The following is a 57,671-nucleotide window of genomic DNA, read 5'->3' as shown; positions in this document are numbered from 1 at the left end:
TCACCATCCGGGACGACCACCAGAGCGAGGGGTTCGGCAGGCTGCTCCTCGAACACATCGCCGCTGCCGCTCGCGCCCGGGGCATCCGGGTCCTCGAGGCCGACGTTCTCGCGGACAACACCCGCATGATCAATGTGTTCCTCGGCTCCGGCTACCAGGTCGAGACCGGGCCACCCGGCCAGATCATCCACTTCGAGATCGCCATCGACCCGCAGGCCCAGGCCGTCGCCCGGGCCGAGCGCCGCGAGCACACGGCCGTACGGCGCTCGCTGCGACCACTGCTCGAACCCCGGTCGGTCGCGGTGATCGGCGCCAACCGCAGCCCGCTGACGATCGGCAACGAGATCGTGGCGAACCTGCTGCGGGGTGGTTTCAGCGGCCGCGTCTTCCCGGTCAATCCGCAGGCCGAGCAGATCGCCGGAGTGCGGGCGTACCCGAGTGTCCGGGAGCTTCCCGAGCCGCCGGATCTGGCGCTGGTGGCCGTGCGGGCGGAGGCGGTGCCCGATGTCGTACGGGAGTGCGCGGAAGTCGGCGTCAAGGCGGTGGTCGTGGTCTCGACCGGTTTCGGGGAGACCGGCGCGGCCGGACGGGCCACCGAGCTGGAACTGGCCCGCTTCGCCCGCACCTCCGGCATGCGGCTGGTGGGGCCCAACTGCATGGGCGTGGTCAACACGACGCCCGCGGCACGGCTGGCCGCGACCTTCTCACCCGCCCTGCCGACTCCCGGCCGGGTGGCGATGTCCAGCCAGTCCGGGCCGCTGGGGCTCGCGGTGCTCGACTTCGCGCGGCGGCTGCGGCTCGGCTTCTCCGGCTTCGTGTCGGTGGGCCACGCGGTGGACGTGTCCACCAACGACCTGCTCCAGTGGTGGGAGGAGGACCCTGAGACCTCCGTGATCCTTTTGCACGTCGAACACTTCGGCAATCCGCGCCGGTTCGCCCGTATCGCCCGCCGGGTCGCGCCGCGCAAGCCGATCATCGCGGTGCACCCGGGGCACGCTGATTCGGCGGTGAGTTCGCTCTTCGCCCAGTCCGGGGTGATCCGTACCCGCAGCCTCCAGGAGCTGTTCGACGTCGCCCTGCTGCTCGCCCACCAGCCTCCCCCGCCCGGCAACCGGGTCGCCGTGATCACCAATGCGGGCGGGCCCGCGTCACTGACCGTCGGAGCCTGCGCGGCGAGCGGGCTGCGCGTGCCCGCCCTCGGGGAGCCCACCCAGCAAGCGCTGCGTACGGCCCTCTCGCCCAGCGCCGACATCGCGAACCCGATCGACCTCACCCCCACAGCGACCGCCGCGCACTACCGGCACGCGCTGGACACCGTCCTGGCCGACGACGACATCGACGCCGCCATCGTCCTGTTCATGCCGCCGCTGGCGGACAAGCCCGACGAGGTGGCGTCGGCGATCCTCGACGCGGCCGCGGCCGCGCCCGAAAAGCCGGTGGTGACCAGTTTCCTCGGCGGCGCGGGCGTCGCCGATCTGCTGCACCGGGGCGACCTGGTCGTACCCACGTACACGTTCCCCGAGGCGGCGGCGGCCTCACTCGGCCACGCGGCGGCCTACGAGGCGTGGCGCAGCACGCCCGCAGGCGTCGTACCGGATCTCGCGGGAGTCGACGTGGAGCGCGCCCGCTCGCTGGTCGCCGGATCGGCCCCCGGCCTGGTCCCTGCCTCCATCGCGGCCGAGCTTCTCGACTCCTACGGAATCGCCGTACAGGACACCGAACCGGGCTCCGGACCGGACCCCGGCCCTGACGCGTTCCTCTCCGTCAGCGCCGACCCGGTCTTCGGCCCGGTGGTCGCCTTCGGCCTCACCGGGGACTACGCCGATCTGATGGCGGACGTCGTCCACCGGGTCACTCCGCTCAGCGACCGCGACGCCCGGGAGATGGTCCGCTCGCTGCGGGCGGCTCCGCTGCTGGACGGCCGGGTGGGTGGCCGGGGGGTGGATCTGGCGGCGCTCGAGGAGACCGTCATGCGGATCTCGGCGATGGTCGAGGACCTGCCCGAGATAGAGGCGCTGGAGCTGCGTCCCGTACGGCTGCTGCCGCCCGGGGACGGGGTCGCCGTCGCCCAAGCGACGATCCGGCTGGCGGACAGCGCCACGGGAGACACGACGGGACACCCGATGAAAGGCGGCCCCTCATGAAGGTGGGCATCTACTTCGACCTGCGCAACCCGCCGCCATGGCAGCAGAGTTGGTCGCGGGTGTACGGCTTCGCCCTGGAGATGTGTGAGGAGGCGGACCGCCTGGGCCTCGACTCGGTCTGGTTCTCCGAGCACCACGGCTTCGAGGACGGCTACCTCCCGCAGCCGCTCACCATGGCGGCGGCGGCCGCCGCCCGCACCCGCCGCGTGCGCCTGGGGACCGCGGTCATCCCCGCCCCGCTGCACGCGGCACCCGAGATCGCGGAACAGGCGGCGATCGTGGACATCATCAGCGACGGCCGTCTGGACCTCGGGCTCGGCACCGGCTACCGCGTACCCGAGTACCGGCTGTACGGAGGCGACCTCGGCAAGCGCTATTCCACCACCGACCAGCGGGTCCGGGAGATCCGCGGCCTGTGGGCCGAGTCCCTGGTCACCCCCGGACCGGTCCAGGATCCGCTGCCGATCTGGCTCGGCTACCAGGGTCCGCAGGGCGCTCGCCGGGCCGGCCGCCTCGGCACCGGGCTGCTGTCGCTCAACCCGGCGCTGCTGACGCCGTACCGGGACGGGCTCGCCGAGAGCGGCTACGACGCGTCGACAGCCCGGATGCAGGGCTCCTTCACCACGTTCGTCACCGAGGACCCGGACGGCGACTGGCCGGTGGTGCGCACACACCTGGCGTACCAGTGGGACAGCTACCGCCGGTACATGGTGGAGGGGACGGACCAGCCCGTCCCCCGCCCCATCGACCCGGAGAAGTGGCGGGAGACGGGGCTGCGCGCGACCGGTGTCGGTCAGTTCCTCTACGGCACACCGCAGGACGTCGCCGATGCCGTCAAGGCGTACGTGGCAGGGTTGCCGGTCGAAGGGGTGTTTCTGTGGGCCTCCCTGGCCGGGATGCCCGAGGACATGGTCGCCCGCCAGGTCCAGCTGATCTCCGGGAAGCTGCGCCCGCTGCTTGCCGATGTCTGACGAGGAGTTGAGCATGACGACGGAAGCCGGCGAAACCGGGGCGACGACGCCGACCGGTCACTGGGCCGGGGCGGACTTCCAGGAGCCGCCCCGCACCCCGGGCGGGGTGGCACTGTGCGGTGCGTGCCGCGTCGCCGGTTCCTGCCGGCTGGGCGTGGAGCGGGAGAGGCTCGACGAGGACGGCGTGGCCTGGTTCGAGCTTGCCTGCCCTCGAGACCAGGAAGGCGGGCCCAATGTCGCGCACGGCGGCTGGACGGCGGCCGTGCTGGACGACTGCCTCGGTCATCTCCCGCTGCTGCACCGGGTGTTGAGTGTGACGGCCGACCTCACCGTGAGCTTCGTGAAGCCGGTGCCTGTTCAGCGGCCGCTGGAGGTCCGGGCCTGGGTCGAGCGGCGCGCGGGCTCACGCTGGTACATCGCGGGCGAGATGGTGCTGCTGCCGACCCGCGCCGTGCTGGCCCGGGCCTCGGGGATATGGGTCACCCGCGACCGGGGCCACTTCGCACGGCACGAGGAGTGGCTGGCTCGGCAGGAGACGGACCAGGACACGGACGGGGAAGGTCAGTAGCCGTCGGTCAGTACGACCGCAGCCCCATGCTGCGGGCGATGCCGTTGCGCTGGATCTGACTGGTCCCCCCGGAGATCGTGGCCACGATGGACTCCCGGTAGCGGAAGCTCATGACGCTCTCCGTCGAGAAGCCGTGCCCTGCGCAGACCTGCATGCCGAGACGGGCAGCCGCCACGTACGTCTCAGAGCCCTTGAGCTTCGCCATAGAGCCCTCCCGTGTGCACGGTTTGCCCTGGGCGAGCAGCCAGGCGGCGCGGTACGCGAGCAGCCGGGCAGAGTCGATCTCGGTCTGCAGGTCCGCCATGGCGTGGGCGAGCGCCTGGAAGTTGCCGATGGGACGGCCGAAGGCGTGCCGGGTGCGCGCGTACTCCAGCATCTCGTCCAGGGTGGCCTGGGCCGCGCCCAGATAACCGCCGGTGATGATCACCTTCTCCAGTTCGATGTTGGACAGCATCACCTTCCAGCCCTCGTCACGCGGGCCGACGAGGTTCTCCTTCGGCACCAGTGCGTCGTTGAAGAAGACCTCGTTGGTGCCCAGGATGTGTCGGGCCAATGTGGGTGTCCGGCGCACCTCGACCCCCTTGGTCGAGGGGTCGACGAGCAGCAGACTGATGCCACTGTGCTTGGGCTCGCGGGGTCCGGTGCGCACGTAGGTCGCGATGGTCGTGTCGGGCAGCCCACCGCCCGTGCACCACGCCTTCTGGCCGCGGACGAGGAAGTGGTCGCCGTGGTCCTCGGCGGTGGTGCGCAGTGCCGCGGCGTCGGACCCGCTGTCCGGCTCGCTGAGGCCGACGGCGAGCCGGTGTCGTCCGGTCATGACCTGCTCGCGGATGAAGTCACGTTGCGCCTCGTTGCCCCACCGGAAGACGGTTATCCCGGGTATGAGGACCCCGATGTAGCACATGGCGACGTCGAAGCTGGCCCTCCCGAGTTCCTCGGCGATCAGGATGAGCTCGAGCGGCCCGCCGCCGTCGCCGCCCTCGTCCTCACGGAACGGAAGCGAGAACCAGCCGAGATCGGCCATGCCGCGGAACAGCTCGGGCGGTACGACGCCCTCCTCGTCCCACTGCTTGGCCTTCTCGGCCGGGCACACGTCGGCGACGAACTGCCGTGCCGTCATGCGCAACAGGTCCTGCTCGTCGGTCAGCCCGAAGTCCACGGCCACTCCTCGCCACCACTCAGCCATTCATCTATCTAATTATTCTATGTTAGCGGATAGAGCGCCAGTGGACGTGGAGTCGCGCCCCCTTGGCCACTGCCGCAGCGTCCAGGCCGACCCGCGCACCCCGATCGCCCTCGACGACCAGGCCGGGCGACCGGTGGAGCCGGACGGACAGACCGGGCGCAGCCTGGAGACTCGGGGCCAGATCAGGTCGAGGACATGCCGCCGAGCACCGACACGACCGAGTCGTGCGCCTCATTGTCCGGGTCGATCGTCCCGCCACCTCGGGCACCCTCAGCGGCACCCCGTAGTACACAAACAGCGGGAAGTCTGCCGAACGGGGGGCCGCAGAAAGCCCACTGCAGCTCGCCGACCACTACCGCGTAGAAGCCGCGCCCGGGAGCCGGGCGAGCTGCTCGAGCGCACGGTGGCGTGAAGACACCCGTAGGCGGTCACCGATCGGTGGATCAAGTCCCAAAGCTTGAACACGAATTACACACATCCCCTCTCCAAAACCGGCACCGATGGTCTAGATTGACCGTGCTTCAGCTGATCGGACACGAGGCGATCAATAAGGATCTAAAGGATCTATAAGTCCGCCACTACGGAAAGCCAGCAGTCGCGTCCCCGGATCCAGACGTGGGGGTAAACCCGAGAGGGGGCTTTGGGTGCGGGGAGCACCCGAGGTTTCGACGGGTTCCCGCGCACCTCGAGACTCCGGCAGGACATGCGAGTCCACTGCCACCAGGGTGGGTTGTTCAAGTAGCGCTGACATGGCCGGGACGTCATGCGCGGGGGGTGGGGGCCTCCCGAGGGAGGAACAGCGCGGCGCGGGAGGCGGGGGCCTCCCGAAGGGAGGGACTGTGCGGGGGGGGGTGGGGGCCTCCCGGGGGGAGGAACCGTGTTGGGCGATCACGTCGTACCACTGGGGACCGGGGGGGTTCTGTGCGGCAGGGGGGAATAGTCGACCCTTTTTCGTCGGCGCGCGGGAGTCTGGCGAACGGGGCAATCAGCCGGCCCGCGATCGACTGGGAGCAGCGGTACCGCCGTACCGTGATCACCAGCGATACCGTGGCCACCGCCTTGGTGGTGGCGGCGATCGGCAACTTCTTCGGGGTCCGGGACGCGGCCAACTGGCACGAGAAGTGGGGAATTCTCGCATTCGGCACCGAGCTGCTGGTGCTCGGAGCGCTTGCGGTGAGCCGGTCGTGGTCTCCGGCCGTGCTCGGCCAGGGCGCCGAGGAATTCCGCCGGCTCGGACGCTCACTGTTCACGGCGACCGTCGTACTGGCGCTCGGCGGGATCGCCCTCACCTCGCGCAACATCAAGCTCTGGATCTTCGTCGCGATCCCCGCGATCGCGCTCGTCACCATGACCGCGCGGTATGTGCTCCGCCTCCGGCTGCACAAACAGCGGAAGGAAGGACGGTGCCTGAGACCGGTGCTCGCTGCCGGGAGCCCGGCCACCGTGCGCGACCTGATCAGCCGAACCCGAAAGTTCCCGCACCTCGGCTGGCGGGTGGACGGGGTGTGCACGACGGACGGTCTCGGGCTCGACGGTGACCACCTGGACGGAGTGCCGGTCGTCGGTCAACTGGCCGACGTCGCCAAGCACGTTCGCCACGACGGCTACCGTGTCGTCGCGGTCACACCGGACCCGCACTGGTCACCGGACCGACTGCAGCGGCTGGCCTGGAATCTCGAAGGCAGCGACGCCGAGATGGTCGTGGCCCCCGTGCTGATGGAGGTGGCCGGCCCGCGGCTGCACGTCGACGCGGTACTCGGGATCCCGCTGCTGCGGGTCAGCATGCCGACCTTCACCGGGGGCCGCCGGGCGATCAAAGGCGTCGTCGATCGGATGTGCGCAGCGATCCTGCTGATGCTGTTCGCGCCGCTGATGCTGTTCGTCGCGCTGCTCGTGATGGTGGACAGTCGTGGTGGGGCGTTCTACCGCCAGCGCAGGGTCGGCAAGGACGGCCGCGAGTTCACCATTCTCAAGTTCCGCACCATGGTCGCCGGGGCTCACGGGGTACGTGCCGACCTGGCCGACCTCAACGAGGGCGCAGGCCTGCTGTTCAAGCTCCGCCGGGATCCACGGGTGACCCGGGTGGGAGCGGTGCTGCGCCGGTACTCGATCGACGAGCTCCCGCAGCTTTTCAACGTGCTCACAGGATCGATGTCGCTCGTCGGTCCGCGGCCTCCGCTACCGGAGGAGACCGCTGCGTACGGCCCGGACATCCGGCGGCGGCTGCTGGTCAAGCCCGGGCTCACCGGCCTGTGGCAGATCAGCGGACGCAGCGACCTGCCGTGGGAGGAGGCGGTCCGCCTCGACCTGCGGTACGTGGAGGACTGGTCGCTCGCCCTGGACGCAGTGATCTTGTGGAAGACGCTGCGTGCGGTGCTCCATGGGCAGGGGGCCTATTGATGCGCGGGGGTCGTCGTCCGACCCGCGCGCGGACCGCAGGCCGCAAGGGCCTGCCTAGGGGGAGGGACGGGTCATGAAGGTCAGCGTTTTCGGGCTCGGCTACGTGGGCTGTGTGTCGGCCGCGTGCCTGGCCAGCATGGGTCACGAGGTCATCGGGGTGGACGTGAACCAGGTGAAGGTCGACCTGGTCAACGACGGCAAGGCCCCGGTGGTCGAGGAGCGGATCGGCGAGCTCATCGCCGAGGTCGTGCGGACCGGAGCGCTACGCGCTACCGACGACGTCCGCGAGGCGATCATGGACAGCGATGTGTCGCTGGTCTGCGTGGGCACGCCGTCGGAGCCCAACGGCAGCCTGTGCACCACGTACTTGGAGCGGGTCACCGAGCAGATCGGCGCCACCCTGGCCGAGGGGGCCAAGCAGGGGGGCCGGCACACCGTGGTGTTCCGCAGCACCATGCTCCCGGGCACCTGCCTGAACCTGCTGGTACCGATCCTGGAGAAATACGTCGGCGGCACGGCCGGGGTGGACATCGGGGTCGCGGTCAACCCGGAGTTCCTGCGCGAGGGCACGAGCGTGCGGGACTTCTTCGACCCGCCCAAGACCGTCGTCGGCGAACTCGACCCGGCAAGCGGCGAGGTGGTGGCGGCGCTGTACGACGGACTGCCCGGCGAGGTGTTCCGGGTTCCGGTCCCGACGGCCGAGGCGATCAAATACGCCGACAACGCGTTCCACGGCCTCAAGATCGGCTTCGCGAACGAGCTGGGCGCGGTGTGCCAGGCGCTCGGGGTGGACTCGCACCAGGTGATGGACGTGTTCCTGGCCGACCGCAAGCTGAACGTCAGCCCCGCCTACCTGCGGCCCGGCTTCGCCTTCGGCGGCTCCTGCCTGCCCAAGGATCTGCGCAGCCTGGTGTACGCGGCGCAGCGGGCCGACGTCTCGGTGCCCATCCTCGCCCACGTGCTGACCTCCAACTCCGACCATCTGCAGCGCGCGGTGGACCTGGTCGAGCGCACCGGCAAGCGCCGGGTGGGCCTGTTCGGGCTGTCCTTCAAACCCGGCACCGACGACCTCCGCGAGAGCCCGCTCGTCGAGCTGGCGGAGAGGCTGCACGGCAAGGGTTACGACCTGCGGATCCACGACGCCAACGTGAGCCTCTCCCGGCTGCTCGGCGCGAACCGCGAGTACATCGAGACCCGGCTGCCGCACCTCGCGCAGCTGCTCGCCGACTCCGTCGACGAGGTGCTCGAGCACTCCGAGGTGTGCCTGGTCGGAACCAGGGATCCGGCCGTGCTGTCGGCGTTGCCCCATGGCGACGCCCCGGTGATCGTCGACCTCATCCACCTTCCCGACGCCGAGGTGCGCCGGGCCGAACCAGGGTACGTGGGCCTTGCTTGGTGACACATCGTTTGATGAAACAGCCGGCGGCGACCGCCCGGACCGGCGCGCGCTGGTCCTGGTGGAGAACCTGTCGGTGCCGTTCGACCGGCGGGTGTGGCAGGAGTGCACGACGCTGCGCGACGCGGGCTGGAAGGTGCACGTCATCTGTCCCCGGGGGGAGAAGCGGGACACGGAGCCGGAGGCGGAGATCGACGGGGTGCGGATCCACCGCTACCCGTTGCGCGCGGCCACCGGAGGACCGGCCGGCTACCTGCGGGAGTACGGATCGGCGTTGTGGCACACGGTCCGGCTGGCCCGCAAGGTCGGCCCGGTCGACGTGGTCCACGCCTGCAACCCGCCCGACCTGCTGTTCCTGCCGGCGCTGTGGCTGAAGCGGCGCGGCGCGCGGTTCGTCTTCGACCAGCACGACCTGGTACCCGAGCTGTACCTCTCGCGGTTCGACCGCGGCAAGGATCTGCTCTACCGCGCCGTGTGCGCGCTGGAACGGCGGACCTACCGGGCCGCGGACGTCGTCCTCGCCACGAACGAGAGCTACCGGAACGTCGCGATGAGCCGTGGCGGTCGGCGGCCGGAGGACGTATTCGTGGTGCGCAGCGCGCCCCAGATCGACCGGTTCCAACCGGTGCCGCCCGAGCCGGAGTTGAAGCGCGGCAAGCCTCATCTGCTGTGCTACCTCGGCGTCATGGGCCCGCAGGACGGCGTCGACTACGCCTTGCGCGCCCTCGCGAAGCTGCGCGACGAGTTCGGGCGGACCGACTGGCACGCGGTGTTCGTCGGCTCCGGCGACGCCTTCGACGCGATGGTGGAGCTGTCCCGACGGCTCGGGCTCTCCGAGCAGGTGCAGTTCACCGGGCGCATACCGGACGCCGACCTGGTGCGCTACCTGTCCACCGCGGACGTGTGTCTTTCCCCCGACCCGCGCAATCCGCTCAACGACGTGTCGACCATGAACAAGGTCCTGGAATACATGGCCATGGGCCGACCGATCGTCTCGTTCGACCTCCGGGAGGCGCGAGTCTCCGCCGGTGACGCCGCTGTCTACGCGCCCGCCAACGACGAGGCCGAATTCGCCAAACTCATCGCGCTGCTTCTTGACGATCCGGAGAAGCGGGCCGGGATGGGCAAGATCGGCCAGGAGCGGATCAGCGGGCAGCTTTCCTGGCGAAACTCGCAGGCGTCGCTGCTCGCCGCGTACGCCGCTGCCTGCCGTGACCACACTCCGGTGTCGGCGAGCGACCAGGTCCGCACAGGGAAGAGGCAGCACCGTTGAGCGAAGACACGATCCGCCTGGCCACGATCGGGCGGATTCTCCGTCGACGGTGGCGGCTTCTCGCCACCGTCGCCGTCGTGGGCGCACTCGTCGGCTACGGCGCCTCGGTGGTTTTCCCGCCGCGGTACACGACGTCGGCATCGGTTCTGCTGCCGGGGCAGTGGGAAGAGCGCGCGCTGCTGACTCAGGTGGATATCGCGACCAGTTCGACGGTGGTCGACCGCGCGGCCGCCAAGCTGGGCTGGACGGGCGTCAGCGCCGCCGAACTGCGGGATCAAGTGAGCGCCAAGGCCGCCGACGGGAACATCGTCAAGATCTCGGGTACGGCCGACACCCCGGAGCGCGCGCAGCAGCTCTCCGACGAGGTGGCCCAGCAGTTCGTCAGATTCGCCGCGCGGATCGCAGGCGGCAGCACCGACTCCGAAGTGGTCACAGGGCCCGAGGCGCTGCGGCAGCAGGTGGAGGAGACCAACCGCCGCATCACCGACCTGGCCAAGGCGGCCGATCCGGGGCGGAGCGTGGAGAGCGTGCAGGCCCGCACCTCGCTCGAGAAGCTGCGCACCGCGCTGGAGGAGGCCATGGCAAAGCTGGACGAGGCCGACCCGACGACCAACATGGCCGGCATGGTCGTCATGGGTCCGGCGGCCCGGCCGACCGGCGAGGCGCCGCCGACGAGAATGCAGCTCATCGTCGCCGGGGCACTGCTGTTCTTCCTGCTCGCGGTCATCGGCCATCTCACGGCCGCACGGGTGAATCGCCGACTGCGCACCGAACCGGAGATCGCCGCGGCGCTGGGCTCGGCGCTCCTCGGCACCGTCGACGTGCCTGATGAACAGCGCGAGCACCGGCCAGAACACCGTGGCCCACGGGCCTCGATCCGCCGGCTCCTCGGCGTCGACACCCGGTGGGACACACCGACCCCGCAGAGGTCCGGCGACGAGGCCGGCAGGCGGATCCGCTACCGGCGGGTGTGCACTCGCCTACGGGACCAACTGCCGGCCCCCCGGCGGCTGCTGGCCGTCGTGCCGGACGGCGACGAGATCGCCCGCCTGGCCGCCCAGCAGCTCGTCGCCGAGGCCAAGGGCGATCCGCTGCTGCGGGTGGTGGAGGTTTCGGTGGACCGGCCGATGGTGCCGGACCGCGGCACCGAGTCCGGTGCCCTGGTCGTCCTCAGCGCGGGCAGCTGGACCACGGAGGAGCTCTCCGGCGTCGCCGAGGCGTGCACGGACGGTGGGCATGAGGTCGTCGGCATCGTCGTCGCCGGCCCGGTCCGGGCCCGTCCCACGCGGTCTGCCGATGATCCTTCGGACAACGCCACCCCGGCGCTCGCGGTTCGCGGCCACGCGACGGGAGGTTCAGAGTGACGACGAGCACGACTTCGGAGTCGTCGGCAGCCACTCCACTCTTCGACCTGCAGGCGCTGGTGGTGTCGGTGCGCAGGCGCCGCCGCCTCTGGAGCTCCATGGCGCTCCTGGGACTGCTGGTCGGCGTGGCTGCGGCGGTCCTGCTGCCGCCGCGGCCGACCGCGGTGACCAAAGTGCTGGTCGCGCACAAGGAGGACCAGCCGAACGACACCGGAACGCTGATCCGCACCGACGTCGCGCTGCTGGGGACCACGCGGATCGCCGGCAAGGCCCTGGAGTCCCTCAAGTCCCCGGAAAAGCCCGAGGACTTCATGGAGGACTACCGGGGTACCGGCCTGACCAACAATCTGCTGCAGATCGAAGTGACGGGTGACAGCGACGCGCAAGCGGTGGCCCGGGCCAAGGCACTGGCCGACGCGTTCGTAGCGGACCATGTGAAGCGGATGCGGGAAACCGCGAAGGCCGAGGCCAAGGCCCTGCTCGACCAGCGTGACCGCATGCGGGACGAACTCGCCCAGGTCAACAAGGAGATCGGAGACCGATCGCCGGAGAGCGACCCGAAAACGTCGGCGAGCATCGAGTCGCTCTTCGCCCGCCGGGCCGAACTCAACTCGCGAATCGCCGACTTCGACCAGCGCGCAGCGGAGGCGCGCACCGGCACACCCAAGATCATCACCGGCACGCAGATCGTGGACGCACCCCGCGCGGTGCGGCACTCCCTGCCCAAGGCCACTGTCACCAATGCCGCGATCGGACTCGTCCTCGGGCTCGTCCTCGGGCTCGCGCTGGCCGCGGTCGGCGCGGTGGTGGCGGACCGCCCCGTACTGCGCCGGGACATAGCGGCGAACCTGGGCGCCTCGGTCATCGCCGAGCTGCCCCGCCGGTCAGGCAAGCTGTGGCAGCGCCGACGGACCCGGGCGGCACGCGAACGGCTCACCGTGACCCTGGCCCGCACCGTGCGCGGCTCCGCGGAACCTGTGTCGCTGCTGGAACTGGGCTGTGCGCGCAGCACGAGCGTGATCGCCCTGAACCTCGCCGGGGCACTGGCGGCGGACGGGCCGGTGGTGATCATCGATGGTCTGCCCGGACCGCAGCTCGCGCGCCGCCGCCAGAAACCAGGAGGCCCGGCCGTGGTCAGCGGCGAACAAGCCGCGGCCGTGTCGCAACAGGAGCGCCGGATCGGTGTCGGCTCGGTCGCGCCCGGCACTGCGTGGACCGACCTGCAGTACCTCGGCACCCAGACCGTGCTCGTCGTGCGTGCCGGGCACGGCAGCGCCGCATGGCTGCACACCGTGGCGCGGCAGCTCGCGGACCAGCGCATTCCGGTGATCGGTGTGGTGCTGATCGACCCCGATCCGCGTGACCGGACCGACGGCACGCTGTGGGACGGGCTGCACACCGCGCTGCGCGGCCGGAACGAGATACCGGTCCGGCAGAACGGCACGGGCGGGCGGCGGACGGAGCGGCTGCCGGTGCGGGCCGCACGGGGCCCGGACAACGACCAGGAGACGCGGTAGGACATGTGTGGCATCGCAGGCACTTACCGATGGCCGGACGGGAAGGTCGTGACCGACCGGCTCACCGATACCCTCGCCCACCGCGGTCCGGACGGGGCGGGCCGGTACGGCCACCCCGTCGGTGACGGCGAAGTACAGCTCGGGCACCGTCGGCTGGCCATCATCGACCTGTCCGAGACCGGCGCCCAGCCGATGGTCTCGGGCGGCCTGGCGCTCACGTACAACGGCGAGCTGTACAACGCGCCCGAGCTGCGTGCCGAGCTGGCAGCCGCCGGGGTGCGCTTCCGCGGTACCTCCGACACCGAAGTGCTCCTTGAGGCCTGGCGGCGCTGGGGCACGGACTGCCTGCCCCGGCTGCGCGGCATGTTCGCGTTCGGGATCTTCGACGAGCGAACCGGTGACCTGGTGCTCGCCCGCGACCAGCTCGGCATCAAGCCACTGTTCCTGCTCCGGCGCGGTGCCGGCCTGGTCTTCGCCTCCGAGCTCAAGGCTCTCGCCGCCGCGACCGGCGGATCGCTGCAGGTGGACCATGCGGCGCTGGTGGCCTCGCTGCTGTACTACTGGGTGCCGGACTCACGCTGCGCGTTCCGCGAAGCGGAGAAGCTGCCGCCGGGGAGCTGGCTGCGGTGCCGGCCTGACGGCCGGGTGGAGCGCGGCCGGTTCTGGAACCTCCGGGACGTCGCCGCCGAGGGCCGGGACCGGGCCCGGGGCGGCGAGCAGCCGGATGTCGCTGCCATCGTCGAGGAGTCGACTCGGCGCCACCTGCTCTCCGACGTACCCGTGGCGACCTTCCTCTCCGGCGGTCTTGACTCCAGCTACCTGACCGCGCTGGCGGCCCGCGACCGACCCGGGATCTCCGCGTACACGATCGGGTTCCGCGCCGAGGACGCCAAGTTCGAGGCGATGCCGGACGATCTGCGCTATGCCCGGCAGGTGGCCGAGCGGTTCGGCGTCGACCTGCACGAGATCGAGATCGCTCCGAACGTGCTCGACCTGCTGCCGCAGATGACCTACCACCTGGACGAGCCGATCGGCGACCCCGCCGCGATCAACACATTCCTGATCTGCTCTGCCGCCCGGGAGGCCGGGGTCAAGGTGATGCTCTCGGGGATGGGCGCCGACGAACTGTTCGCCGGGTACCGCAAGCACCTGGCCAACCTGCTCGCGCTGCGCTACCAGCGCATCCCGCGGCCCCTGCGGCGCGGCCTGTCCAGGGCCGTGGACCGACTGCCGGTCGCAACGGCCAGCCGGGGGTACCGGTCGGTGCGCTTCGCGAAGCGGTTCCTCTCCTTCGCCGATCTGCCGGAGGAGACCGCGTTCCGGCGCAGCTACACCATGTACGACCAGGACGAGCTGCTCGCCCTGGTCGATCCGGACCTGGCCGGGACGGTCGAGGACGTGCTGACCGAGCATGCGGACATCTACCAGGACAACGACCTCGACGACTTCGTCAACCGCATGTGTCTGGGCGACGCCCGGATGTTCCTGCCGGGCCTGAACCTCGCCTACACGGACCGGTCGAGCATGGCCGCGTCGACCGAGGTGCGGGTGCCCTACGTGGACGTCGAGGTGGTCAAGGCGGCGTTCGCCGTGCCCGGCGATCGCAAGATCGTCGGACGACAGGGCAAGGCCGTCCTCAAGGAGGCGGCCACCTCGATCCTGCCCCGGGAGATCGTGTACCGGCCCAAGGGCCTGTTCAGTGCCCCGCTGCGCGCCTGGATGAGCCGGGATCTGGCACCGCTGGTGCGCGAGGTGGTGCACGACGGTGTGCTCGTCAATTCCGGGATCCTGCGCCGCGACGCGCTGGCGCGGATGGTCGCCGAGGACGCCGCCGGGCAGCGGGACTTCTCCAAGCATCTGTGGCATGTGCTGACGCTCGAGTACTGGTATCGCGGCGCGACCTCTGGCTCCGGCCAGAGCCAAGCGGCTTGACGGCGTGAAAACAAGAGGAGCCCGGGTGAAACAGGTTGTACAGAACTACAAGAGCGGCGAGCTGGCGGTGCTCGACGTTCCGGTGCCGGGGTGCAAGCCGGGCGGTGTGCTGGTCCGCAGCGCCTACTCGCTGATATCCACCGGGACCGAGCTCATGAAGGTGTCCGAGGCCGGCATGTCGATGCTGGGCAAGGCCCGCTCCCGTCCGGACCAGGTGGCCAAGGTCATGCAGAGCGTGGCCACCAACGGGGTGCCCGCCACCTACCGCAAGGTGATGGGCAAGCTGGACTCCTACACACCGCTGGGCTACTCGCTGTGCGGGGTGGTCGAGCAGGTCGGCGCCGGCATCGACGACGTGAAGGTCGGCGACCTCGTGGCCTGCGCCGGCAACGAGCACGCGCTGCATGCCGAGCTGAACTGGGTGCCGAAGAACCTCTACGCCCCGGTGCCGGACGGTCTCGCGCCGCGGCACGCGGCCTTCGGCACCGTCGGGTCGATCGCGATGCAGGGCGTCCGCCAGGGCGAGCCACAACTCGGCGAAGTGGCACTGGTCATCGGCCTCGGGCTGATCGGGCAGCTGGTGGTGCAGCTCCTCGCCGCCTCGGGAGTCCGCGTCGTCGGCGTCGACCCCGACCCGGTGCGCTGCGAGCTCGCCGAGCGCCTGGGCGCCGCGGCCTGCGGCGATCCGGCGTCCGCGGCCGTGGAAGCCGCCGTCGCCGAGCTCACCGACGGTCACGGCGTGGACCAGGTGTACCTGGCCGCCGGCGGCGGCAGCAACCAACCCGTCGAGTTGGCCGCCAAGTTGAGCCGGGACCGCGGCCGGGTCGTCGACATCGGCAAGTGCAGCCTGGACCTGCCGTGGAACGCGTACTACGAGAAGGAGCTCGACGTCCGGTTCTCCCGCAGTTACGGCCCCGGGCGCTACGACCCGGAGTACGAGCTCGAGGGGCGGGACTACCCGATCGGCTACGTGCGCTGGACCGAGCGCCGTAACCTGGCGTGCTTCCTCGATCTCCTCGCCCGCGGCAGCGTCGACGTGGAGCCCTTGGTCTCCCACATCGCCGACTTCGATGACGCCGTCGAGACGTACCAGAGCTTGAAGGACGGCGACCTGAAGGCCGTGGCTGTGCTGTTCCGGTACCCCGGCCCCGTTGAACACTCAGCGGAAGCGGGGGAAGCAGGAACCCCGGCGGTGGCCGTGCCCGCGGTGAAGCGACCCAGCGGCGGAGTGTCCACGCCGGCCCGCGCCGCCAAGGTCCCGGTGCGCCTTGCGTTCGTCGGCGCGGGAAACTACGCGACGTCGATGCTGCTGCCGCACCTGGCACAGCGCGACGGCGTCGAGTTGTCCACCGTCGTCACCACGACGGCGCTGTCCGCGGCCAACGCGCAGCGGAAGTTCGGCTTCGCCGAGGCGACCACCGATCTCGACGCCGTGCTCGGCGACAAGTCCATCGACGCGGTGTTCGTGGTCACCCGGCACAGCTCGCACGCCGAACTGACCCGGAGAGCGCTCCTTGCCGGCAAGACGGTGTTCGTGGAGAAGCCCCTGGCCCTCACCGAGGACGAGCTGGCCGGCGTGCTCGCGGCGGTGGAGGAGTCCGGCAACGACCGGCTCCAGGTGGGCTTCAACCGCCGGTTCGCGCCACTGCTGCAGGAGGCCAGTAAGCGGTTCGGCGCCCGGACGGGCCCGGCGAGCCTCCGCTACCTGGTCAACGCGGGCCGGCTGCAGCATGGCAGCTGGTACCTCCAACAGGGCACCGAGGGCTCGCGGTTCGCCGGCGAGGGCGGGCACTTCATCGACACGGCGAGCTGGCTGCTCGCGGCCGACCCGGAATCGGTGTACGCGGCCGCCACGTCCGGCAACGAGGACCTGCAGGTCGTGCTGCGCTACCCGGACGGGTCCACCGCCACCATCAGCTACGTCACCACCGGCGCGCCCAGCTTCCCCAAGGAGACGCTGGACCTTGTCGCGGACGGCAAGGTGCTGCGGCTCGACGACTTCGTCCGGGCCACTGTGTACGACGGCCGCCGCAGGCGGTGGGTCAGCTCGCGGCTGCCCAAGGCCCGGGACAAGGGCCAGAACGCCGAGCTCGCGGCGTTCATCAAGGCCGTGCGGACCGGCGGGCCGATGCCGGTGCCGCTGGAGTCGCTGGTCGCCACCACGGCGGCCACCCTCGCCGTACAGGCCGGCCTGGCCGGCGGCGCGCCGGTGACGTTGGCGAGGGCGCAATGACGATGAGCGCGGGCTGGTACCTGCGGCGGCTCTCCCGGATGGGACCGCGGGAGGTCGGCGGCCGGGTGGGCGACGCGGTGCGCAGGCGGCGGTGGCGGTCGGCGCGGCCGGACTGCCCGAGCGTGACCGACGCCCGGTTCACCGCGGTACTGCCCGCCGGGACGATCGCCGCAATACCTCCGGACGCCGCGAAACGTCTCGTCGCCGAGGCGGACCGGCTGATGTACGGGCACGCCGAGTACTTCGGGGTGGTCCGCGACGACCTGACCGACCCGGACTGGTGGTGCGACCCGAAGACCGGGCGCCGGGCTCCGTGGGGCTATGCCTTCGACGTGCCGTACCGGAACGAGGACGCGGTCGGGGACATCAAGCAGATCTGGGAGCTGTCCCGGCACCAGTACCTCACTCAGCTCGCCGCCGCCTACGCGATCACCGGGAACGACCGGTACGCCGAGCGAGTGGCCGAGCACCTGCGGTCGTGGTGGACGGCCAACCCACCGCTGCGCGGCGTGCACTGGATCAGCGGCATCGAGCTGGGCATCCGACTGCTGTCCTGGGTGTGGATCCGCCGACTGCTCGACGGCTGGCCGGGCGTGGCCGGTCTTTTCGAGGCAAACCCGGTGGCGGTGAACCAGATCTGGCACCACCAGCGCTGGCTGGCCGCCTTCCCCAGCCGGGGATCTTCGGCGAACAACCACGTCATCGCCGAGGCCGCCGGACAGTTCGCAGCGGCCTGCGCGTTCGGGTGGTTCCCCTCCTCGGCGCGCTGGCGGGCCGACGCGCTGCGGTCGCTGGAGCGGCACCTGCGAAGCAACACCTTCCCTTCCGGCCTCAACCGCGAGCTGGCCACCGAGTATCACGGACTTGTGCTGGAACTCGGCCTGGCCGCGGTGGCCGAGGCGGATGCCGCAGGCAGGCCGGTCCCCGCGTCCATCCGGCTGGTGCTGCTGCGGATGACCGACGCGCTCGCGGCAGTCGTGGACAGCTGGCTACGGCCGCCGCGCCAGGGGGACGCGGACGACGGGCACGGTCTGGTCCTGGACGGCGCGGGCACCGACCGCTGGGCCTCTCTGCTGGCCACAGGGGACGCCGTGTTCGGCCGACTCGCCTGGTGGCCGGCGGTGACCGGCACCGATGTGCGCACCCCGCTGCTGGCCGCGCTCATCCGGCCGTACGCGAAAAACGGAACCGCGCCGGCCGTGACCCGCCCGGCAAGCCGACCGGCCCACTTCGCCGACGCGGGCATGACCATCCTGCGCGGTCCGGAGGAGATCTGGTGCCGCTGCGACGGTGGTCCGCACGGCTTCCTGTCCATCGCCGCGCATGCCCACGCGGACGCGCTGTCCGTGGAGGTCCGGCACGACGGGGTCGACGTGCTCGCCGACCCGGGGACGTACTGCTACCACGGGCAGCCCGAGTGGCGGCAGTACTTCCGCTCGACCCTCGGCCACAACACCCTGCAGTTGGACGGCAGTGACCAGTCCGTCTCCGGCGGCCCGTTCCTGTGGACCCGGCATGCCCGCAGCCGCGTCCTGGCCGTGGACACATCCGGCACCTCCGACGGGGGGACGGCCCGTTGGTGCGCCGAGCACGACGGTTACCAGCCCTCCGTGCACCGCCGCCGGGTGGAACTGACCGCCGCGAGCCGGGAGCTGAGGGTCGTCGACGAGGTCCGCGGCCAACACAGCCCGCGCCGGGCCGCGCAGCTGGCGTTCCACCTCGGCCCCGCGATCGCCGCGGACCTGGTGGACAACCGGGCCGTGCTCACTTGGACCCGGGACGGCGAGGACCGCTCCGCGGTGCTCGACCTGCCCGGGCAGCTGAGCTGGCGGGCACATCGCGGCGAGAGTGACCCGCCGCTGGGCTGGTACTCCCCCGGCTTCGGGCGCAAGGAACCCGCCACGACGCTGGTCGGCACCGGCTTCGCCGACGGCGCGGAGGGGTTCGTCACCGTACTCAGGTTCCAGGGCTAGGGGGACATGTGGGGATCAAGTGGCGGCACTGGGCGTTGCCGGTGGTACCGCTGGCGATGGCCCTGCTGGCGGCGACCGGCTGTGAGAGCAAGCCGGACGCGCGGCCGAAGCCGACCGCTGCACCGTCCACGTCCGTGGCCCGGGTGTGCGCCAAGCCCGCGGCCGGGCCGGCGAAGGCGCCGGCGGGCGCGGTGACGGTGGACCCCGCGGTGGTCGGTGACCTGGCTGCGAAGACCAAGAGCAGCCCCCCGAAGACCACGTTCTGGCTTCGACCGGGCAAGCACAGGCTCGCCCCGGACCGCTATGCCCAGGTCATCCCCAAGGAGGGGAACCGCTACCTCGGCGCGCCAGGCGCGGTGCTCGACGGCCGGAAGAAGAACCAGTACGCGTTCGGCGGCAGTGCCGGCAACGTCACCATCCGCTACCTGACCGTGCAGCGTTTCGTCGCGCCGCACGACGAGGGCGTGGTCAACCACGACTCGGCGGACGGGTGGGTGATCGAGCACGCGACGATCCAGTACAACTCCGCCGCCGGGCTGATGGCCGGTGCCCGCCAGCGGGTCCGCGCCAGCTGCCTGCGCGGCAACGGACAGTACGGCATGAACGCGTACAAGGCCGGCGGCTCGCTCCGCGACCTGGTGGTCGAGGGCAACGAGATCGTGGGCAACAACACCGGCGACTGGGAACGGCGGCGGAAGGGCTGCGGCTGCACCGGAGGCATCAAGTTCTGGGCCGTCAACGGCGCCGACGTACGCGGCAACTGGGTGCACGACAACCGCGGAACAGGGTTGTGGGCGGACACCAACAACAACGACTTCCGCATCGAGAGCAATCTGCTCGAGGCCAACGACGGTGCCGCGCTGATCTACGAGACCAGCTACAACGCGGTCATCCGGAAGAACACGATCCGGCGGAACAACTGGGTCGAGGGCCGCAGGGAAGCCGCCCGCGGCGACGACTTCCCGTTCGCGACCCTCTACGTGTCGGAGTCCGGCGGCGAACCACGGATCCGAGCCCGCACGGACAAGATCGAGATCTACCAGAACGTGCTGGAGAACAACTGGTCGGGGATCACCCTGTGGGAAAACGCAGACCGGTTCTGCAACAGCCCGGCCAACACCTCGTCCGGTGACTGCACCTTGCTGGTGCGGGACACCGACCGCTGCGCGAAGCCGGCGATCGCCACCGCCCCGCTCTACGCCGACTGCCGGTGGAAGACCCAGCGGGTGGACATCCACGACAACCGCTTCGTGCTGGACAAGTCCGTCGTCAAGTGCACGGCGAAGTGCGACCGAATGGCGGTGCTGTCCAACTACGGCACCTATCCGGACTGGTCGCCGTACAAGGGCGAGCGGGTGGCTGACGCGATCACCCGCAAGCAGGACAACCGCTGGCACGACAACGTCTACCTCGGTTCATGGAAATTCGTCGCCCATGACCCGAGCCGGGTGCTCGGCTTCAGGCAGTGGCAGGGCAAGACGTACCAGCAGGACAAGGGCAGCACCCTCGGCCCACGGGCCGGTGGTTGAGATGGGCGCGGACCTGCGGCGCGGTGGGCTGCCGGGCGGACCGGACACGGTGGGCACGCGGCCCGGCGCCGAACCGCCTCCTGCCGGCACACCGAAGATCGTCGGGATCGTCTGGGGGTTGCTGATCCTCAACACGCTCGGCTCCACCGGGGCGAAGACCATCATCCCGCTGCCCCGCTCCCTCATCCAGATGGTCACCATGGGGGCGCTGGTCGCCGCGTTCGCGCTGGCGCTCGCAGTCAATCTCCGGCTACGCATCCGAGCGAGCGCCTACGTGTTCCTGCTCACCCTGCTGCTGGTACCGAGCGTGATCTCCAGCGCGAACCTGGAGTCCGGGTACGGCGCGCTGTTCCGCTGCGCCCGGCTGGCTCTGTTCGTCGGCACGCTGTGGCTGCTCAGCCGCTGGTGGGACGGCGGCCTGACGTTCGTCCGGCACCACATCCGGATGTACTTCGCGGTGCTCGGGTCGGTGGCCGCCGGCCTGGTCATCTCACCGGGCGCGGCCCTGCCCGAGATCTACGGCGGACGCCTTGTCGGCGCGTTGTGGCCCCTCACCCCGCCGCAGATCGGACAGTACGCCGCAGTGATCATCGGGCTCACCGTGCTGCTCGTACTGGGCCGCCGGACCGACAGGGCCAGCGCGGCGGTGGTCATCGTGCCGTCACTCGTCCTGCTCGCGTTGACCCATACCCGGACGGCCACGCTGGGCCTGCTCATCGGGCTTGCGCTGGCGATCGGCTCGCTCATCCTGACCAGCGCCGCAGCCCGCCGGTTCTTCACCTGGACGGTGCTGATCGCCACGGTGGCCGCGGTGGGGTTCAGCTCCGCGCTCCAGACGTGGTTCCTGCGCGGACAGAGCCAGGAGAACTTCTCCAACCTCACCGGTCGGGCCAAGGTCTGGGAGGCCCTGCTGGCAGCGCCCAGGACGACCGCTGACAAGTTGTTCGGCATGGGCCTGGGCGACAAGTCGTTCGGCGGGCTGCCGATCGACAACAGCTGGCTGGCCGTTTACCAGGAACAGGGTCTGATCGGCGTCGCCCTGGTGGCGACGATCATCATCGTCCTCGCCGGCGTCGCGCTGCTGCGGCCACCGTCGCTGTCGAGGGCCTGCGCGATCTTCCTGATCAGCTACTGCGCGATCGCGTCGTACACCGAGGCCGGGCTTGGCGACGCCTCGCCGTATCTGCTGCACCTGGCCCTGGCTGCCTCGCTTCTCGCGGCACCTGCCACGGCCACGCCCCTGTCGACGCCCGATGTCCCTCGACGACGCATCCCGCGCTGGGCCCTGAGATCGGAGGTGACCTGAGCATGCACGTCCTCGTGGTGCACAACCGCTACGCCTCGGCGCAGCCGAGCGGCGAGAACAAGGTCGTCGACCAGGAGGTCGCGCTGCTGCGCGCGGCCGGCCACCGGGTCGAGGTGTTCGAGCGGCGCAGTGACGACATCGCCACCCGGTCCCTCCTTGCCAAGGCCGCGGTGCCGCTCCTTGTGCCGTGGAACCCGGCGGTCCGCGCGGAGCTCACCGCCCGGCTTCGCGCCGAGCGACCGGACGTGGTGCACGTCCACAACGTCTTCCCGCTTCTGTCGCCCGCGGTGCTGGCCGCCTGCGCCGACGCCGACGTGCCCGCCGTCGCCACGCTGCACAACTACACCCAGGTCTGCCCACCTGGCACGCTGCAGCGGGACGGCCGGCCGTGCACCGAGTGCGTCGGGTCGGCGCCACTGCCCGCCGTCCGGCACGGCTGCTACCGGAGCTCCCGGCTGGCGACGGTGCCGCTCGCGGTCAGCCTGTCGGTCAACCGGCGGCGGTGGTGGTCCGGCGTGGAGCGGTTCTTCTGCCTCTCCGCGGCGCAGCGCGATGTCCTGGTGCGGGCCGGCATGCCGGCCGAGCGGCTGACGGTGAAGCACAACTTCGTGCCAGAGCCGGGCGCCCGCCGCGCGGGCGACGGCGAGCATCTGCTCTATCTCGGCCGGCTCGCGGAGGCCAAGGGCGTGCGGCTGCTCATGGCCGCGTGGGACGAGATCGCAGCGAGCGGCGGTGTGGGCGTGCCGCTCGCGATCGCCGGCTCGGGGCCACTGGCGCAAGAGGTGACCGCCTGGGCGGCGGGCCGGGACGACGTGCGCTACGTCGGCCTGTATGACGCGGCGGAGAGCCGGAAGGCCGTCGCGCGGTCGGTCGCCGTGGTGGCTCCCTCGACGTGGCTGGAGGCGTTCGGCCTGGTGGTCGTGGAGGCGATGGCGGCGGGGGTCCCGACCGTCGCCGCTGGTCACGGCGCCTTCGTCGAACTCATCGAGGACGGGGTGACGGGGCTGCTGCACCGGCCGGGCGAGCCCGCCTCGCTCGCCTCCCGCATACGCCGGATCGCGGCCGAGCCGGCCCGCAACCGGGAGATGGGCCAGGCGGCCCGGCGCCGTTACGAGCAGGCTTTCAGCCCGGCCGTCGGCCTTGATCGCCTGGTGGATGAGTACCGCACCGCGATCGCGGGTCGGTCCTGCGGCGGGGACAGCCCACCGCCGGTGGGGGACAAAAGCACTGGCTCGCGGCGGGGACACGCGCCCGAGCAGGGGGATGGGGACAGTAGATGACAAGATGCCGACTCTGCGGCTCGGAAGCGATGACGAGCGTCGTCGATCTCGGGGCGACGCCACCATGTGAGAGCTTTCTCGCCGCGGACCAACTGGACAAGGCGGAGCCCACGTACCCGCTGCACCTGCGGGTCTGCACCGACTGCTGGCTCGCGCAGATTCCTCCGCTGATCACGCCGGAGGAGACGTTCACGCAGTACGCGTACTTCTCCTCCTACTCGACCTCCTGGGTGGAGCACGCGCGCACGTACGTCGCCGACACCGTGCAGCGCCTTGCTCTCGGCTCCGACGCCTTCGTGGTCGAGGTCGCGAGCAACGACGGGTACCTGCTGAGGCACATGGTGGACCGCGGGATCCGCTGCCTCGGCATCGAGCCGTCGGTGAACGTCGGCGCCACAGCGCGGGACGCGGGTGTGCCCACACTCACGGAGTTCCTCGACCCGGCCACCGGCGCCGACGTCCGCGCCGAGCACGGCCCGGCGGACCTGGTCGTGGCCAACAACGTGTACGCGCACATCCCCGACGTCGTCGGATTCACCCAGGGGCTGCGCGCCCTGGTCACCGACGACGGCTGGGTCTCCATCGAGGTGCAGCACCTGCTGACCCTGATCGAGGAGAACCAGTACGACACGATCTACCACGAGCATTTCCAGTACTACACGGTCGCGTCCGCGACCCGGGCCCTTGCGAGTGGCGGGCTCGCGCTCGTGGACGTCGAGTTGCTGCCCACGCACGGCGGCTCCGTCCGGCTGTGGGCCCGGCCGACCGAGGTGGCCGGCGAGCCGACCCGGCGGGTGGCCGACGTGCTGGACCGGGAGAAGGCCGCCGGGCTGCAGGAGCTGTCCGGGTACACCGAGTTCTCCGCTCGGGTGGCCAAGGTGCGCCGGGACCTGCTGCGGTTCCTCATCGAGGCGGCCGAGCGCGGCGAGACGGTCGTCGGCTACGGCGCCCCGGGCAAGGGCAACACCCTGCTCAACCACTGCGGCATCCGGCCCGACCTGCTCCCGTACACGGTCGACCGCAACCCCTACAAGCACGGCAGGTTCACTCCGGGCACCCGCATCCCGATCCTGCCGCCCGACCGGATAGCCGCCGACAAACCGGACTACGTCCTCGTCCTCCCGTGGAACCTGCGGGCCGAGCTGGTCGAGCAGCTGTCCTTCGTGCACGACTGGGGCGGCCGGCTCGTCTTTCCCATCCCGGAACTGAGCATTGTCGAGGTCGCGTCTTGAAAGGGCACAGCATGAAGGTCGTTCTGTTCTGCGGCGGTTACGGGATGCGGATGCGCAGCGGAGCCGCCGACGACATGCCCAAGCCGATGGCGATGGTCGGCCCGCGACCGCTGATCTGGCACGTCATGCGCTACTACGCGCACTTCGGGCACACGGAGTTCATCCTGTGTCTCGGATACGGGGCCCACCACATCAAGGACTTCTTCCTCAACTACGAGGAGACGGTGTCCAACGACTTCGTGCTGCGAGGCGGGCGGACCGAGCTGCTGTCCACCGACATCGCGGACTGGACGATCACGTTCGCGCAGACCGGCATCGAGTCACCGATCGGCGAGCGGCTGCGCCGGGTGCGGCACCACCTGGACGGCGACGAGATGTTCCTCGCCAACTACGCCGACGTGCTCACCGACGCCCCGCTGCCGGAGATGGTCGACCGGTTCGCGCGGCGTGACGCCGGTGCGTCGATGATGGTGGTGCCGCCGCAGTCCTCGTTCCACTGCGTGGACCTGGGCGAGGACGGCCTGGTGGGGGGCATCACCGCGGTGAGCGACCTGCCGCTGTGGGAGAACGGGGGCTACTTCGTGCTCCGCCAGGAGATCTTCGACCACATACCGGAGAACGGGGACCTGGTCGCCGACGGATGCGCCCAACTCGCCAAGCGCGGCCGGTTGGTGGCGCACCAGCACCGCGGCTTCTGGAAGCCGACCGACACCGTGAAGGAGCGGGCCGCGCTCGACGACGCCTACGCCCGGGGCGACCGCCCGTGGGCCGTGTGGGAACGGGACGGCGCGGGAGCGAACCCCGGGGTGAGGACCGCGTGATCCAGCTCAGCGCCGGGCGTTTGGACCGGATCGTCGCGGTAGGCGCGCACTGCGACGACATCGCCATCGGAGCAGGCGGCACGCTGCTGACACTGTGCCTCGCGCGGCCGGGAATCCGTGTCGACGCGCTGGTGCTCTCCGGCGGCGGCAGCGAGCGGGAGCAAGAGGAGGAGGCCGCGCTCGCCGCCTTCTGCCCGGGCGCCGACCTGCGGCTGACCGTGCTCAAGCTGCCGGACGGCCGACTGCCGACGCGGTGGGAAGAGGCCAAGGCCGCAATCGAGGAACTGCGCGAGCGGACCGAGCCGGATCTCGTGCTGGCTCCGCGCACCGATGACGCGCACCAGGATCACCGCGGCTTGGCGAAGCTGGTACCCACCGCATTCCGCGACCACCTGGTCCTCGGCTACGAGATCGTCAAGTGGGACGGCGATCTCGGCCGTCCGGCGGCGTACCAGCCGCTGTCACCGGAGATCGCCGAACAGAAGGTGCGGCTGCTGCAGGAGCACTACCCCTCGCAGCGGCACCGGCCCTGGTACGACCGGGAGGCCTTCCTCGGCCTTGCACGAATCCGCGGCATCGAAAGCCACGCGCGCTACGCCGAGGCGTTCGCCGTCACCAAACTCACGCTCAATCTGGGGGGATGAACCTTGCGCGTACTGCTGACCGGACACCAGGGATACCTGGGCACCGTGATGGCCCCGGTCCTCGCGGCCGCCGGGCACGAGGTCGTCGGCCTTGACGCCGGCCTGTTCGCCGACTGCGTCCTTGGCCCGCCGCCCGCGGACCCGCCGGGGCAGCGGGTGGACCTGCGCGACGTCACGGCCGAACACGTGGCCGGGGTGGACGCCGTGATCCACCTGGCCGCGCTGTCCAACGACCCGCTGGGATCGCTGGCGCCGGACCTCACCTACGACATCAACCACCACGCGTCCGTGCGGCTGGCCCGGCTGGCCCGCGACGCCGGAGTGCGGCGCTTCCTGTACGCGTCGACCTGCTCGGTGTACGGCGCCGCAGGCGACCCCGACTTGTCGAACTTGGTGAGCGAGGAGGCCCCGCTGCGCCCGGTGACGCCGTACGCGGAGTCCAAGGTGCGGGTGGAGGACGACCTGCACGCCCTGGCCGACGGCGACTTCACCCCGGTGTTCATGCGCAACGCCACCGCCTTCGGCTACTCGCCCCGGCTGCGCGCCGACATCGTGCTGAACAACCTGGTGGGCCACGCGCTCCTGTCCGGCGAGGTGCGGGTCCTCTCCGACGGCACCCCCTGGCGCCCGCTGGTGCACGCCGCCGACATCGCACGGGCTTTCGCGGCCGCGCTGACCGCGCCGCGGGAGGCGGTGCACGACCGGGCGTTCAACATCGGCAGCGAGATCAACAACGTCACGGTCGCCGAGATCGCCGAGCAGGTCGCCGAGGCGGTGTCCGGATCGAAGGTGGTGATCACCGGGGAGAACGGTGCCGATCCGCGGTCGTACCGGGTGGACTTCTCCCGGTTCCGCGCCGCGGTTCCCGGCTTCGACTGCGAGTGGACGGTGAAGCAGGGCGCGCTCGAACTCGCCGACGCCTACCGGAAACACGGGCTGACGCTGGAGGACTTCGAGCGACGCTTCACCCGCCTTGCCGTGCTGCGCGCGGCGTCCGACTCCGGCACCGTCGACGACACCCTGCGGTGGCGCCGATGACAGCGGCCGGCGAGGAGATGTACGCGCTGGTGGAGCGGCTTTACCCGCTGTGCCGGAGCATCACCGGTGACGGTGTGCGCGCCACCCTGGACATCGTCGGCGAGTACATCCCGTTGCAGGTGCACGAGGTGCCGACCGGGACGCAGGTGCTCGACTGGACGGTGCCGCAGGAGTGGAACATCCGGGACGCGTACATCGCCGACACCACCGGCAACCGGGTCGTCGACTTCGCCGAGTCCAGCCTGCACGTGCTCGGCTACAGCGTGCCGGTGTCGGCGACCATGCCGCTGGCCGAGCTGCGTGAACACTTGCACACCCTTCCGGAGCACCCGAACTGGGTGCCGTACCGCACCAGTTACTACAAGCCGGAATGGGGGTTCTGCCTGGCCCAGGAGACGTTGGACGCGATGCCGGACGGCGAGTACGAGGTGCGCATCGACTCCACCCTCGCCGACGGGCACCTCACCTACGCCGAGCACGTGGTCCCCGGGCAGGTCCCCGACGAGGTGATCGTCTCCTGCCACGTCTGCCACCCGTCGCTGGCCAACGACAACGTGGCCGGCATCGCGGTGGCGACGTTCCTGGCCCGGGCGCTGGCGGAGCAGACGCCGTACTACACCTACCGGTTCCTGTTCGCGCCCGGCACCATCGGGGCGATCACCTGGCTGGCCCGCAACAAGGAGCGGGTGGAACGGGTCAAACACGGGCTGGTGCTGGCCTGCGCCGGCGACCCGGGCGGGCTGACGTACAAGCAGAGCAGGCGCGGCGACGCGGAGATCGACCGGGTGATGCGGCACGTGCTGGCCGCCTCCGAACGCCCGCACCACGTCACCGAGTTCACTCCGTACGGCTACGACGAGCGGCAGTTCTGCTCGCCCGGGTTCAATCTCGGCGTGGGCTCGCTCACCCGGACCCCGTACGCCGGCTACCCCGAGTACCACACCTCGGCGGACAACCTGGACTTCGTCTCCCCGGAGGCGATGGCGGACACCCTCTCCGTCTGCCGCGAGGCATTCGCCGTCCTTGACCGCAACCGGCGGTACCTCAACCTCAGCCCCTACGGGGAACCACAGCTGGGCCGGCGCGGGTTGTACGACGCGCTCGGCGGCCGCAGCGACACCAAGCAGGCCCAGATGGCCATGCTCTGGGTGCTCAATCTCTCCGACGGCGAGCACAGTCTGCTGGATGTCGCCGAGCGGTCCGGGCTGCCGTTCGACACTGTCGCCGCCGCGGCCGGAGCCCTGCACGGCGCCGGGCTGATCAAGGCATGACGCCGATGACCACCGAGGGGGAGAATCCGCCGACAACGGCGCCACCCGCCGGATCCGCCCGGCGGGCCCTCGTCGGCCGACTGTCCTGGGGGCTGGCCGACCAGGCGGCCTCCAGCATGACCAACTTCGCGGTGGGGATATACGTGGCACGCTCGCTCGGGCCGGCCGCGTTCGGCGTGTTCAGCCTGGCCTGGGTGACCTACGGCGTGGTGCTCAACGTCTCCCGCGGGCTGGCAACCGATCCGCTCGTGGTGCGATTCAGCGGTGTGTCGGACGCGTCCTGGCGCGGGGCCGTGGCCCGGTCGTCCGGTACCGCGCTCGGTGTCGGTGCCGCCCTCGGCGCGGCGTGTCTGGTGGTCGGGCTGGCCCTGGGTGGCCGTGTGGGGCTCGCATTCGCCGCCCTCGGCGTCATGCTGCCGGGGCTGCTGCTGCAGGACGCCTGGCGGTTCTCGTTCTTCGCCGCCGGCACCGGGCGGAACGCGTTCGTCAACGACCTCGTGTGGGGCGTCGCGCTCATCCCGGCCATGGTCGTGGCGGCCCGCGTGGGCAACGTGGCCGCTTTCGTACTCGCCTGGGGTGCGTCCGCCACGGTGGCGGCGGTGTACGGCTACATCCAGTCCGGCATCCGGCCCCGGGTGACCGGGGCGCGCGGGTGGCTTCGCGAGCAGCGCGATCTCGGCTACCGGTACCTGGTCGAGAACGTCAGCCTCAGCGGCGCGAGCCAGATGCGGGCGTACGGGCTCGGCGCGATCGTCGGGGTCGGCGCGGTGGGTGCGGTGCGGGGCGCCGAGCTCCTGCTCGGCCCGTTCCTCGCCGTGCTGATGGGTCTTTCGCTGGTCACCGTCGCGGAGGCGGCACGGGTGCTGCGGCAGGCCCCGCACCGGCTGGCCAAGTTCTGCCTCCTGCTCGGTGCCGGGCAGGCCGCCGCCGCGCTGCTCTGGGGCGCGGCGGTGCTGCTGATGCCGGACCGGCTCGGCGAGTTCGTTCTCGGCGACGTCTGGCACTCCGCCGCACAGCTCATCGTGCCGGTCACCCTCGGCGTCGCGGGCGCCGGCCTCGGCACCGGCGCGGCGGCCGGGCTGCGCGCGCTCGGCGCGGCCCGGCGCAGCCTGCGCAGCCAGTTGTTCGCCTCCACCTGCTATGTCGGCGGCGGGCTCGGCGGGGCGGCCGTGGCCGGCGCGGTCGGCTCGGCCTGGGGCGTGGCCGCCGCGACCGTCAGCGGCTCGGCCGTGTGGTGGCTGCACCTGCGGTCCGCCCTGCGCGAGCGCCACCAGAACCCCATCCGCGAAGTGAGGACCACATGACCGCCCTTCCCCGGCTGAGCGTCGGCCTGCCCGTGTACAACGGCGAGGAGTACCTTGCCGAGGCGCTCGACGCCCTGCTCGGCCAGACCTACGAGGACTTCGAGCTGGTCATCTCCGACAACGCCTCGACCGACGGAACGCAGGACATCTGCCGCCGGTACGCCGCGAAGGACTCACGCATCCGGTACCTCCGGCTGCCCCGGAACATCGGTGCCGCACCGAACCACAACCACGTGTTCACCGAGTGCCGGGGCGAGCTGTTCAAGTGGGCCTCGCACGACGACCTGTACGCCCGCGACCTGCTGCGGCGCTGCGTGGATGCGCTGGACGAGCGGCCGGAGGTGATCCTCGCGCACAGCGACCAGGCGGTCATCGACGGCGACGGCCAGGTGAAGGTCCCGTACGAGTACGGGCTCGCCACGGACTCGCCGCACGCGCCCGAGCGCTTCCGCAGTCTGCTGTTCGAGCCCGGTGGCGACGACTTCTACGGGGTGATGCGGGCCGACGTGCTGCGCCGGGTGAAGCCGCACGACAGCTACCACCACGCGGACCGTACGTTCGTCGCCGAGATCACCCTGCACGGGCCCTTCCACCAGGTTCCGGAGCTGCTGTACTTCCGCCGCGACCACCCCACCCGCGCCGAGCGGGCGAACCCTTCCAAGCGCTCCCGGTGCGTCAACCTGGACCCGCGCCGGGCGGGCCCACTGCATCCGACGCCCCGGCTGCTCGCCGAGTACGTCTGGGGCTTCGCCTCGGCGATCCGACGGGCGCCGTTGTCCACGGCCGACCGGCGCGCGTGCTACCGCCACCTGGCCGCGTGGATGACCAGCCGGGTCCGGCCGGGCGCCGGCGAGCGGGTCGAGGACCGCGCCCCGGTCGACCCGGGCGGGCTCACTGTCTCCGTCGACGCCCTCGTCGCCGGCCGTGAGGGGAGGCAGGCATGACGTCCGGACACGAAACTCCGGTGCGCGTCGGGGTGTTCGGTCTGCTCGGCTCCGGCAACCTCGGCAACGACGGGTCGCTCGAGACCGTGCTCGGGTATCTCCGCGCTGAACACCCGAATGCGGTCGTGGACGCGCTGTGCGGCGGACCCGAGGTCGTCGCGACCCGGTACCGGATCCCCGCGACGCGGCTGCACTGGTACCGCGGGGAGTACCGGACCGCGTCGCGCGCGGGCGCGATCGCGGCGAAGGGTCTGGGCAAACTCGTCGACGCCGTCCGCACCGCTGCCTGGGTGCGCCGGCACGACGTCGTGATCGTGCCGGGCATGGGCGTACTGGAGGCCACGCTGCCGCTGCGGCCATGGGGCTTCCCGTACTCGCTGTTCCTGCTCTGCGCGAGTGGCCGGCTGTTCGGCACCCGGATCGCGCTGGTCGGCGTCGGCGCCGCCGCGATCAGCGACCGGCCGACTCGGGCCCTGGTGCGCTGGTCGGCGCGGCTGGCCACGTACCGCTCGTACCGGGACTCCCTGTCCCGCGACGCGATCCGGGCGATGGGCGTGGACACCGCGCGCGACGAGGTGTACCCGGATCTCGCATTCGCCCTGCCGACGCCGTCGGCGAGCGCGCCCTCGGGTCCACCGGGCCCGGTCTGCGTCGGCGTCATGGACTTCCACGGCGGCAACGACGACCGCGCACGGGCCGAGGAGATCCACCGGCGCTACCTCGACGGGACGACCCGCTTCGTCCGTGCGCTGGTCGAGGACGGCAGGCCGGTCCGGCTGCTCACCGGCGACGCGTGCGATGCACCGGTGGTCGCCGCGATCCTCGACGCGGTGGACTCGCCGCTGGTCACCGCAGCCGAGGCGTCCTCGCTGGCCGACCTGATGAAGGAGACGGCGGCTGCCGACACCGTGGTGGCGACCCGGTACCACAACCTGGTCTGCGCGCTGAAGGTCGGCACGCCGACGCTCGCGCTCAGCTATGCGGCGAAGAGCGACGCGCTCATGGATCGGATGGGCCTTGCCGCGTACTGCCATCCGGCTCGCGAGATCGACGCCGACCGGCTGCTCGAGCAGTTCCGGGCCCTGGAGAAGCGATCGGCGGAGCTGCGGCGGACCCTGGCCGAGCGAAACCTGGTGGCCGCCCGGCAACTCGAGGACCAGTTCACCGAGTTGACCGCAGCCCTGTTCCCCGCGACCGACCATGCGCAAGCCCACGCCCGGCAGGAGGCTCCATGAAGGTGACCGAAGTCCCGGAGATCGCGGGAGCGTTCCTCTTCGAGCCGACACCGTACGCCGACGAGCGCGGCTTCTTCTGCCGCACCTTCGACGCCGACGTGGTCCGCTCGGTGGGCCTCGACCCGGACGCCTTCGTCCAGGACAGCCTGTCCCGCTCGGTTCGGGGCGTGCTGCGCGGCCTGCACCTGCGCTCCGGCGCCGGCGAGGCCAAGCTGGTGCGGTGCTCGTACGGGAGGATCTTCGACGCCGTCGTGGACCTGCGGACGGACTCACCGACCTACCTGGGCCGGGCCTTCTTCGAACTGTCCGACGAGACGCAGGTGACCCTGTACATCCCGGCGGGATGCGCGCACGGCTTCCAGGCGCTGACCGAGACCGCCGACACCTCGTACCGGATCGACCGCCCGCACGATCCCGCCGAGGACGTGACGATCGCCTTCGACGACCCGGAGCTCGCCATTCCCTGGCCGCTGCCGGTCACATCCATGTCCCAGCGGGACCGGGAGGCGCCGAGCCTCGCCGAGGTCCTGAAGCAAAGAGAGAAGTGAGGGTCGGCGTGGACACCGAACACACCGAACACGCCCAAGAGACCGAGGAGTTCCTCCTGCCCCGGTCGCGGCAGGCGAACGAGCGGCTGCACGCCATGATCCCCGGTGGTGCGCACACCTATGCCAAGGGCGACGACCAGTACCCCGAGAACCTGGCCCCGGTCATCAGCCACGGCCGCGGTGCCCACGTGTGGGACATCGACGGCAACCGCTACATCGAGTACGGCTCCGGCCTGCGGTCGGTCAGTCTCGGCCACGCCCACCCACGCGTGATCGAGGCGGTGCGGCGGGAACTCGACCGCGGCAGCAACTTCGTCCGGCCGTCCATCGTGGAGGTCGAGGCCGCGGAACGTTTCCTGGCCACGGTGCCGACCGCCGAGATGGTGAAGTTCGCGAAGAACGGCTCCGACGTCACCACCGCCGCGGTGCGCCTCGCCCGCGCCGTCACCGGGCGCCCGCGGGTGGCCATCTGCGGCGACCATCCGTTCTTCTCCGTCGACGACTGGTTCATCGGCACCACACCGATGTCCGCCGGCATTCCGGCGGCGACCACCGAACTCACCGTGGCGTTCCCTTACGGGGACCTGGCCGCCACGGAGGAACTGCTCACCCGGTACCAGGACGAGATCGCCTGCCTGATCCTCGAACCTGCCGCGCACGCCGAGCCGCCGCCCGGATACCTCGCCGGTCTGCGCGAGCTGGCCGACCGGCACGGCTGCGTACTGATCTTCGATGAGATGATCACCGGCTTCCGCTGGTCCGAGGCGGGCGCCCAGGGCCTGTACGGCGTCGTCCCCGACCTCTCCACGTTCGGCAAGGCGCTGGGCAACGGGTTCGCCGTCGCCGCGCTGGCCGGGCGCCGCGAGCTGATGGAGCGGGGCGGGCTGCGTCACTCCGGCGAGCGGGTGTTCCTGCTGTCCACCACGCACGGTGCGGAAACGCACTCGCTGGCCGCCGCGATGGCCGTGCAGACCACCTACGTCGAGGAGGGCGTCACCGCGCGGCTGCACGCCCTCGGCGAGCGGTTGGCCGCCGGTGTCCGCGACGTGGCGGACAGCATGGGCGTCGGCGACCACGTCGTCGTCCGGGGCCGGGCCAGCAACCTGGTCTTCGCCACTCTCGACGAGAACCGGCAGCCGTCGCAGGAGTACCGCACTCTGTTCCTGCGCCGGCTCCTCGCGGGCGGGGTGCTCGCCCCGTCGTTCGTGGTGAGCAGCGCGCTCGACGACGCCGACATCGACCGCACCATCGATGTGGTGGCCCAGGCATGTGCGGTGTACCGGAAGGCACTGGACGCCGCCGACCCCACCCCATGGCTGGCCGGGCGACCGGTGAAGCCCGTATTCCGCCGCTTGGCGTGACGTGACGTCAGCGGCGCTCCCGCCGACCGGCGTCGGCCATCCGATCGACCAGCTGGTCGGCCATCCGGTCGACCAGCCACGCGGTCGCCGGTACCACCGCCAGCGCGGTGCACCAGCCGCCGAGGACGTCGGTCGTGTAGTGCGCGCTCAGGGCGACCTGCGCCCAGCCCATGGCGGCGCCGGCAACCAGCGCCGAGGCGAGCACGAGTGACGTGCCGGCCGTCCTGCCGAGGCCGAGCCGGCCGGTCGCGAGCAGCGCCACCACGAGGGCGAACGCGGTGAGGAAGGCGGTGTGCCCGCTCGGATAGGACAGGTTGCCGTCGCCGTGGATGGTGCGTCCCACCAGGGACTTGAGCAGCGTCGTCGTTACCACGCTCATACCGACGCCGGCAACGACGAGCACCGCTGCGCGAGGACGCCGAAGCAGCAGGCAACCCGTCACGGCGGCCACGACCAGCGTCGCCGCTCCGGCGGGCTCCCCCAGGAAGTCCGTGGCCAGAGCGACGGACCGCCACGGCGGCCCCACACTGTCCGCCGTCGGCTCGACGATCCACCTGTCCACCCTGCCGGGCTCGCTGTGGCCGGCGTACAGGACCCCGAGCCCGGCGACCACCAGCGCGGCGAGGGCCGCGATCAGCCCGAGCCACGCGCGCAGCGACGGGGGCAGCACCGCGGGCGCCGGCCGGCCGGTCACACGCCCACCGCGTCCGGTCGACCTGCGGTGCTTTGCCGTGATCGGTAGACGGTGTTCCGGATCCTGACCTCTTGAGGCAGGGTGAGGGTGCGGCCCATGGTCGGCTGGCCGCCCACCTGGTGGTCCGGGCCCGCGCCGCGTGCATCGCGTTTCGGGCTCTGGTCGCCGACTGCCTCCACAACCGCAGCGGAAGCCCGCTCACCGTCGCAGACCATCCGACAGATGTGATGCACCTCCCCCTCCCGTCGGGGCCTACGCCATGTCACCCGCCGCTACCGCGATGGCACGCCCCGAGAACTGCCCGCTGCCGCCCGCCGACATGGCCGGAACCGTCAGATGTACGGGCTGTGCGCGGCTGGACCGAGCAGGATTGCAAACACGTCAAGCGCGAACTGGGCTGCGCCGACTTGCAGGCCCACTCCGGCCAAGCGATCCAACGCCACTGACGCTGGTCGACGTGGCCTCCGGCTTCTGCTGGCCCCAACTCCCCACCCACGAGCCCCCGTCGTGTCTGACTTTGTCACCCTAACCAACAATGCGGTCGCGGCACTGCGGTCGCGGCAAACCGCCGTCGGAAAGTCCGAGTGTCAACACTCCGCGAATTTCCGTTCTGGACCGCTGTTCCGAGTCGGAGCCACGGAGTGTCACCGAAAACGCGATCGTGATGCGTCGTGGACGACGCCCTCCTGGGGGCCTCGACTTGGGCCCGGGGCATCGAGAGCGGTGATGGGCAGTAACTGATCGCGTCTGCCGTGAGAAGGCTTCCGCTTTCCGAACGTGATCGTTTGAGGGTCTGGGTGGGCGTGAACTGCCGCTGGCTGCGGGAGGTATCAGATTGTTCGTCGGCTCGTGCTCCCTGGCGAAGGTGGCTGGTGCCGTCGGCGCTGCGACTGCTGGAGGCGCGGGAGAAGAAGGTCCGCGAGGAGGTCGCGCGGCTGCGCAAGGAGGCCGAGGTGCTGACCGAGACTCCCGTGTCGGCCACCAAGGACCGACAAGCAGCCTTACCGGGAAGGCGCATATGGGGCGTCAGACCCCGGCGCCGTGGACCGGCCCTCGACTGCCGCGTAGCGAAGTTCGCCGTCCCACTGCGCGTCCGCGTCCGCGGTCCTATGCTTCGGGTACCGAGGGTGGCGACAAGCGGGGGGGTCATGCCTGGTGAGCCCAGCATGGCGGGGAACGTCAGTATTGAAGTCAGGGGTCAAGCGGCTCTTGGGGCGTGCGGGATTCGACATCGTGCGCGCCGGCAACAACCGGGGTGGAGTGGACGACTTCATCCCGTTCGAGGCAACGGTGCGGGCTGCGCGGGCGGCCGGTCTGTCGGTCGGTGACTACATCGACGAGGTCATGAACGGGACGCCCGGGGCCACCCAGTTCACCATCGATGAACTAAGCGCTCTCGGCGTCTTCACTGCCAAGCCGGACACGGTGCTGGAGATCGGCCCCGGGTCCGGACGGTACCTGGAGAAGACGCTGAAGGAGTGTTCACCGGGCCGCTACGAGATCTACGAGACGGCAGCGCCCTGGTCCAACTACCTGGTGGACACATTCAGCGTGGTCGCCCAACCGACCGCAGGATGCAGTCTCGCCTCGACACCCGACGGCAGCATCGACCTCGTTCAGGCCCATAAGGTCTTCAACACCGTGACCTTCCTCTGTGCCTCCCGCTACTTCTTCGAGATGGCACGTGTGACGCGACCCGGTGGCCGGATCGTCTTCGACGTGATGACAGAGACCTGCCTGGACCCGGCCACGGTGCGTGCCTGGGCGACGCAGGGCGGCGCGGGGCACGGCTCCTATCCAGCCGCCATGCCTCGCCAGACATGCGTGGACCTCTTCGCGACCCTCGGCTGCAGCCTGGAGGCCAGCTTCCTGGCCCCCATGGGCGTTGCCTCCACTGAGGTGCTTGTCTTCGGAAAGAAGACTTGACCCTGAGGCACCATCCGCGTAGCGATCGCGGGACTGGTCAGGTCGAACAGGGTTCCTGATCGAGTGTTCGCGCGAGAGTCGGCGCATGACAGCAGGGTCTCCTGGTAGTTCGGGGGTGCGAACCAAACCGATCACCAGGAGCCCCTGTTGTCGCGGTCTTTCGCGCTCGCGTGCGTGGAGTCCAACTCGCCGTCCCTGTCGTGTGACTGCCTCGCCCACAGGTTCGGCAACGCGGCGGACGGGCCGGAGCACGTACGGTGTTCCGCCTCCGACATGACGGAGGCGGAATGGCAGGTCACCCGGCCGTTGCTGCCCATTCCGGCATGGTTGGCGGGACGGCGTACATCCGGGTGACCCCGTTGAGCAACCGACCGGACTGCCTCCCGCCGTTGGGGACACCGGCACCTGACACGGCGCCGACACGTACCAGTTCCGGCGCTGCACGCTGCGGCGATCAGCGCGAGCATGCTGGGAAGGCGCCAGCCTGCGAAGGCCCGGCCCGGACGATCCGTGGTGTCTCCCCACTCCTCCATGCGCTGCGTAGACACCCCAAAGGCCGAAGCCCGGAGCCATTTCCACCCTGCCCTCAAGGTGGATCGCTCCACAGAGCTCCCGCCGTCCGGCTCGCAGTGCGGGCCCAGCTCCGGCCCGGTCGCGATGCACACGGGCACACCAACGCGCGCGGGCACGGACGCGGCCACGGCCGTGGAAGCGCCATCGGCGCGAACACTCCGCGCCACGCTGCCCTATGGGCCACACACGGCCGGCCATCGCACGGCCTCGTGCTCTCTCCGGATTCGTGGCGCACAGGAGGCAGCGAGGTCGCCGCATTGCGACAGCGTCACCTAATTGTTATGGCTGATGACAAATAGCGCCTCCCGCACTCTGGCGCACGGGTTCCGGAGCGCCGTAAGTTCCCGCTCACAACATTCAGCCGGGCGGATCACCCGACACCCGGCAATTCCCCCGAGAGCGCGCGTCTCGCCTTCCTTCTCACCACCCTCGTACGTCCGGTCGTCCGGCCGTAACACCAGAAAGGACCCTGCCCATGCGCAAGGGACTCCTCCTCACCGCCGCCTCGGTGGCACTGGTCAGCTCGCTCACCGCCTGTGGCGACTCCTCGTCGGGCGACAGTGAATCCGGCTCCGACGCCAAGCCGAAGATCGGTGTGATCCTCCCGGACAGCAAGTCCTCGGCCCGCTGGGAGACCGCTGACCGCAAGTACCTCTCCGAGGCGTTCAAGGCGGCGGGCGTCGAGTACGACATCCAGAACGCCCAGGGCGACAAGCAGGAGTTCCAGACCATCGCGGACCAGATGATCACCAGCGGCGTGAACGTCCTGGTGATCGTGAACCTGGACAGCGGCACGGGTAAGGCGGTTCTGGACAAGGCCAAGGCGCAGGGCGTCGCCACGATCGACTACGACCGGCTCACCCTCGGCGGCTCCGCCCAGTACTACGTGAGCTTCGACAACACCGCGGTCGGCAAGCTGCAGGGCGAGGGCCTCAGCAAGTGCCTGAGCGACATGAAGGCCAAGAAGCCCATCGTCGCCACGCTCAACGGCTCCCCGACGGACAACAACGCCACTCTCTTCGCCGAGGGCTACAACGGCGTCCTCGACCCGAAGTACAAGTCGGGCGACTACGTGAAGGGCCCGGACCAGTCCGTCCCGGACTGGGACAACGCCCAGGCCGGCACCATCTTCGAGCAGATGCTCACCAGCGAGCCCAAGATCGGCGGCGTGCTCGCCGCCAACGACGGTCTCGGCAACGCGGCCATCGCCGTCCTGCGCAAACAGAATCGCAACGGCGAGGTCCCGGTCACCGGCCAGGACGCCACCGTGCAGGGCCTGCAGAACATCCTCGCGGGCGACCAGTGCATGACCGTCTACAAGGCGGTCAAGAAGGAGGCCGACGCCACGGCCAGGCTCGCCATCTCCCTCGCCAAGGGCGAGAAGGGCGAGACGAACGCGACCGTCGAGGACCCCGAGGGCAAGCGCAAGGTCCCGTCCGTGCTGGAGACGCCGGTGGCCATCTACAAGGACAACGTCAAGGACGTCGTGGACGACGGCTTCGTCACCAAGGAAGAGCTGTGCACGGGCAAGTACGCCGCCCTGTGCACCAAGGCCGGCATCCAGTAGCCCTGACCGGCCGGCCGGACCATTACCCCTGGTCCGGCCGGCCCGACCGCGGGCCCCGGGCTCCCACCTCCCCGGGGCCCGCGACCTCACGACCGTAAGGAGCCGTCTTCCATGACAGCGACCCCGATCCTTCGACTGCGCGGGATCGACAAGAGCTTCGGCGCCGTGCAGGTACTGCACGACGTGTCCTTCGACGTCCACCCGGGGGAGGTGACCGCCCTCGTCGGAGACAACGGCGCAGGCAAGTCCACCCTGGTCAAGTGCATCGGCGGGATCCACCCGATCGACGACGGCGAGTACTGGTTCGAAGGTGAGCAGGTCCAGGTGCACAGCCCGCGTGAGGCGGCGGCCATGGGCGTCGAGATCGTGTACCAGGACCTGGCGCTCTGCGACAACCTCGACATCGTGCAGAACATGTTCCTCGGCCGCGAGAAGCGCCGGGGACTCGTCCTGGACGACGCGACGATGGAGGAGATGGCCGCCCAGACACTCGAAGGGCTGTCGGTCCGTACCGTCAAGTCCATCCGCCAGCAGGTCTCCAGTCTCTCCGGCGGCCAGCGGCAGACCGTGGCCATCGCCAAGGCCGTGCTGTGGAACAGCAAGGTCGTCGTCCTGGACGAGCCGACCGCCGCGCTGGGTGTCGCCCAGACGGCACAGGTCCTCGAACTGGTCCGGCGGCTGGCCGACAACGGTCTCGCCGTGGTCCTGATCTCGCACAACATGAACGACGTCTTCGCGGTGTCCGACCGGATCGCCGCCCTCTATCTGGGCCGGATGGCCGCCCAGGTCAGCACGTCGGACGTAACGCACTCCCAGGTCGTCGAACTCATCACCTCAGGCCGCAGCGGGGACCTCGGCCTCGCTCACACCAACGGAGCCACAGCATGACCGCCGCAGTCGCCCCCGAGAAGCCGGAGTTGCCACGCACTCCCGGTACGTCGAAGAAGAACGGAGCGGCCGGGGCCACGAGTCTGCGCTCGGTCGCCCGGAACTACGTCGAGCGGGTACGGGGCGGCGAGTTGGGCGCCCTCCCCGCCATACTCGGCCTGATCGTCCTGTGCGTGTTCTTCGCCGCCCTGCGCCCGGTCTTCCTGTCCGAGCTGAACTTCGCCAACCTGCTGACCCAGGGCGCGGGCAGCATCGCCATCGCCATGGGCCTGGTCTTCGTCCTCCTCCTCGGCGAGATCGACCTGTCCGCGGGGTACGCCAGCGGTGTCTGCGCCGCCGTCCTGGCCATCCTGCTCACCGACCACGGATGGCCCTGGTACGGCGCGGCGGGCGCGGCGATCCTCACCGGCACGTTCATCGGCCTGCTGCTCGGCCTGCTGGTGGCGAAGGTCGGCATCCCCTCCTTCGTGGTCACCCTGGCCGCCTTCCTGGGATTCCAGGGCATCGTGCTGATGCTGCTGAAGGAAGGCACCAACATCTCCATCCGGGACCAGACGATCCTGGCCGTCGCCAACAACAACCTCTCCCCCGCGCTGGGTTGGGTACTGCTCGCCGTCAGTGTCGGGGCGTACGCGGCGATCCAGCTCCGGCAGAACCGCAACCGCCGGCGGCGCGGGCTCGCCACCGCTCCGCTCACCCTGCTCGCGGTCAGGATCGGCGGCCTGGCGGTGCTCGGTGCGATCGCCGTCCACCTGCTCAACCAGGAGCGCAGCCGCAACGTCATCGTCGACTCGCTCAAGGGCGTGCCGATCGTGGTGCCGGTCATCGCCATCCTGCTCGTCGCCGGTACGTTCCTGCTCCAGCGCACCTCGTTCGGCCTGCACATCTACGCGGTGGGCGGTAACGCCGAGGCGGCCCGCCGGGCGGGCATCAACGTGGCAGCCATCCGGATCTCCGCGTTCGTCATCTGCTCGTCCCTGGCCGCGGTCGGCGGCATCATCGCCGCGTCCCGGGGCAACTCGGTCGACCCCAACACCGGTGGCAGCAACGTGCTGCTGCTGGCAGTCGGCGCCGCCGTCATCGGCGGGACGAGCCTGTTCGGCGGGCGGGGCAGGGTCGTTGACGCCGTGCTCGGCGGCATGGTGGTCGCGGTCATCCAGAACGGCATGGGCCTGATGGGGTACAGCTCAGGGGTCAAGTACGCTGTCACGGGTTCGGTTCTGCTGGTGGCCGCAGGCGTGGATGCGCTGTCCCGTCGCCGGGCCGTACAACGATGAGGTCTGCGACTCCATGAAAGCCGGTCCCTCGCAGGAGGAGATTCGCCGGCACAACCTCGGCACCCTGCTCCGTCATGTGCACATCGGCGGATCCATGTCGCGGGCCGTCCTGGCCGAGCGCATGGGACTCAACCGCAGCACCATCCTGGGTCTGGTGAGCGAGCTGGGCTCGGCCGGCCTGGTCCGTGAGGAACTGCCCCGTGAGACCGGCAGGGCCGGCCGGCCGTCCCTGGTCGTACGGCCCGAGTCCGACCGCGTGTACGTCCTCGCCTTCGACGTGGGCGTGGACCGGCTGGCCGCCGCGCGCATCGGCCTGGGCGGGGTCTTCCTCGACCACAGGGAGATCCCCGTGCTTCCCGGCCGTGGCAACGCCGGCAAGGTGGCCGAGGTCCTCGCCGGCTCCGCGCTGGAGATGGTGGGCACGGCGCCGCACGGAACCTACTGCGTCGGCGTGGCCGCCGCCGTCCGCGGGATGGTGCGCCGACCCGACGGCCTTGTCCGCGCCGCCCCCTATCTAGGCTGGGAGGACGAGGAGTTCGGCGAGGACCTCATGCGCCGACTGGGCCTCGGCCTTCCCGTCTCGGTGGGTAACGAGGCCAGTCTCGGTGCGCTCGCGGAGCACCTGCGCGGTGCCGGGACCGGCTGCCAGGACCTCGTGTACCTGCATGGCGACATCGGCATCGGCGGCGGTGTCATCACCGGTGGCCAACTGCTGGGCGGCGACTGCGGATACGGCGGCGAGATCGGGCACATGGTCGTCAACCCGCGGGATGGCAGGCCCTGTGGCTGCGGGGCGCGCGGCTGCCTCGAAGCCGAGGCGGGGGAGCGCGCTCTGCTGGAGACCGCGCGGCGCGACCCGTCGGCCACCGGCCGGGAAGCCGTACGCGCCGTCGTCGAAGCGGCCGACCGGGGCGACATCACCGCACGCGCCGCCCTGCACGACGTCGGCGACTGGCTCGGCATCGGCGTCGCCAACCTGGTCAATGTGCTCAACCCGCGCACGGTCATCTTCGGCGGGACGCTCCGCGAGGTGTTCCTCGGCTCGGCCGCCCAGATCCGCAGCCGTATCAACCGCCTTGCCCTCAAGGCCTCCCGCGAGAACCTGCGGCTGCGAGTAGGGGAACTCGGCGACGACGCGGTGCTCATCGGAGCCGCCGAACTCGCCTTCTCCGAGATCCTGGTCGGCCCTCTGGAGACGCTGGCCCGCGCCGGTGCATAGCCAGTACGGCGACGCGACGATACGACCATCAGGTGGGCAGCGGGCAATGTTACGGAGTCGCCGCCCTACTCGGCTGCCGCCACATCGGCGCTGGCGGGATACGTGGCGGCGGCTGGCACAACCGCCGCCACGGCCGTCTCCACACCGGGAGGCCGGCCGTCATGGTGAGGGGCAACCGGGGCAGGCCAGGAACGGCCCGTCGACGGTCCGTGGACAGCCGCGCTGCTCCATGCCGTGATCAGGGGTGAGCTTCGGGTGGTCCGCGTCGACCCGGGGGATGGGCTGTCCGGCAGTTCCGGCCAACCCCAGGCCAGTGCGAGGAGGGCCATGGGGCTGGCGTACTCATGACGCCGCGTGGCCGCCATGCTGGGCCGGTTTTCGGTCGGGCAACGGAGCATTCATTGGCCGTGCCGGATCGAGGCTGGGTCGAGCGGGCCGAGCCGCCGGGGTGGGCCGAGGCTAGATCGAGGCGTGGATGCGGCGCGGGGCGTCGAGGATGCGGCTGATCGCTTCGACCAAGGCGGGCGGCTGCTCGGTCTCCTCGTCGCGGTCGGTGGAGAGCGCGTACCAGACCTGCTCGATCGAGGGCGGACCCACCGCGAGGTTCCGCACTGCGGCCTGGGCCGAGGTCGCTTCGCCGAGGCGGACTTCATACGCCGCGACCATGGCTCCGGTCCGCCCGACCCCGGCTCCGCAGTGCACGAACACCGGACCGGGCGACGCCTTCATGGCCTTCAGGAAATGGTCGACCTGCTGTGTCGTGGGAGTCTGCCCGTCCCTGATCGGCATCCGAACGGCCTTCATGCCGGCCTCCTCGGGCCCCGCCAGAGCCTTGGCGGAGAGCTTCTCGGCGCGCAGGTCGACGACGGTGTGCACGCCTCGCGCCGCGAGCTCGCGGTATCCGGCCTCCTGGGGCGCGGATCCCCTCCACAGACGGTCGTCGACGGCCTTGAAGTGGTTGATCCCGGCCAGGCGTACGCCGGAGGAACCCTGCTGGGCGGCCAGGGCGTGGATGCCGAGCATGCCGAGCGTGGCGACGAGCCATACGGCGACATAACCGAGAACGCCAAGGACCGCGATCTTCGCGGTCCTGCGGAGGAGCGGGTATAGGCGAGCGATCGAGGACGTGGGGTCCATCAACACGAAGCGGAACCTTGGGTGGGGAACATTGATCTCACAGTAGCCCGTATCACATAAGACGGGGGTCAATATGTGATTAAGGAAACAAAAGGCGCAAAAGCTACGTCAGGGGCACGCTCAGGGGGCAGGAGGTATCTGCCCGTCACCAAGGACGACGGCCGTGGTCCGATTCGCGGTGATGTCCGTGAGGCAGCCGCGCAGTCGAAACATGTCGTGGCCGGGCAGCGGGGGCCGGACTACGCCCGCGTACACCCCATCGCCCAGGCTGGACAGCGGCGCGTGCTCGCGTGAGCCGGCGGTGGACCGGCGACAGGTCTCCCAGAGGTCGCGCGCGGCCCCGTCCCGCACCGGACCGGTGTCGGCGTTGCGCACCGTGACACGGAAGACGACGGTGCTGGCCGCGGTGTCAGGAGACGACGCGGGGTGCGTCTGGATCGTGTCGGCGAGGAAGAACGTGAGGGAGGCGAGCAGTGCGGTGACCACGGCGCCCGCGGTGGCTTTGAAGAAGGTGCGTCCCGGTCGGCTGGGGGGAACGGCGGGGCGTTCCGCGATGTCGGCGGCGTCTCCGCGTACGCCGCCGGGCGGGGCGGCGAGACTCGCCAGGCGGCCCGCCAGCACCCGCTCCGCCTTCGCCCGGCCCGTGGCGCCGGCGATCTTCTGGATGATGAAGGCGACGACGGAGAGCACCGCACCCGCGGCCATCAGTACGGGCACGAACACGAACGTGTCGTTCCTGTCCTCCCTGCCCTCGAAGGGGCGTGTGTCCAGCCAGCGGAAGCGCTCGGGCGCGGCTTCACGGCTCTGCTGCAGTCGCCGCTGTATCTCCTCGGCGCGCGTCTCGGACTCGCCGAGTCGCCGCTCCAGGCGGCCGAGCCGGGAGAGCAGGATCGCCGCCACGAGGAAGACTTCGATGATGAGCAGCAGCACTCCGCTGGTCAGCGCGCGTTGCCACTCCCACCGGTAGAGATACACGAAGAGATAGGCCCCGGTCGCTGCCGCGGCCACGCCCGCCACCACGTAGCTGACGTACTTCATGGGAGGTCCGCTTCCGCTCTCGCTTCGGCGCGCTCTTCCTCTTCCTCTCCTTCTTCCGCCTCCTTACTCAGGGCTTCGACGGTGCCGCTCGTGCCGTCCACGACCAGTTCGATGCCCTGCGGAAAGCGCTCGACGGCGTCCGGCAAACCGACGACCGTGGGCACCTTGTACTCACGGGCGAGTACAGCGAGGTGGGACAGGACGCTCCCGGTCTCGGCAACGAGTCCGCCGAGGTCGGGAAGCTCCGCGGCCAAGGCGGGGTCCAGCGTCCGTACCACCAGAACCGCGTGTCCGGGTCGTGAGCCGTGGCCGTGCCAGGCGGTGCCGGTGCCGTGGCCGCCGCCCGCGCCTTGGCCGGTGTCGTGGCCGCGGTCCCGGCTCCCGGCACGCCCACGGCCACGCCCGCCGGTGTGTTCGGCGACGGGGCGGCCCTCCTGGGAGAGCCGGAAAGCGGCGGGCAGCGGGGGCGCGTCCGGCCGGGGCTCGCGTTCGTCGAACTCGGCCGTCCACGGTGCCCCGCCCATGAGTCCGGCCAGCTCCGGCCAGCGCAGCATGGACAGCCGCCGCAGCACATCGGGCCGGTCGGCGGTCTGCAGACGGGCCGCGTACTCACGGACCAGACTCACCTGCATCTCCTGCACCCAGCGGATGCGGAGCCGCAGCCCCTCACGGACGGGCAGCGCCTCGACGCCGCGCGGCGCCCCGGTCCAGCCGGTACGTCGCGGAAGCCGCGCGGGCCGGTTGAGGGAGGGCGGCAGCAGGCACAGCAGCACCGGGTGCCGGGCCAGCAGAGTGGCGTCGGGGATGCCGCGGGCGCGACCCTCGGCGAGGACGGCCAGTGCCTCGCCGACAGCCGTGGCTTCATTGCCGTGGCCGACCAGAGAGCCGGCGAGGGACTCCTGCGCGTGCAGCGACGACAGGACGTTACGGCCCCAGGTCAGAGCTTTCAGTATCAGCCCGGACAGCATCTCCTGCGGGGGCGGGATCTCGGTCAGCTCGCGGTCGACCTCGGCCATCAGGTCCACCGCCAGCAACGGCAGCGCGCTCCTCAGCCGTCCCACCCGCCAGGCCGCGGAGGCTCGCCGGGCCCCGGGGAGGGGGTTGATGAAGTCGAGGACCGGGTGCGCGGAGGGCACGGCGCCCAGCAGTCTCAGGTCGGCCGCCACGCGCCCGTCGACGGTGGTGACCGGCGGCACCGTGCGCAGGATCCTCCGCGGGGCGGTGCCGGTGTTGTCCAGGGCCAGGGTCAGCCCGTGGGACATCGGGGCCACCCACAGGTCCTCCTCCAGCGGCTGCAGCACCCCGGGGAAGGTCTCCGCGACCGGTCCAGGGCCCAGCAGCCTGGCACCGCGTGAGGCCCGCAGGGCCATGGCCGTGATGGGACGCGCCTGGAAGAGCCACAGAGCGTCGTCGGTGTCGAAACCGAACTCCATGTCCTGGGGCTCGCCGAACACCCGTTCCACATTCCGGGCCAGCCGCACCAGGCGCGATATCCGGCCGTGCCCCAGCAGCCGGTCGCGGCGGGGTTCGCGCGGTTCGGTGGCGACGAGCCTGCCGTGGCGGGTCACCTGGTAGCGGACTCCCTGGACGGTTCCCGCCAGCAGCTGTTCCGGCCCGCCCCGCACCGCGCTGACCAGGATGCGGTCCTCGCGGCCCGCCAAGGGATCCGCGCCGAACATGACTCCTCCCACGGTCGCCCGCAGCATGGGCTGGACCAGCACCGCCATGCCGCCCGACGGGTCGCCTCCGCCGACCGGCTGGTCATCTCGTCCAGGCGCGGGCGCGGGCGCGCGGCTCCGACGGGACGAATCGAGGACCTTCCCCACCGCGGACATGAAGTCGTCCCAGCCGCGCACGTCGAGTTCGGACGCGAAAAGGCCGGCCATCGAGGAATCGGCGGTGTCCTCGTACGCGGAGGAGGATCGTACGACAAGGGAGTGACCCTCCGTGCCGCTCAGCCCACGCCAGGCTTCGCGCACCGCGGACGGCCCGTGGGGCAGTTCGGCCGCCGGCTCCTCCGGAACGAGGGCGAACCCCGGCAGAACGGGCAGCCCGGCAGCGGCGGCACGGGCGAGGCAGGCCGCCTTCGCCCCGGCCAGCGCCGGGTCCCGGGCCTCTTCGGTGTCCAACGGAATCACCGCCAGCCGCTCCAGGCAGATGCCCACAGCCGACTCCTTCGGTCAGTCCGGAAAACACCCCCGTGTACCACTCTGAACGCCTCGCCGCATCCGCGCTATGCGGGGTCGTGCCGGGGCCCCGGTGGCGCCTCAGGTCTCCACGAAGGGAGCCGTGTCCCGGGTGGGATACGGCTCGAGGAGGGGGAGAGGCTCGCCTGAATCGACCTTGGATTCGCTGTCGTAGCACGCCTTGGTGGAGTCGTCGCCGGGGAGGGGTCGGACCGGTGTAGCAGTGGGCCGTCTTCGTGTCGCGGTTGCTCAGGACGTAGGCGGGAATACCGACGGCGGCGTACGTGACGCGCATCCCGGTCACGGCCACCCCACCGAACTACCCGCGTCACGAGGAAGTCCCCGCGTCCTCCAGCTCGATGCCGTCGGGGCAGTTGTTGTGGCCGGTCGACCCGCGCTCGGCGGACACCGATCCGATGGCGCTGTGCTCCTGGAGTGGAAGGATCGGCGCCATGGGCACCGAGAAGGGCTGGGTGTACCGGGTCGACGAGCCGCACGGCTCGCGGGGCTGGCGCCCCTACGGCGGCCGTCCCGAGCGGTGGCGGGGAACCATCATCACCGACGATCCCGGAGAGACCGCCGAGTACGTCGCCGCCCTCGTCGTCACCGACCTGGTGACCGAGTGGGAGGTGTACGGCACCGGGCAGAGGCACGTGCGCGTGATCGTCTGGAAGGACGAGGAAGGCGGCGGCCCCGAGGACGCAGCCCTCACCGTGGAGATCCAGCCCGACATCGATGCAGAGTGACCGATCCGGCCGCGGAGGACAGGCTTGATGCTCAGGCCTTCGCTCTGCGGTCAGGCCCTCGCGGAGGCTCCGAGGGCAGCTTCAGTCGTCACTGTTGCCTCGCTGCGGTGCCGCGGGCCTGGCGCATCAGCTCCCCTGCCGCTGCCGGCGCGTCTTCCTCCAGACGTGCACCAGGACGCAGCACGAAGGCGTCCGTGACCTCAGAACACGCGATCCCGGTCGCAGCGCGGAACACACATGAAGCTGATCTCCGCGTCCCGGCCGACCAGGGCGCAGCCGCGGCCGTCATCGATCAGACCATGATCCTCGATCGGCAGGTACCCCGCTCGGCGTGTCAGTGGCTGCCAGAGCCGCATGAGCAAGCAGGTACCCACAACCGGCCCGGTTGATCAGTCCCTGCCCGGCTTGCGGGACTCCCACTCCCGAGAAGCGGATTCCGGCGATTCGGGGCGCATGGCGGTCGAAGGGGCGCCACGCGTCAGCGGTAGCGGAGCAACAACATGGCGGCGTCGTCGTGGCAGCGGCCCCACAGCCGGGCCGCCGGGCGTTTGAATCTCCGGTCCGGGGCCAACCCGGTGGAACAGGCAAGAGTCTGCGAGGCGTAGCCGACCAGGCCCACCGCCTTCGGCAGCGACCAAAGGAGACAACCATGACGACCACGGTCAAGGACATGCTCGCCACCTACCCGGCCGACCTCGGGCAGGTCGACCGCGACAAGCTCACCCGCTGCATAGAGGAATGCATCACCTGCGCCCAGGCGTGCACGGCATGCGCGGATGCCTGCCTGTCCGAAGGCATGGTCGGCGACCTCACCAAGTGCATCCGCACCGACATGGACTGCGCCGACATCTGCAACACCACGGCGTCCGTCCTGTCCCGCCACACCGGCTACGACGCCAACATCACCCGCGCGATCCTCCAGGCATGCGCGACCGCCTGCAAAGCCTGTGCCGACGAATGTTCCGCCCACGCCGACCAACACGAACACTGCCGCCTGTGCGCCGAAGCCTGCCGCTCCTGCGAGCAGGCGTGCAACGACCTCGTCCAGGCCCTCGGCTGACCAACCGATCGACTACAGGGGCCGTTGGCCGGCGATCTGGCGGCCCCCGTACACGACGAGAACACTGAGGCGGACGCCGCATGTGGAACCGACCCCGCAGCGGGCCGCCTGCCTACCTGTACTGACCGCCACGCCTCGTAGCCGGACTGCACCACCATCCCACTCACTCCATTTAGCCCCATATATCATGGAGAGATACTTTTGTTGGGTAATGCCACCCTCGGATCAATGATCGCGAGATGACCGTCATGACGGAGACCACAGAGCGCACCGACACCATCGCAAAGGCGACGTCCCGGGATGAGAAGGGGACGACTCTGCAGGGCCGCAGAGGCACCGACGTCCCTGCAGCGACACGCGGAAACACCACTGTCGCGGACGGTGTCGTAGCAAAGATCGCAGGCATGGCCGCCCGCGAGATTCCCGAGATCCACAACCTCGGAGGCGGGATCGCCAGGGCGTTCGGGGCAGTACGCGAGCGCGTACCCGGCCGGGGAAGCGACATCACCCGCGGGGTGAGCGTGGAGGTCGGAGAGCGGCAGGCAGCTGTGGACCTGAACGTCGTCGTCGAGTACGGCGCTTCCATCACGGACACCGCCGGGGACGTGCGGGCCAATGTCATTGACGCAGTAGAGAGGATGACCGGACTGGAAGTCGTGGAGGTCAACATCACTGTGGACGATGTCCACCTGCCGGACGAGGAGGAAGAATCCGAGCAGGGCGGGAGGCGCGTAGCCTGATCGGATGGACCGCGCCCTGGCGCGGCCACCAGCCCGGCGCGCACAGGCATGTTGCCTCGGGGCCAACAGCACACCTTACGGCTCCTCGGGACGCCCCCGCGGCCAGACGAGACGTTCAGGTCGACCGGACCTGGCGGCAGGCCGTCCAAGGCAGGTCCTGCACGTGCGAGGTCGGCTCTTCAGTCGACGGTGAAATCTCCCGCAGACCTGAGCACCCCGTGCTGGTTCAGCGTGATCGCGATGACCTCGGCAGCTGCCTGACCGTTACCGGAGTACCGTTACCGGAGTTCGGATTGTGGCACCACGAAGGCGTCTCTCACGCTCGCGAAAGAACGCACCCTCAGAAGCTTGACCACCCCCACCGCCCCTATACGGCCTCTTCGGCCTCTCGGCACGTCGGGCAGGTCAACTGGCGGGCGGGCCGTTCGTGGATCACCTTGCCCGGGTTCGCGGGCTCGCGAAGCTGCTTGTTCTCCGTGCGCACGTGGGCGGCGCAGAGGCCCGCTCCGCACACGCGGCACACAGCTACCGCAACGACCGTGTTTCCCTGCTGGACGCATTCGAAGCAGTTCATCTGACCAGCCCCTTCAGTCAGCGACCGTGAGCGGGTTGGCATCGCGCTCACTCCTCCCCCGCACTCCGCGCGTCCCCCCACAGAGGCAGCCGAAACAGAGCGGAAACCGGTCTACGGCACACCGCCGCACGAACGCCCGAGGACGGCGGCCAGCCGCCCAGTAGCACGGGCCGCGAACACGCGCCCTGGAAACGGCCAGCGGTGCCTGCGCATGGCCCCGGCACCATGTCAGGCCATTCAGTACCTGGTCCAGGAGTGCTGAGCCGTCGTAGGGATCGGCCGGCGGCCCGGAAAACCGGTACCTCGTGGGCAGCGGGATGGCTACGATCCCGGCCAAAGGCTGGCGGCACAAGTGCACCTCAGTGTCTCCCGGACATGGAATGTGAGGGACTGGACGATGCCGAGCGCCGTACTGCGGGGAGTGACCCTGGATTGCGCCGACCCAAAGGCGTTGTCCCGCTTCTACGCAGAGTTGACGGGCATGCAGGTGTCCTTCAGCGTGGACGAGTTCGTCGCGCTGACCGGCGGCCCCGGCTGGGATCTGGGCTTCCAACGGGTCGACGGGTACCGGGCCCCGCAGTGGCCGGGGCAGGACGTACCCCAGCAGTTCCATCTGGATTTTCGTGTCGAGGACGTCGACGAGGCGGAGGTGCTGGCGCTGGGACTCGGTGCGGTGCGGCCGGACCATCAGCCCGGCGGCGACAGGTGGCGGGTGCTACTGGATCCGGCGGGACATCCTTTCTGCCTCTCTGCGTGATCTCCGGCTCGTGGCCCTCTCCTGACTGTTCTCGGGTGCTGGTCCTGGTCCGAAGGCGATGCCCTCCGGATCGGGCGTCATGCACGAGGGCCGGCCAGTTCGACGTGGCGTCGGCGCAGCAGTACGGCTGCCGAGGCCAGGACAGCCGAAAAGACGGTGACCAGGCAGGGGGGCGATCGTGCCGAGCGTCCGATACGGCACGACGACGGGCGCGGAGGGCGCCCGGTCGCCGATTCCGCCCAGGTCAGGGCCACGGTTGCTGCGGTGACACCGACGGTCGGAACCACACCCGCACAGGTCACCACGGCGGCCTCCTCTCCGACGCCCAGCAGCATCTGAGGTGGGGTGGCGCCGGTGAGCCGCAGCGTCGCGCACTCGCCGAATCGGTCGCCGACTGCCATGACGGGAGTGTTGGCGATCGAGCGGTGTGGAGGAGCTCGAGGCCGAGCACGGTGATGACGGCGAGCCGGTCGGTGAGGTCCTGCTCAGTGTTGGCGACGGAGAGGTCAAGACTCCGGGCGTAACAGCCGGAGCGGCCAAGGTGGGTCACTGTTGCGAGAGACGCAGGCGGCTGTTCCCGGAGCGCGGCTACGCTGCGGTGAGGCTAGCCACGGTTCGAGTCATAGCCCCACCGAGCCCGGCCGTCCTTGCCCATGAAGCACTTGGCGGGCCGCCCGTCCTCGGCGATGCCGAGAGCGCCGACGGGGGAACAGGCGTATCCGAACTGGATGCCCGTCTGGCCGCCAGAGCCGCTCCCGCCGCTGGTCCCGCTGCCGGAGCCGGAGCCGTCGCCGCCGCCTTCGGCGGGCTGGGCCGTGACGGTCACCTTGACCCTGACCGTCTTCGTCGCGGTGACCGTGGGTGCGGGCTTCGCTTTCGCCTTGGCCGTCACTGTTGCCGTCACGGTGACGGTCGGGCCGGGGCTGGCCGCCGTGGCTTTCGCGTCCTCGGTCGTTGTGCCGTTGCCGTTGCCGCTGGCTCCGGCGCCGATGCCGAGGAAGAACGCGAAGCCGAGCGCGGGCAGGACGTATCTCTTGCGCGCCCACGTCCGAGTCGGGCGCGGCAGCTGCGGTCTGGGCGGCCACATGTGCGGGTTGCTCATCTCGTCCCCCTACGGGCGATTCCGGGGGATGACGGTACTGCCGGACTGGAAATGTGTCTGCTGCCTGAGGGAGCGGTGACCTTTCCGTGACGGCGTGGTGGGCTCGGACCTGCCACTCGGCGGACTCAGGCTCGGAATGCCGTACGGCCCTCTCCGCGGTCTGCTCGACGTGTGCCGCCACATAATCCTCCTCGCGCAGGCCATGGGGGGTGACGTCTCTCCGGCGGACCGCAGGCTTCGCAGGCGTGTGCCGTGGTTCGATCCCGCTTCCGGCGAGTCGCTACCCGCAGCGTGTTCCTCCTGGATGCGCCGGGCGGGAAATCCATGGGGCGGAGGCCGGGTTGCGGCGCAGCGGCAGCGGCATCATCTCCATCGACAACGACGACCCCACGGCGCAGAACTGCTGGACGCTGCCCGCCGAGGCCGTTCTGCCGTACCGGGAGTCCGTCCACTGGAATGTGGTGCCGTGGTATCCAGGCACGGCGGACCGCATCGCCGCACCCCGGCAAAGCGAAGATCCAGCGTGCGACACCGTTCCTCCATGAAGTGATCACCATGCTGCCGGCGCTGGAGGTGGTCGTCCTTATGGGGCGCAAGGCCAGGGCCGACTGGGCGGCCTACCAGGAACGGTACGCACCGAAAGTGGACACACTGCCCACCTGGCACCCCGGTCCCCGAGTATTCGCCTCCCGCCCCGCCGCCCGCCAGGAGACCCTGGAAGTTCTCCGGCAGACCGCGAGCGGCCCGGTCGTGGCGGTCGTGACGTTCGACGACGCTGGAGGCAAGAACAATCACTGGCTGGATGCACGTGTCCGCCCGAGACGGCGTGCTGACGTCGTCCGCAAGGAGTCCCCAGCATGGGTATGTGACACACGTCACGCTGCAGAGTGCAAAATTTACCTAGTGCAATGATTGCTGGTGCCAGCGCGTCCGTACCTCCTGGCGTACGCGTCCGCTCACGCCAGGAGCCCCCATGCCCGTCTCACGCAGCAAGGCCGGAACCGTCTTCGTGAGCGGTGGGCTGGTGCTCACCCTCACCGCCCTCGCATACCCCGCCATGCTCGGCGTGCAGAACACGGCGACGGACTCGTCCCGCATCGTCGCCAACACGCCCTACGGGCCGCTGACCGAGGCGGACCGGGACTTCGTGGTCAAGGTGCGCTCGGCGGGGCTGTGGGAGTACCCCCTCGGCGAGATGGCCATGGAGCGGGGCACGACCAAGGAGATGAGGGAGGCCGGCGAGCACCTGGTCGTAGGCCACGCCCAGCTCGACGCCAGCTGCCGCAAGATCGCCATCGAACTGGGCATCACCCTGCCCAACCGGGCCACGCCGCAGCAGCAGCAGTTCGTGGCGGCCGTGGACTCCAAGAGCGGCAACGAGTTCGACAACAACGCGGTCGGCATCATGCGTGTGACCCACGGCCAGATCTTCCCGACCATCGGCAAGATCCGGGCCGCCACCGAAAACACCCTCGTGCGCCAGTTGGCCGACCAGGCCAACACCATCGTCCTGGACCACATAACCGTTCTGGAGAAGACCGGTCTGGTGAATTTCGAGCAAGTCAGCGCCCAGCAGACCGCCCCGCCGAAACTCCCCAAGGAACAGCTCACCCCGCCCGCGCGCCCACGCGGCGCGCCGATCGTCACCCTCAGCCCGCGACCCGACCTGCCGGACTTCTACAACACGACCTCCCCGACCCCCACCCCGTCAGCCGGATGATCAGCGGGAGACGGCGCTCTCCCTCTCGGGTGGCGGCACGGACAGCCGGTAAGACCGGACCACGGCGACCACACTCCCGGTGACGAGCGCGGCAACCCAGCCGGACAGACCGCGCAGCGCCCGCAACGCGCCGGTGCCCTTTTCCACGCCGCGCGGAGGAACCTGACCGCCTGGGTCGTACACGACGGCGAGCGCGTCGCCGGGCCGGGTGGTCTGCTCACAGCCGCGCCAGATGCGCACCCGCAGCGGCACACCGCCACGATCGGCCACCGAGCACAGGTAACGGCCGTCCCAGCCGTTACCTGCCCCGCCACCGTGGACGGACGTCACGACCATGGACTCGACGCGCCCCCGCTCCGCCAGCACCACGCCCGCCGCGGCCTGCGGCGCCTGCAGCGCGAGGCAGAAGCCGAGCACGGTGACGATGCCCACCATCGCGCGCCCGGCCCGCACCAGCACCAGGTACAGGGCAAGGGCGAGGGCGCACACCAGACCGGCCTCGCCGTCCGCCAGAGCAGGCCGACCGGTCCAGGCGCCGAACACGGCCGTTCCGACGATCGCGGCGGCACCCAGGACCCCGGCGAGGAACCCCTCGCCGACCAGCCACCACGGCGGCGGTCCCACGAATTCGGCCGGCCCCCAAACGGTGCTCCGTAGATGCCCCATCAGGTGCGGCTCCGGCGCCGACAGGGGCCGCAATCGTCGGCGCATACGCGTCTCCCTCCCAGCATCCGTCCGCGTCCGTTCACAGCCTGCATCCTGGTCCGGCAGGCGGACGGTCCGCACTGCTCTCCGCCGGACCGGCAGGCGTGAATGGCGTTGCCAGGTTCTCAGGCAACGAGGGCGGGACGCCACAGCTCCCTTGCATTATGCAAAACGAGGCAGAGGCAGAGAAACAGCGGTCCGAATCCGTCGGTTGCCCCGACGGTCAGGCGTCGCGGGCCAGCGGGAGGTCCACCGCCCAGCCGAGAGGGTGCGGCTCCGCGTCGTCCAGGGCCCGCGCCAGGGGCTCTCCCCCGGCCTCGTTGAAGGCGGCCAGGGCCTCGATGAGGGCCAGCCGCTGGGTCGGGGTGAGCCGTGCGACGATCGAGGCGATCTCGGCGCGGCGCCGGGCGGTGACGTCCTCGACGGTGCGCCGGCCCTCCTCGGTGAGCCGAAGCAGGGTCTCACGCCGGTTGGCGGGGTTGGCCTGCCGGTCGGCGAGCCCGGTCGCGATCAGCCGGTCGACCATTCGCATCGCGGTAGACGGCGCCACCTGCAGCAGGTCCGCGAGCATGACCAGCTTGGTGGCGCCGCGGGTTGACAGCACCACCAGCATCCGGAACTGCGGCAGCGTCACCCGTTCCTCCACCTCGGCGAGGGAGCGGGCGGAGACCGCCACCAGCAGCCGGGACGCGGTCAGCACCGCACGGGTCACCGCATCAACGTCATCCATGGCCCCCGCGGGGTAATCGCGCTCCGGCATGTGTCCTTTCTACCGTGCTGAAGTGGCTGCTCCCTTACGCGATGGGAACAGATTTTCCTTCCCCATGACCGTGGTAGCGCAGCAGGAGCATCGCGGCGTCGTCATGGGGCGGCCCGTCGGCATACTGGGCGAGGTCCGCACGCAGGGCCTCCAGGGCGCGGTGCGCGTCCGGATCCTTCAGCAGGTGCGCCCGTTCGCCGAGCGGATAGAAGCGGCCGTCTTCGTCGCGGGCCTCGGTGACGCCGTCGGTGTACAGCAGGAGCTGCCCGCCCGGTGCGAAGTCCACCCGGAAAGGCTTCGGGCCCTCACCCCCGTGCGCACCCAGGCCCAGCGGAAGGGCGCAGGCAGGCGGTTGCAGGAAGGCGACGGTGCCGTCGCAGCCTACGAGCATCGGGGCCGGATGGCCGTAGTTGAGGAAGACGACCTCACGGTCCGGGTTGAACTCCGCGAGGATCGCGGTGACGAACTTCTCGCCCTCCAGCTCCCTGGCGACGCTGCGCTCCAGGCGCTCGCCCAGCCCGACCAGATCCGGCTCGTCGTGCGCCGCCTCCCGAAACGCGCCCAGCACCACGGCGGCCGTCTCCACCGCTGCCAGGCCCTTGCCCTGCACATCGCCCACGATCACCCGGATGCCGTGCGGCGAGGCCACCACCTCGTACAGATCCCCGCCGATCCTCGCCTCCGCGACCGCCGACGTGTACGACACCGCCGCCTGCAACGGCCCCGCGGTCAGCGGCACCGGCCGCAGCAGCACCCGCTGGGCGACCTCCGCGATCGACCGCACGCTGGCCAGCTCCGCCTCCCGGCGCGAGCGCATCACCGCGGCCGCGATGCCGATGCCGGTCACGCCCGCGACCGCCGCCATCGAGGCGAAGCCCCGGCTCTCCTCGAACAGTCCGTTGTAGAGGCCGAGCGCCATGGACAGCAGGAGGGCCACCGCACCGATCACGGCGGTACGGCGCCATCCTCCGACCAGACCGGCGAAGGCGGGCCCGATCGACACAAGGGGCAAGAGGCCGACCCCCGGCCCGGCGACGACGTCCACGCCCGCGACCACCGCCATCGCCACGATCGGCATACCGGACAACACCGTCGAACTTGATGGCGGCTTCTTGTCGGTCATCACGCACTCCAGCGGTGTCGCAGCACTGGAGAGCCGCCGCAGGCGCCCCTCCCCCACCTTTAGACTATGCAAAGGTTGTTCCCTCGACGCGGTACTTGCCCCGGCCTTTTACCCAATCGAGTCCGAGAGCCGACATGTCCCGACCTACAGAAGGCGACAATGGCACACAGAGACAACACCACCCGCCACCCCCAGCCGCCCACCGGGTGGTGGCGCCTGGCCCTCCGACTGCCGATCCTCTTCTTCCGCGCGGGACTGGGGCCGCTCTTCGGCAAACGGCTTCTCCTGCTGCACCACGCTGGGCGCCTCACCGGACTCGACCGCCAGGTGGCCCTGGAAGTGGTGGCGTACGAGCCACCCCACGAGAGCTGGACCGTCGCCTCCGGCTTCGGCCCGAAGGCGGACTGGTACCAGAACCTACGCGAACAGCCGAAGACCCTCATCCGGTTCGGCAACCGCCCTTACGCCGTCACCGCCCACTTCCTCCCGCCCGGCGAGGGTGCCGAGATCATGGCCCGCTACGCGCGCCGGCACCCGCGAACGGCCCGCCGCCTGTGCGCGTTCATGGGCCTTGCCACGGACAGCAGCGAAGCGTCGTTCCATGAGGCGGGGCGGTCCATCCCCTTCGTGCGACTCGACGCCGCCGGACACGGGCACTGACCGGGGCACGGCCTTCGGGGACCTCGCCCGGGAGCGAGCCGGGCCGCGACGACCCCGGCTCCGGCAGACGACGGCCGAAGCCGTAGCGGCGAGTTGCGCCTGTGCGCCCGGCGAGGGAGAACGCCGAACGTCCGGCCTTCTGCCTCTGGGCCGCGTACGTGCCCGAGCACACGGAGCAGCGCTGCGACGGGGCGGGGCCCCGAACCGCGGATGCTGCACGGCACTGGATTGCCGTACTCGAGTGCCCTGTTCCTGGTGAGTCCCCGGATCCTCGGTCCTCACTGGGAACGCGGTACCGCCTGCGACCGGAGGAACGGCCGGGGGGCAGCAGTCGGATGCGGGTGATGTGGTTCAGGTCGACGGAGTGCACATCGGTCAGGGTCCGAGCGGTCATCCTGGGCGCTCTGTGGCGCGCCGGAGGGCGTTCCTCGCACAGCTCGCCGAACAGGAGAAAGGCGAGAGGCGAGAGGCCAGGTCAGCGGGCCGGCGCCGTGGCCGCCTCGGCCAAGCGTCCAGCGGAGAAGGGCAGCGCGAGCAGCCCCACTGCCAAGCCCGCACCAGCACGTGCCCGACGGCGGACCGTGCCGACGTCGGGAACTCCCGGGGCAGCGGTGCCGGACGGGTGCGCGGCATCTCAGTGCTCCCCGTGCCCCGGGGCGGGGCGGGCCGCGTGTCGGGCGGTGGGGTTGGCGACCAGATGGCGTGGGTCGGCGGCACGGTTGATCGCTGACTCGACGGCCGCGATCCGGTCGGCGAGCAGCCCGAGGGTGGCCACCGCGCGGGTGAGAGGGTCGTTGTCCGGCCCGCCCAGGGCCTGGGTGCGGACGTACGCTGCCTTCAACTCGGTCCAGCGCAGCGCCTGTTCGTCCGTGAGTGTGCCGCGCAGCTCGGCCAGTTTCAGCAGGTTGGCCTCAGCGCCGGTGGTGAGGGTCTGGGCCTCGGCGGTGTAGTGGTCGTCGATCAGCGCGGCGAGCTCGGTGTCGTTCATGACGGGCTGGATGCGCTGGGCGATCTTGTTCATGTTGCGGTAGGAGCCCTGGAGCTGGAAGGGCGGCTCGGTGCGGGTGGCATCGGTCTGGGCGGCGGAGGCGATGTAGGTGGCGTTGACCGCGAGGACCGTTTCGCGAGCGGTCAGCAGGTGACGCAGCACCGCCAGGATCCGATCCAGCTCGGCGGGCGCGTACGGGTGGGTCAGCTGGTCGGCGCGGGCCGTCGTGTCGCCGTCGGCGAGGCGGATCAGCAGTTCCAGGTCGGTGCGGTCGCGGCCGGCGAGCGGGGCGAGGACCGGATTCGCGGTCAGCGCGTTCTCGATGAAGCTGAGCGCGAAGGCGTGCTCCTTGCCGGTCAGGACGTCTCCGAGGTTCCAGACGTCTGCGCGGTTGGCCAGCATGTCGGGCACGCGGAAACGGCTGCCGGACTCGGTGTAGGGGTTGCCCGCCATGCAGACCGCGAACCGCTTGCCCCGCAGGTCGTAGGCCCGCGGCTGCCCGTCCTGGACGCCCTCCATGCGGCGGGTCGCGTCGCACAGCGGAATGAACTTCTGCAGCAGCTCGGGCGAGGTGTGCTGGATGTCGTCCAGGTAGAGGAGCGTGTTGTTGCCTGCCTCCAGTGCGAAGTTGATCTTCTCGATTTCCTGGCGGGCCGTGGCGTTCGGGGCCTCGGCCGGGTCGAGGGAGGTGACGGCGTGCCCCAGCGCCGGGCCGTTGACCTTCACCAGGAGCAGGCCGAGGCGGTCGGCGACGTACTCCA

At 70.5% G+C, this 57,671-nt stretch carries 50 protein-coding genes (2 of these 50 only partly in view); 36 read left to right on the top strand and 14 right to left on the bottom strand.

The genetic code is table 11. The features are described 5' to 3' along the window. The 3 genes in view from ACFYO0_RS34815 to ACFYO0_RS34805 are tightly spaced (at most 13 nt apart) and all read left to right on the top strand, a layout consistent with a single transcriptional unit that may run on beyond the window. Positions 1-2,144, top strand: the 3' portion of a protein-coding gene (locus ACFYO0_RS34815) for a GNAT family N-acetyltransferase (RefSeq protein WP_388684228.1). 385 nt of this gene lie to the left of the window's left edge; only the last 2,144 of its 2,529 coding nucleotides appear in the window; its start codon lies off the left edge, out of view; it ends in the stop codon at positions 2,142-2,144. Next, a complete protein-coding gene (locus ACFYO0_RS34810; protein WP_386338130.1) occupies positions 2,141-3,115 on the top strand; it encodes an LLM class flavin-dependent oxidoreductase in 975 nt (324 codons plus the stop codon). The genes ACFYO0_RS34815 and ACFYO0_RS34810 overlap by 4 nt, the downstream gene beginning before the upstream one ends. Positions 3,116-3,128: 13 nt before the next feature. Beyond that, on the top strand, positions 3,129-3,683 hold the full coding sequence (locus tag ACFYO0_RS34805) for a PaaI family thioesterase (protein WP_388684226.1): 555 nt from the start codon (positions 3,129-3,131) through the stop codon (positions 3,681-3,683). 7 nt (positions 3,684-3,690) lie between these two features. On the opposite strand, the gene ACFYO0_RS34800 is transcribed toward ACFYO0_RS34805, so the two are convergent. Continuing rightward, positions 3,691-4,842 carry an acyl-CoA dehydrogenase family protein gene (locus ACFYO0_RS34800; RefSeq protein ID WP_388684223.1) on the bottom strand — a complete coding sequence of 384 codons (1,152 nt, stop codon included), beginning with the start codon at positions 4,840-4,842 and terminating at the stop codon, positions 3,691-3,693. Between the two features lie 948 nt (positions 4,843-5,790). Between ACFYO0_RS34800 and ACFYO0_RS34795 the strand changes: the two genes are divergently transcribed. The 21 genes from ACFYO0_RS34795 to ACFYO0_RS34695 all read left to right on the top strand — a co-directional run bounded on the left by ACFYO0_RS34795 (position 5,791) and on the right by ACFYO0_RS34695 (position 33,470). Then, complete coding sequence (locus tag ACFYO0_RS34795) at positions 5,791-7,269, top strand: sugar transferase (protein ID WP_388684221.1); 1,479 nt, start codon at positions 5,791-5,793, stop codon at positions 7,267-7,269. Between the two features lie 73 nt (positions 7,270-7,342). Further along, complete coding sequence (locus tag ACFYO0_RS34790) at positions 7,343-8,668, top strand: nucleotide sugar dehydrogenase (RefSeq protein ID WP_388684218.1); 1,326 nt, start codon at positions 7,343-7,345, stop codon at positions 8,666-8,668. Further along, positions 8,658-9,938 (top strand): glycosyltransferase family 4 protein, encoded by a 1,281-nt coding sequence (locus ACFYO0_RS34785; protein WP_388684214.1) that lies wholly within the window; start codon positions 8,658-8,660, stop codon positions 9,936-9,938. The genes ACFYO0_RS34790 and ACFYO0_RS34785 overlap by 11 nt, the downstream gene beginning before the upstream one ends. Further along, the gene (locus tag ACFYO0_RS34780; RefSeq protein WP_388684212.1) at positions 9,935-11,302 is read left to right on the top strand and encodes a Wzz/FepE/Etk N-terminal domain-containing protein; all 1,368 of its coding nucleotides are present in this window, start codon (positions 9,935-9,937) and stop codon (positions 11,300-11,302) included. The genes ACFYO0_RS34785 and ACFYO0_RS34780 overlap by 4 nt, the downstream gene beginning before the upstream one ends. After that, entirely contained in the window at positions 11,299-12,819 is a 1,521-nt protein-coding gene (locus ACFYO0_RS34775; protein WP_388684209.1) for a Wzz/FepE/Etk N-terminal domain-containing protein, read from the top strand. The genes ACFYO0_RS34780 and ACFYO0_RS34775 overlap by 4 nt, the downstream gene beginning before the upstream one ends. 3 nt (positions 12,820-12,822) lie before the next feature. After that, positions 12,823-14,751, top strand: a complete 1,929-nt coding sequence (asnB, locus tag ACFYO0_RS34770) for an asparagine synthase (glutamine-hydrolyzing) (protein WP_388684206.1) — start codon at positions 12,823-12,825, stop codon at positions 14,749-14,751. Positions 14,752-14,776: 25 nt separating this feature from the next. Continuing rightward, positions 14,777-16,984 carry a bi-domain-containing oxidoreductase gene (locus ACFYO0_RS34765; RefSeq protein WP_388684203.1) on the top strand — a complete coding sequence of 736 codons (2,208 nt, stop codon included), beginning with the start codon at positions 14,777-14,779 and terminating at the stop codon, positions 16,982-16,984. Then, on the top strand, positions 16,981-18,957 hold the full coding sequence (locus tag ACFYO0_RS34760) for an alginate lyase family protein (RefSeq protein ID WP_388684201.1): 1,977 nt from the start codon (positions 16,981-16,983) through the stop codon (positions 18,955-18,957). Before ACFYO0_RS34765 ends, ACFYO0_RS34760 begins: the two co-directional genes overlap by 4 nt. Positions 18,958-18,965: 8 nt before the next feature. Next, entirely contained in the window at positions 18,966-20,486 is a 1,521-nt protein-coding gene (locus ACFYO0_RS34755; RefSeq protein ID WP_388684198.1) for a right-handed parallel beta-helix repeat-containing protein, read from the top strand. Position 20,487: 1 nt separating this feature from the next. Then, positions 20,488-21,792, top strand: coding sequence for an O-antigen ligase domain-containing protein (locus ACFYO0_RS34750; protein WP_388684195.1), 1,305 nt, complete (start codon positions 20,488-20,490; stop codon positions 21,790-21,792). A 2-nt stretch (positions 21,793-21,794) separates the two neighbouring features. After that, positions 21,795-23,072: a glycosyltransferase gene (locus ACFYO0_RS34745; protein ID WP_388684192.1), complete on the top strand. Its 1,278-nt coding sequence runs from the start codon at positions 21,795-21,797 to the stop codon at positions 23,070-23,072. Next, positions 23,069-24,304: a class I SAM-dependent methyltransferase gene (locus tag ACFYO0_RS34740; RefSeq protein WP_388684191.1), complete on the top strand. Its 1,236-nt coding sequence runs from the start codon at positions 23,069-23,071 to the stop codon at positions 24,302-24,304. The genes ACFYO0_RS34745 and ACFYO0_RS34740 overlap by 4 nt, the downstream gene beginning before the upstream one ends. An 11-nt stretch (positions 24,305-24,315) precedes the next feature. Beyond that, entirely contained in the window at positions 24,316-25,125 is an 810-nt protein-coding gene (locus ACFYO0_RS34735; RefSeq protein ID WP_388684188.1) for a glucose-1-phosphate cytidylyltransferase, read from the top strand. Then, the gene (locus ACFYO0_RS34730) at positions 25,122-25,769 is read left to right on the top strand and encodes a PIG-L deacetylase family protein (RefSeq protein ID WP_388684186.1); all 648 of its coding nucleotides are present in this window, start codon (positions 25,122-25,124) and stop codon (positions 25,767-25,769) included. Before ACFYO0_RS34735 ends, ACFYO0_RS34730 begins: the two co-directional genes overlap by 4 nt. Before the next feature lie 3 nt (positions 25,770-25,772). Continuing rightward, positions 25,773-26,807: an NAD-dependent epimerase/dehydratase family protein gene (locus ACFYO0_RS34725; protein ID WP_388684184.1), complete on the top strand. Its 1,035-nt coding sequence runs from the start codon at positions 25,773-25,775 to the stop codon at positions 26,805-26,807. Then, positions 26,795-28,078, top strand: a complete 1,284-nt coding sequence (locus tag ACFYO0_RS34720; RefSeq protein ID WP_388684182.1) for a DUF4910 domain-containing protein — start codon at positions 26,795-26,797, stop codon at positions 28,076-28,078. The genes ACFYO0_RS34725 and ACFYO0_RS34720 overlap by 13 nt, the downstream gene beginning before the upstream one ends. Next, positions 28,075-29,382 (top strand): hypothetical protein, encoded by a 1,308-nt coding sequence (locus tag ACFYO0_RS34715; protein ID WP_388684180.1) that lies wholly within the window; start codon positions 28,075-28,077, stop codon positions 29,380-29,382. The genes ACFYO0_RS34720 and ACFYO0_RS34715 overlap by 4 nt, the downstream gene beginning before the upstream one ends. After that, positions 29,379-30,326, top strand: a complete 948-nt coding sequence (locus ACFYO0_RS34710) for a glycosyltransferase family 2 protein (protein WP_388684178.1) — start codon at positions 29,379-29,381, stop codon at positions 30,324-30,326. Before ACFYO0_RS34715 ends, ACFYO0_RS34710 begins: the two co-directional genes overlap by 4 nt. Further along, on the top strand, positions 30,323-31,561 hold the full coding sequence (locus tag ACFYO0_RS34705) for a polysaccharide pyruvyl transferase family protein (RefSeq protein ID WP_388684177.1): 1,239 nt from the start codon (positions 30,323-30,325) through the stop codon (positions 31,559-31,561). Before ACFYO0_RS34710 ends, ACFYO0_RS34705 begins: the two co-directional genes overlap by 4 nt. After that, the gene (locus tag ACFYO0_RS34700) at positions 31,558-32,109 is read left to right on the top strand and encodes a dTDP-4-dehydrorhamnose 3,5-epimerase family protein (protein ID WP_388684175.1); all 552 of its coding nucleotides are present in this window, start codon (positions 31,558-31,560) and stop codon (positions 32,107-32,109) included. The genes ACFYO0_RS34705 and ACFYO0_RS34700 overlap by 4 nt, the downstream gene beginning before the upstream one ends. 8 nt (positions 32,110-32,117) lie before the next feature. Continuing rightward, positions 32,118-33,470, top strand: coding sequence for a glutamate-1-semialdehyde 2,1-aminomutase (locus tag ACFYO0_RS34695; protein WP_388684172.1), 1,353 nt, complete (start codon positions 32,118-32,120; stop codon positions 33,468-33,470). Between the two features lie 7 nt (positions 33,471-33,477). On the opposite strand, the gene ACFYO0_RS34690 is transcribed toward ACFYO0_RS34695, so the two are convergent. Then, positions 33,478-34,164 carry a phosphatase PAP2 family protein gene (locus tag ACFYO0_RS34690; RefSeq protein ID WP_388684170.1) on the bottom strand — a complete coding sequence of 229 codons (687 nt, stop codon included), beginning with the start codon at positions 34,162-34,164 and terminating at the stop codon, positions 33,478-33,480. Positions 34,165-35,373: 1,209 nt separating this feature from the next. On the opposite strand from ACFYO0_RS34690, the gene ACFYO0_RS34685 reads away from it, so the two are divergent. The 5 genes from ACFYO0_RS34685 to ACFYO0_RS34665 all read left to right on the top strand — a co-directional run bounded on the left by ACFYO0_RS34685 (position 35,374) and on the right by ACFYO0_RS34665 (position 41,614). Then, entirely contained in the window at positions 35,374-36,090 is a 717-nt protein-coding gene (locus tag ACFYO0_RS34685) for a methyltransferase domain-containing protein (protein ID WP_388684167.1), read from the top strand. Between the two features lie 1,048 nt (positions 36,091-37,138). Continuing rightward, positions 37,139-38,230, top strand: coding sequence for a sugar ABC transporter substrate-binding protein (locus ACFYO0_RS34680; protein ID WP_388684164.1), 1,092 nt, complete (start codon positions 37,139-37,141; stop codon positions 38,228-38,230). A 111-nt stretch (positions 38,231-38,341) separates the two neighbouring features. Beyond that, positions 38,342-39,118: an ATP-binding cassette domain-containing protein gene (locus ACFYO0_RS34675; RefSeq protein WP_388684162.1), complete on the top strand. Its 777-nt coding sequence runs from the start codon at positions 38,342-38,344 to the stop codon at positions 39,116-39,118. Continuing rightward, positions 39,115-40,395 (top strand): sugar ABC transporter permease, encoded by a 1,281-nt coding sequence (locus tag ACFYO0_RS34670; RefSeq protein WP_388684160.1) that lies wholly within the window; start codon positions 39,115-39,117, stop codon positions 40,393-40,395. Before ACFYO0_RS34675 ends, ACFYO0_RS34670 begins: the two co-directional genes overlap by 4 nt. 13 nt (positions 40,396-40,408) lie before the next feature. Further along, on the top strand, positions 40,409-41,614 hold the full coding sequence (locus ACFYO0_RS34665) for an ROK family protein (RefSeq protein ID WP_388684157.1): 1,206 nt from the start codon (positions 40,409-40,411) through the stop codon (positions 41,612-41,614). 459 nt (positions 41,615-42,073) lie between these two features. On the opposite strand, the gene ACFYO0_RS34660 is transcribed toward ACFYO0_RS34665, so the two are convergent. From ACFYO0_RS34660 to ACFYO0_RS34645, 4 genes are all read right to left on the bottom strand, one after another. Beyond that, positions 42,074-42,751 (bottom strand): tyrosine-protein phosphatase, encoded by a 678-nt coding sequence (locus ACFYO0_RS34660; protein WP_388684155.1) that lies wholly within the window; start codon positions 42,749-42,751, stop codon positions 42,074-42,076. Between the two features lie 120 nt (positions 42,752-42,871). Beyond that, positions 42,872-43,789 (bottom strand): hypothetical protein, encoded by a 918-nt coding sequence (locus ACFYO0_RS34655; RefSeq protein ID WP_388684152.1) that lies wholly within the window; start codon positions 43,787-43,789, stop codon positions 42,872-42,874. Continuing rightward, the gene (locus ACFYO0_RS34650; RefSeq protein ID WP_388684149.1) at positions 43,786-45,954 is read right to left on the bottom strand and encodes a PEP/pyruvate-binding domain-containing protein; all 2,169 of its coding nucleotides are present in this window, start codon (positions 45,952-45,954) and stop codon (positions 43,786-43,788) included. Before ACFYO0_RS34650 ends, ACFYO0_RS34655 begins: the two co-directional genes overlap by 4 nt. Positions 45,955-46,303: 349 nt before the next feature. Continuing rightward, on the bottom strand, positions 46,304-46,429 hold the full coding sequence (locus tag ACFYO0_RS34645; protein ID WP_388684146.1) for a hypothetical protein: 126 nt from the start codon (positions 46,427-46,429) through the stop codon (positions 46,304-46,306). On the opposite strand from ACFYO0_RS34645, the gene ACFYO0_RS34640 reads away from it, so the two are divergent. Beyond that, on the top strand, positions 46,428-46,721 hold the full coding sequence (locus ACFYO0_RS34640; protein WP_388684143.1) for a hypothetical protein: 294 nt from the start codon (positions 46,428-46,430) through the stop codon (positions 46,719-46,721). The two genes, ACFYO0_RS34645 and ACFYO0_RS34640, sit on opposite strands and share 2 nt — an antisense overlap. 200 nt (positions 46,722-46,921) lie before the next feature. On the opposite strand, the gene ACFYO0_RS34635 is transcribed toward ACFYO0_RS34640, so the two are convergent. Beyond that, complete coding sequence (locus ACFYO0_RS34635) at positions 46,922-47,077, bottom strand: hypothetical protein (RefSeq protein WP_388684141.1); 156 nt, start codon at positions 47,075-47,077, stop codon at positions 46,922-46,924. Positions 47,078-47,370: 293 nt separating this feature from the next. Here ACFYO0_RS34635 and ACFYO0_RS34630 point away from each other — a divergent pair, with 293 nt between their 5' ends. Both ACFYO0_RS34630 and ACFYO0_RS34625 read left to right on the top strand, forming a co-directional pair. Further along, entirely contained in the window at positions 47,371-47,781 is a 411-nt protein-coding gene (locus tag ACFYO0_RS34630; RefSeq protein WP_388684138.1) for a four-helix bundle copper-binding protein, read from the top strand. A 239-nt stretch (positions 47,782-48,020) separates the two neighbouring features. After that, positions 48,021-48,521 carry an Asp23/Gls24 family envelope stress response protein gene (locus ACFYO0_RS34625; RefSeq protein WP_388684135.1) on the top strand — a complete coding sequence of 167 codons (501 nt, stop codon included), beginning with the start codon at positions 48,021-48,023 and terminating at the stop codon, positions 48,519-48,521. Positions 48,522-48,888: 367 nt separating this feature from the next. Here the strand turns inward: ACFYO0_RS34625 and ACFYO0_RS34620 are convergent, their stop codons facing one another. Next, a complete protein-coding gene (locus tag ACFYO0_RS34620; RefSeq protein ID WP_388684132.1) occupies positions 48,889-49,095 on the bottom strand; it encodes a DUF2180 family protein in 207 nt (68 codons plus the stop codon). A 397-nt stretch (positions 49,096-49,492) separates the two neighbouring features. Here ACFYO0_RS34620 and ACFYO0_RS34615 point away from each other — a divergent pair, with 397 nt between their 5' ends. Beyond that, positions 49,493-49,852: a VOC family protein gene (locus tag ACFYO0_RS34615; RefSeq protein ID WP_388684130.1), complete on the top strand. Its 360-nt coding sequence runs from the start codon at positions 49,493-49,495 to the stop codon at positions 49,850-49,852. 77 nt (positions 49,853-49,929) lie between these two features. Here ACFYO0_RS34615 and ACFYO0_RS34610 read toward each other — a convergent pair whose 3' ends face one another. Both ACFYO0_RS34610 and ACFYO0_RS34605 read right to left on the bottom strand, forming a co-directional pair. After that, a complete protein-coding gene (locus ACFYO0_RS34610) occupies positions 49,930-50,253 on the bottom strand; it encodes a hypothetical protein (RefSeq protein WP_388684127.1) in 324 nt (107 codons plus the stop codon). Positions 50,254-50,456: 203 nt separating this feature from the next. Beyond that, positions 50,457-50,954: a hypothetical protein gene (locus ACFYO0_RS34605; protein WP_388684124.1), complete on the bottom strand. Its 498-nt coding sequence runs from the start codon at positions 50,952-50,954 to the stop codon at positions 50,457-50,459. A 341-nt stretch (positions 50,955-51,295) separates the two neighbouring features. Between ACFYO0_RS34605 and ACFYO0_RS34600 the strand changes: the two genes are divergently transcribed. After that, positions 51,296-51,499, top strand: a complete 204-nt coding sequence (locus tag ACFYO0_RS34600; protein ID WP_388684122.1) for a hypothetical protein — start codon at positions 51,296-51,298, stop codon at positions 51,497-51,499. A gap of 428 nt (positions 51,500-51,927) precedes the next feature. Further along, a complete protein-coding gene (locus tag ACFYO0_RS34595; protein ID WP_388684120.1) occupies positions 51,928-52,674 on the top strand; it encodes a DUF4142 domain-containing protein in 747 nt (248 codons plus the stop codon). On the opposite strand, the gene ACFYO0_RS34590 is transcribed toward ACFYO0_RS34595, so the two are convergent. The 3 genes from ACFYO0_RS34590 to ACFYO0_RS34580 form a co-directional block, all read right to left on the bottom strand. Further along, positions 52,675-53,385 carry a hypothetical protein gene (locus ACFYO0_RS34590; RefSeq protein ID WP_388684118.1) on the bottom strand — a complete coding sequence of 237 codons (711 nt, stop codon included), beginning with the start codon at positions 53,383-53,385 and terminating at the stop codon, positions 52,675-52,677. Between the two features lie 217 nt (positions 53,386-53,602). Further along, positions 53,603-54,139, bottom strand: a complete 537-nt coding sequence (locus tag ACFYO0_RS34585) for a MarR family winged helix-turn-helix transcriptional regulator (protein WP_388684115.1) — start codon at positions 54,137-54,139, stop codon at positions 53,603-53,605. 34 nt (positions 54,140-54,173) lie between these two features. Continuing rightward, a complete protein-coding gene (locus ACFYO0_RS34580) occupies positions 54,174-55,262 on the bottom strand; it encodes a PP2C family protein-serine/threonine phosphatase (protein WP_388684112.1) in 1,089 nt (362 codons plus the stop codon). A 159-nt stretch (positions 55,263-55,421) separates the two neighbouring features. On the opposite strand from ACFYO0_RS34580, the gene ACFYO0_RS34575 reads away from it, so the two are divergent. Then, positions 55,422-55,922: a nitroreductase family deazaflavin-dependent oxidoreductase gene (locus ACFYO0_RS34575; RefSeq protein WP_388684109.1), complete on the top strand. Its 501-nt coding sequence runs from the start codon at positions 55,422-55,424 to the stop codon at positions 55,920-55,922. 634 nt (positions 55,923-56,556) lie between these two features. On the opposite strand, the gene ACFYO0_RS34570 is transcribed toward ACFYO0_RS34575, so the two are convergent. Next, positions 56,557-57,671, bottom strand: the 3' portion of a protein-coding gene (locus ACFYO0_RS34570) for a DNA repair ATPase (RefSeq protein ID WP_388684106.1). The gene runs 3,769 nt beyond the window's last position; 1,115 of the gene's 4,884 nt are visible here — the last part of the coding sequence; its start codon lies off the right edge, out of view — the gene reads right to left on this strand; it ends in the stop codon at positions 56,557-56,559.

Origin of the sequence: Streptomyces sp. NPDC006365, assembly GCF_042870755.1 — a bacterium.
Lineage (GTDB): Bacteria > Actinomycetota > Actinomycetes > Streptomycetales > Streptomycetaceae > Streptomyces > Streptomyces xiangluensis.
This window is presented reverse-complemented; position numbering and strand designations above follow the sequence as displayed.

Coding starts and splice junctions, on each gene's coding strand:
- ACFYO0_RS34680 (WP_388684164.1), top strand. CDS start 37,139: ATGCGCAAGGGACTCCTCCTCACCGCCGCCTCGGTGGCACTGGTCAGC.
- ACFYO0_RS34640 (WP_388684143.1), top strand. CDS start 46,428: ATGGGCACCGAGAAGGGCTGGGTGTACCGGGTCGACGAGCCGCACGGC.
- ACFYO0_RS34575 (WP_388684109.1), top strand. CDS start 55,422: ATGGCACACAGAGACAACACCACCCGCCACCCCCAGCCGCCCACCGGG.
- ACFYO0_RS34760 (WP_388684201.1), top strand. CDS start 16,981: ATGACGATGAGCGCGGGCTGGTACCTGCGGCGGCTCTCCCGGATGGGA.
- asnB (WP_388684206.1), top strand. CDS start 12,823: ATGTGTGGCATCGCAGGCACTTACCGATGGCCGGACGGGAAGGTCGTG.
- ACFYO0_RS34700 (WP_388684175.1), top strand. CDS start 31,558: ATGAAGGTGACCGAAGTCCCGGAGATCGCGGGAGCGTTCCTCTTCGAG.
- ACFYO0_RS34790 (WP_388684218.1), top strand. CDS start 7,343: ATGAAGGTCAGCGTTTTCGGGCTCGGCTACGTGGGCTGTGTGTCGGCC.
- ACFYO0_RS34735 (WP_388684188.1), top strand. CDS start 24,316: ATGAAGGTCGTTCTGTTCTGCGGCGGTTACGGGATGCGGATGCGCAGC.
- ACFYO0_RS34610 (WP_388684127.1), bottom strand. CDS start 50,253: ATGGCAGTCGGCGACCGATTCGGCGAGTGCGCGACGCTGCGGCTCACC.
- ACFYO0_RS34605 (WP_388684124.1), bottom strand. CDS start 50,954: ATGAGCAACCCGCACATGTGGCCGCCCAGACCGCAGCTGCCGCGCCCG.
- ACFYO0_RS34590 (WP_388684118.1), bottom strand. CDS start 53,385: ATGCGCCGACGATTGCGGCCCCTGTCGGCGCCGGAGCCGCACCTGATG.
- ACFYO0_RS34660 (WP_388684155.1), bottom strand. CDS start 42,751: ATGGACCCCACGTCCTCGATCGCTCGCCTATACCCGCTCCTCCGCAGG.
- ACFYO0_RS34630 (WP_388684138.1), top strand. CDS start 47,371: ATGACGACCACGGTCAAGGACATGCTCGCCACCTACCCGGCCGACCTC.
- ACFYO0_RS34670 (WP_388684160.1), top strand. CDS start 39,115: ATGACCGCCGCAGTCGCCCCCGAGAAGCCGGAGTTGCCACGCACTCCC.
- ACFYO0_RS34635 (WP_388684141.1), bottom strand. CDS start 47,077: ATGCGGCTCTGGCAGCCACTGACACGCCGAGCGGGGTACCTGCCGATC.
- ACFYO0_RS34595 (WP_388684120.1), top strand. CDS start 51,928: ATGCCCGTCTCACGCAGCAAGGCCGGAACCGTCTTCGTGAGCGGTGGG.
- ACFYO0_RS34615 (WP_388684130.1), top strand. CDS start 49,493: ATGCCGAGCGCCGTACTGCGGGGAGTGACCCTGGATTGCGCCGACCCA.
- ACFYO0_RS34665 (WP_388684157.1), top strand. CDS start 40,409: ATGAAAGCCGGTCCCTCGCAGGAGGAGATTCGCCGGCACAACCTCGGC.
- ACFYO0_RS34705 (WP_388684177.1), top strand. CDS start 30,323: ATGACGTCCGGACACGAAACTCCGGTGCGCGTCGGGGTGTTCGGTCTG.
- ACFYO0_RS34805 (WP_388684226.1), top strand. CDS start 3,129: ATGACGACGGAAGCCGGCGAAACCGGGGCGACGACGCCGACCGGTCAC.
- ACFYO0_RS34675 (WP_388684162.1), top strand. CDS start 38,342: ATGACAGCGACCCCGATCCTTCGACTGCGCGGGATCGACAAGAGCTTC.
- ACFYO0_RS34740 (WP_388684191.1), top strand. CDS start 23,069: ATGACAAGATGCCGACTCTGCGGCTCGGAAGCGATGACGAGCGTCGTC.
- ACFYO0_RS34745 (WP_388684192.1), top strand. CDS start 21,795: ATGCACGTCCTCGTGGTGCACAACCGCTACGCCTCGGCGCAGCCGAGC.
- ACFYO0_RS34580 (WP_388684112.1), bottom strand. CDS start 55,262: ATGACCGACAAGAAGCCGCCATCAAGTTCGACGGTGTTGTCCGGTATG.
- ACFYO0_RS34620 (WP_388684132.1), bottom strand. CDS start 49,095: ATGAACTGCTTCGAATGCGTCCAGCAGGGAAACACGGTCGTTGCGGTA.
- ACFYO0_RS34585 (WP_388684115.1), bottom strand. CDS start 54,139: ATGCCGGAGCGCGATTACCCCGCGGGGGCCATGGATGACGTTGATGCG.
- ACFYO0_RS34750 (WP_388684195.1), top strand. CDS start 20,488: ATGGGCGCGGACCTGCGGCGCGGTGGGCTGCCGGGCGGACCGGACACG.
- ACFYO0_RS34710 (WP_388684178.1), top strand. CDS start 29,379: ATGACCGCCCTTCCCCGGCTGAGCGTCGGCCTGCCCGTGTACAACGGC.
- ACFYO0_RS34625 (WP_388684135.1), top strand. CDS start 48,021: ATGACCGTCATGACGGAGACCACAGAGCGCACCGACACCATCGCAAAG.
- ACFYO0_RS34645 (WP_388684146.1), bottom strand. CDS start 46,429: ATGGCGCCGATCCTTCCACTCCAGGAGCACAGCGCCATCGGATCGGTG.
- ACFYO0_RS34655 (WP_388684152.1), bottom strand. CDS start 43,789: ATGAAGTACGTCAGCTACGTGGTGGCGGGCGTGGCCGCGGCAGCGACC.
- ACFYO0_RS34810 (WP_386338130.1), top strand. CDS start 2,141: ATGAAGGTGGGCATCTACTTCGACCTGCGCAACCCGCCGCCATGGCAG.
- ACFYO0_RS34715 (WP_388684180.1), top strand. CDS start 28,075: ATGACGCCGATGACCACCGAGGGGGAGAATCCGCCGACAACGGCGCCA.